Here is a 52760-nt window from a genome sequence, read left to right on the forward strand (position 1 = left end):
GTTATACCTTCTAATATTAACGAAAGTATAGTATTTGAGTTTAAAATATTAGCAAATTGATTTCTACTAAAGAAACCCACCATGTCTTTTATATCGTAGATGGCATTAGAGATATCATCTGCGAGTTCAATTATATATTCTTCAATAACAGGTTGATTGTAAGTCTGGAGAATTTTATTTACAAAAATAGATGACTCCTGATAATATCCCTTAATTAAATTCGCTTCTTCTTCCCTTTTAAGAGGTATTACATTTTTATGTTTAAGAAGCGCGGCTACAGTTCTTAATGTAACATTATGAGATTCTTCAGTTACAATTCTTATTGTTTGAGCATTGGATTCAAATCCCCCAAAGCATTTCATTATATTATCAAGACTTCTTTCGGCACTATGACCAAAAGGAGGATGTCCTATATCATGCGCAAAGGTTGCCGCATGAATAAGATTTAAATCAATAGTTGGTAAATCATTTTTTAACAAATGATTGTTTACTCTTTCAGTAATTATTTCTGCGATTTCGTTGACTTCCAAAGAATGAATCAATCTATTCCGTAAATTATGGTTATGAGGAAATGGAATAAGTTGTGTTTTAGTATGTAAAATACGAAAGTATGGTGATCTTAGTATTCGTTGGTAATCGCATCTAAACTCTGAAATCGAAATCTTTTCTTGTTCTGGTGAAAATCTGCTTTTGTCATATTTTTTATACATTAACCTCTCCCACTCTACAAAAATAGTTTTCTGAATAAATAGTAAAAACCCAAGAGGATAGGTTTCTATTAATGTTTCACGAGTGAAAACCTATCCTCTTGGGTTGATGTCTTCGATACTATATGTACAACTTATAAATAGGTATATGAATCCCGTCCATATCCCTTCATCTTTCTTAATTACTGAATAAAATGGACTTAGATTCACTTTCACTCGTAGTCCAGCAATTTAAGGTTGCCGGGTAGAAACTCTCAGACCATATTTCTGAGGATATACGAGCAAGTTTTTATTAAAATATTCATTTTTATTAATAATTATATAGATTGTAAAAATTTATGTCAACAAAAAATGGAATTATAACCCGTGGTACTAGATAAAATCGAGTAAGCATAAAAATAGCCCTTGCCTGCGGATCTCCTGTAGAATGAAAGTGCTACCAAACATTCGAAAGGAGAATCCCCATGCAAGAGCACTTTCATTGTTTGAGTCAAGACTTTGTGGGAGATTTTTTTCTCGACCGATTTTATTGGTTATATATGGTTTTATGGACTTGTTTCATGTAAGCGCTTTTATCTACTCTTATCCTGTAGGTATGTGCCTATATCTGTGTTTTTAAAAACCTTTCAATGCTTGCAATACCTCGTAAATCGGTGCCCCTGAAGATTGCAAAGGTAGGAGATATGATGTCGTACCACTTCTGCCATTTGCGTTTGCACGCGCTTCAGTGCCTTTCTCACGATCGTTTTTCGTTTCGTTTCTTCTCGTTCTTCCACGCCATACATCACCCCACGGCGTGTCCGAATGAGTAACGTATCTTTTATCGCGACGATCGCTCGCAACATCGCTTCAATTCCTGCATCCCTCCAGCTTCGACCGTTTTTACTTCGTTTCGCAAACACATGCATCGTTCCTTCCGCACTCCCCATCGCTCTCATGTTTGTCGTGTCGATCCCTTTTTCCTTCAGCCATATGCGATAGTCACGCAAACATCCTGGCATCTCCTCGATTCGACGAACAAGCGCCTCGAGTTGCTTTTCCTTCTCCCCATGTTCTAGCGTACCGATGGCACTTGTGAGTTCTCGTAACACCCCCTCTTCATCCCATGACGCGAATGTTTTTCGAATCGCCCGATATCTCGCATGACCTCGGAACAATTGCCGAATCTCTCTCGCTACATGGAACTGATCGAGCTGAAAGTACCCTCTATCTCCGAAATATTCACGACAACCCGTGATCCATGGGGCACCATCTCCATTGATGACGACCCAATCTTCTAGTGGATCATACCCATATTCTTTCACTAAGAAGCTCTCGATGGCTTCCCAGATTGGCTCATTCGTTTGATGAACATAGTAGCGTCGGTTCACCAAAGAAACTCGTTTGCCGTTTTTCTCCCATCCTTGGTGAATCGTCACAATTTTCTCTTCTTTTCCTTTCATGCGGCTTCGTTGCCGTTTGACGTACAACCCGTCCGCTTCAATGAAAAACACCCGACCTTTTTTCTCCATCTTGCGGTGTCCAACGACTTCAGCCTCGACAATCAACTGACGAATCGTTTCGTGGCTCATGCACGCATATCCCACCAGTTTCTCTAAGGACTGGGCAGCTTGTCGATACGATGAACCTGTCACTGCCAGATGAATCGCTGTTTCTTCTAACAACGGACTGACTCCATGTGCCCCCTCAAACTGAAGAAAAGCATCCAACAGACAGACATACCTCCGTTTTTCCCGATCGAAGTAATAGTTCCGCTTGACTTCCACTTCTCCAAACATCGTCTACATCCGTATCCCTCGTTTATCTTTGAGCGCGTATCGTTTTTTATCTCGTTTTTCCGCCAATGTGCGGTCGATATCCTCCAACACCTGTTGAAGCAGTTGACCATATTCTTTTTGCATATGCCGAAACAATAACTGTTCAATGTCTTTCCATGTGACTCCATCTGTGATATAATCCTGCATGGGCTCCACTCCTTTCTTTGGTTATTTTTTCGCACTTACTACCTTACAGGAGGAGAGCCCATTTTTCATCTATTTTGCTTACATATCGGACAGGTTCCTGATTATACCAAATCAGGAACCTGTCTTTTTTTCTCCCACAAACATTTTACTCATACCAAGTATGGCTGCTCAATCATATGCACGACACGTATATGATGTGAAATAAAGAAACATTCGCTTGACTGAGCTGCTCTACAAAAATGTTTATTCTACAAACTATCACTCGATCTTCGCCCACATTTCTTCAGGATTTAATTCATATATGCCGTTTTCACGGTACATGTAGTTGTTAATGATAAACTCTTGACGAATTGTAGCGTAATCATCGTGAAACTTTTTAATATACTCATTTAGTTCTTTCTCTTCATACTTTCTTCCTTTTTGTAGTCCTTTAAGCATATGCTCAAACACGATCAACTTCTTTTTCCGTTGTGCAGGAATATGTTTTAGCCGTCCATCGCTTGTAAAGAAATTATCGATTACTTTTTGTCTTTCCGCCATCACGTCTTTCATATCTTTTTTCACCTCTTCACCTGTCGATAAATCCATTAAAGCAGATGCGTAATGTCGAACAACAGATTGATTTAAATAAAAATAAATTATGTTGCCTTCACGTCGTTCATATACCACATTGACATCTCGCAATTTATGCAAATGATGCGTAATCGTCGGCGGTGTAAGCCCTAGCTTCCCAGCGATCGCTTGGCCATGCAATGGTCCTTCAGAAAGAAGCTTAATAATACGTAAACGCGTTGGATCACCAATTGTTTTGAAAAAGATAACTAGCCGATTTAACTGCATAAGACCTCCCAAATTCGATAATTATCTAATTAGATTTTTATCAAATTAGATAAAGTTAGTCAAATAAAATCCACTCGGAAATGTTCCGAGTGGATTTGTTATGTTTCATTATGATATTCCGCTTTTGCTTCTTGCCCTTTTTTCGCATTCCTTTGTTTCACTTCTTTTACCGGATCACCAAAATCTTTCGCATGCAACGTTTTTTGTTCTGGATTGTTTTGTTTTGAACGTTTTTTCATCGTTTTCCTCCTAGTGACGAAGTAAAATCATATCGTTTTGTAATTGTTCAAGCTGCAGGCGCATGCGATGCAATTGCTCGCGCTGTTGGGCGTTACAACTTAACGAAAAATGCGCCAAATCGGTCACCGCATGTTCGAGCATTTGCTGGGCTTTTACATATTCTGTATCGTTATAATGTTCAAGCTTGCTTGCTTCTGTATATTGCTCTTTTGCATAGCGAAGCACATCTTCACAATGCTGCAAAAATTCATCCATCGACTGTCTTGTTGCCATACGCATCCCTTCCTTTCTTTCGTATCGCTTTATAGTTTGTACATTTTCTTGTCATTTATCACAGCACTGTTGAGTTTCTCGTTTGAAACGTGCTACAATGCTAAAATGATGCGAGGTGATAAACATGAATCCTTTTCCATATACAAACGACAAGAAACGATACCATACATGGAATTATCATTTACGCCAAACGTTCGGTGAAAAAGTGTTTAAAGTGTCGCTTGATGCAGGATTTGATTGTCCGAATCGTGATGGCACCGTCGCGTATGGCGGTTGCACATTTTGTAGCGCTGCCGGTTCCGGTGATTTTGCAGGTAGACGAACGGACGACTTAGTAACGCAATTTCATACGATTAAAGAAAAAATGCATACGAAATGGAAAGATGGCAAATACATCGCCTATTTTCAAGCGTTCACAAATACGCATGCACCCGTTGACGTCTTGCGTGAAAAATTCGAATCGGTGTTACATTTAGAAGGGGTCGTCGGTTTATCAATCGCTACACGCCCCGATTGTTTACCTGACGATGTCGTTGACTATTTAGCCGAATTGAATGAGCGAACGTATTTATGGGTCGAGCTTGGCTTGCAAACCGTTCATGAACAAACGGCTACTTTAATTAACCGCGCACATGACTTTTCGTGCTATGTAGAAGGAGTACAAAAGCTACGTAAACATGGCATTCGTGTTTGTGCCCATATTATTAACGGATTACCGCTTGAAACGTATGACATGATGATGGAAACAGCAAAGACGGTCGCTCATTTAGATGTGCAAGGGATTAAAATCCATTTGCTCCATTTGTTAAAAGGAACGCCGATGGTGAAACAATATGAAAAAGGAATGCTTCGCTTTTTAACGTTCGACGAATACGTGCAACTCGTTTGTGATCAGCTAGAAGTATTGCCGCCAGAGATGATTGTTCATCGGATTACAGGGGACGGCCCGATCGATTTAATGATCGGTCCGATGTGGAGCGTCAATAAGTGGGAAGTGTTAAATGCCATCGATGCTGAATTAGAGCGACGCAATAGTTATCAAGGGAAAAAATATGTGCGAAAGGAAGAAAGATGATGAAACTGATGCGCATTTTGCCGTTTGCGCGCTCGCTTATCGACTTAGCAGTCAAAGAGGGCGATATCGTTGTCGATGCAACGGTAGGCAACGGCCACGATACGCTTTATTTAGCGGAACGTGTTGGCCAGTCTGGACATGTGTTTGGTTTCGATATTCAAGCGCAAGCGATTGAAAATACGACAAAGCGATTGCACGAACATCATATGGAAACACGTGTCACACTTGTGCAAGCAAGCCACGCGGAACTTGATGCGCATATCCCTCCCGAATATAAAGGACGCATTACCGGAGCGATGTTTAATCTCGGTTATTTGCCCGGGGGAGATAAACAAATTGTCACAAAGCCAAACTCAACAATTGCTGCGATTGAACAATTGCTGGACATCATGGCTCCGGAAGGAATCATCGTTCTCGTCATTTACCACGGTCATCCCGAAGGAGCAATCGAACGTGATGCCCTTTTGCAATACGTTTCAACAATCGATCAACAACGTGCACACGTCGTACGATACGAATTTATAAATCAAATCAATCATCCACCGTTTATTGTTGCGATTGAGAAGAGGTAAAAAAGTAGCGATCGGTTCTCCCTATCGCTACTTTTGTTTCGTTAGTGAAATATTTCTTCTAAATCAACAAACAGATCCGAAAAGGAAACAGATTGAACAATCCCTATGCTCACCTTAATATCTGCCTGCTCGTACAGTCCGTCTTCATTTAATGCATAAACAGTAACTGCTTGTTTCATCGGATTAACGATCCAATATTCTTTTACACCGTACTCCATATATAAATTAAATTTCGTCACTAAATCGTGCGCTTGATTCGAAGGACTGAGTATTTCAACAATTAGCGTTGGAACGCCAATATATTTTGTATCTGTAAATCCTGATGGATCACAAATAATACTTAAGTCAGGAATGACAAGTTTTCGCTCGGAACATTTCTCACTCACTAGTTCAATATCTGTTGGGGCCGCAAATACTTTACATGTCTTTCCTTTTAAATAATTTCCAAATATCGTATGAAGATTGCTCGATACAAGTTGATGTTGAATGCTGGGCGAAGGTGTCATATAAACAACGCCATTAATATATTCTAACCTTTCATCACTATTTTGGCGCATCATTAAATATTGTTCATATGTCACATGCGAAAAGCGAGGCAACGACATATTCATCCCTCTTCTCTTTTCTTCCATTATACACCCATTTTCTTCACGCATACATCCATCTTTGCCATTTTCGATACATTCGGCCATTCCAGTAAAAGAAGTGAGATGTCATGCCGCCAGAACGCAACAATTGTTTCGCTAGTTTACGAATGGTTTCTTGCTCATGCACTTTTTCATCTGACAAATATAATCCGAGCAAGCCACGATGAATAAAGCGATGAAATTCACGATGTGGCAATTGTGCAATATGGCGATCTGCCTCTTCAATGAAATGACGCAAACGGGCAAATAGCGTCTCCTCATTCGGATAATAAAAGCAAAAATTTAAATCTCCACCTTGTCGGTCTTCCTCTTGATCAATGAAATAATCAAGCAAAATGTGCAGCCCTTGTACGTATGGAAAATAGCTGTTGCGCACACGTTGTGCAAGAAGCTGATCGAACGCATCGTTGCAGGCGTAAGCAACTAGACAAAAAATACCGAGCGTTGAACCAGAACAAGCGGAAAATTCGTACCACTCCATTTTCGGCAACGATGCTTCATGTTTAGCGAACCATTGCTTCAAGCGCGGAATGCGCTCCTCTTTTTTTACATGTTTATGTACTTGTAAGTCACAATAATATGATGCAAGTTCATGTAAAAATGGAGTGATCACTTCATAATGTTGAACTCCTTCCAACATTTCTTGGCACGTATCGACAAGAGCATGCAAATAGCCACCGTCATCTTGTTCGGCACGATAACGATAATATGCCTCTTTTTTTGCCCCGACCGTTAACGCATGGATCATTGAATCGTGCAACGCACGAAAGTCAGTCGGATCAAGCGACGTACTGCGATCGCATAAATTATCGAGGTAATCGCTAATCGTTTGATAAGCAACGATAAAACGAATGCATCGCTCCATTTCTTTTCCCGCCAGTAAAGCTAAAATCGCGCCCCCTTCGCAATGAAACGTTTTTGTTGCGATGCTCGCTAACGCTTGTTTGCGCAATTCTTCATCTGGAATAGCTTCTGCTCTTTTTTTCCAAACGGCTAGTTCCCGGTGAACAAGCGGAAAAACGCGATGATAGACAGCTCGCATTAGACTAAACGGATTTGTTGGAACGTTCAATGAGTTCACCCCTTTGCAGCTGCAAAGTTAAAAACGTATGGGCATATAAAAATACTTGTTCACGTTCAAGTTCGTTAAAAATCTCGTGATATAGTTTTGGCCATTCTTTATACACTTTTTCACTTACCGTCAACTGATCAAACCATGATTTCACTGCACTTTTATCGACAATTTTATCATCTCCCGCCTGCATGACAAGCATCGGAACGTCTGGTAAGTCCGCAATTTTATCATGAGCAATCCGAATGGCTTTGACTAGCTCACGATACCAACGAACAGACACTTTCGTCACGTATAATGAATCGTTTTTATCCATCTCACGCACTTCTTCATTTCGAGTCGCCATCTCCACCGTTAACCCTGATGGAAAACGCTTTTTCGGATGAATAACATTTAAAATGTGCGAAGCGATTTCAAGTGCTTTGGACGGATAGTGAACGAGCCCTAAACATGGAGAAGATAAAATGACACCGCGCACAGGAAGACGCTTTTCTTGCAATGTACGAATGACGACGAGCCCACCCATGCTGTGACCGAGTAAAAAAACAGGCTGTTCATACACGCTTGCTTCATGCACCCAACTGGCAACCGCTTCGATATATTCGTCAAAGGAATCAATATGTCCTCTTCGACTGCGTGATGTCGTTCCTTGCCCTGGTAAATCTCCTGCAACAACATGAAAACCGTGCATGCGAAACATTTCAATAAGCCATTTATATCGTCCATGATGCTCAGCTGCACCGTGAACGATCACAATCGTTCCTTTTGCATTTTCTCCTTCCCATTTCCACATATACACCCCTCCTTTATGTTTACGAATAGCCGAAAAATTTGTACACTAAATATAACAAAACGAAACGAAAGGGACGAGTGAAATGATTTATCCATATAAAGAACACACACCAAACATTGCACGTTCTGCTTTCATCGCCGATTACGTCACTATTACAGGTGATGTAACAATTGGAGAGGAAACGAGTGTTTGGTTTAACACTGTCATTCGTGGAGATGTCGCACCAACAATCATCGGCAACCGTGTAAACATCCAAGACAACTCTGTCCTTCACCAAAGCCCAAACAATCCACTGATCATTGAAGATGATGTCACCATCGGACATCAAGTCATTTTGCATAGTGCGATCATCAAAAGAGGCGCACTCATCGGCATGGGTTCGATCGTCTTAGACGGTGCCGAAATTGGTGAAGGTGCGTTTATCGGCGCTGGTAGCCTCGTTCCACAAGGAAAAAAAATCCCGCCACGCACACTTGCATTCGGTCGTCCTGCGAAAGTGATTCGTGAATTAACTGAAGAAGATGAGCGTGAAATGGCACGCATTCGTCGCGAATATGTCGAAAAAGGACAATATTATAAATCACTTCAAGTAAACAAACCACGCGACAAATAAGCGTGGTATTTTTACATTGTTTTATTATTGACTTCACATATGTATTTTATCATAAAATCAGGGGGATTTGCTTATGTTACGAAAATGGTACGATTGGGAGTGCAAGTTATTTTACAGCATTAATCGTTATTTTGATCAAAAATGGCTAAACACCTATTTTCGTTCAATTACACACGTTGGAGGGGCTACATTTTCAATTACATCGGTTATGCTAGCCATTTGGCTATTGCGGGATGAATGGCGCGATACTGCTATCGCAAGTGCGATCGCCTTAGCACTTAGCCATATTCCTGTCGCAATGATGAAAAAAATATATCCTCGCAAACGACCGTATATTTCACTACATAAAACGAAAGTAACAAAAAACCCATTAACTGACCATTCATTTCCATCAGGACATACGACTGCAATATTTTCTGTCATCGTTCCGTTTTTACTATACGCTCCAGCGCTTGCTGTTTGTCTTTTACCTATTGCTGTTAGCGTTGCCGTGTCGCGCATTTACTTAGGGCTTCATTACCCTTCTGATGTGCTTGCCGGTTGTATGCTCGGTACGCTATTTGGTATTGCTTCATTTTCTGTTCTTACTTAAAAAATAGGAAAGGAGAGCTACATCTTGTAACTCTCCTCTTTTCCTTACTTCGCTAACTGTAACGCTTGTTGTTTTAACGCTTCCGCTTTATCTGTACGCTCCCAAGGAAGATCAATGTCCGTGCGACCGAAGTGACCATAAGCTGCTGTTTGCTTATAAATCGGGCGACGGAGATCGAGCATTTTAATAATGCCTGCTGGGCGAAGGTCGAAGTTGTTGCGCACCACTTCAATTAATACATCCTCAGATACTTTGCCTGTGCCGAACGTGTCGATTGAGATCGATACAGGTTGCGCCACACCGATCGCATATGCTAATTGCACTTCACATTTATCCGCAAGACCTGCTGCGACAATGTTTTTCGCTACGTAACGAGCCGCATATGCTGCCGAGCGATCTACTTTCGTTGGGTCTTTTCCTGAGAAAGCCCCACCGCCGTGACGAGCATAACCACCGTAAGTGTCAACGATAATTTTGCGTCCTGTTAACCCTGCGTCACCTTGTGGACCACCGATGACGAAACGACCTGTTGGGTTAATGAAATATTTTGTGTTTTCATCGATCAACTCCGCTGGAACGACAGGTTGAATGACATGTTCTTTAATGTTGCGCACAATTTGATCTTGCGTAATTTCTGGATGATGTTGTGTGGAAACAACGATCGTATCAATGCGTACAGGTTTGCCGTTTTCATCATACTCTACTGTCACTTGCGTTTTTCCGTCCGGGCGTAAGTATGGTAAAATGTCTTCTTTACGCACTTCTGCTAAACGGCGCGCAAGTTTATGGGCAAGTGAAATTGGAAGCGGCATAAGCTCTTTCGTTTCGTTGCACGCAAAACCAAACATTAATCCTTGGTCTCCTGCACCGATCGCTTCGATTTCTTCATCTGTCATTTGTCCTTCACGAGCTTCTAACGCTTTATCAACACCCATCGCAATATCTGGAGATTGTTCATCAATGGATGTTAATACGGCGCACGTATCTGCGTCAAAACCGTATTTTGCACGCGTATAGCCAATTCCACGAATCGTTTCACGGACAATTTTCGGAATGTCTACATATGTAGATGTTGTAATTTCTCCGCTCACTAAAACAAGTCCTGTTGTTACACTCGTTTCGCACGCAACACGCGCATTTGGATCATTTGCTAAAATCGCATCTAAAATCGCATCGGAAATTTGGTCACAAATTTTATCCGGATGCCCTTCCGTTACAGATTCAGATGTAAACAGACGACGTTTAGGCATTCAAACATTCCTCCTCAGTATAATGACAAATGATACGGTACTCATCCCTCTTATTATGGTCTATCGTGAAAAAAACCTTTCCCTCAGAGGAAAGGTTTTTGCATTTGTCTGCGCCTTTCACTCTTATCGTTCAAGGGCGTTCCCTTGCCACAGGTTAGCACCTTTTCACGTATGTGACGGTTGCTGGGTTTCATCGGGCCTGTCTCCCTCCACCAACTCGGGATAAGAGTATCCGTTCATTTCAGCATCATACCACATCCGTACGAAACGAGTCAACGTTTTTCTATATGGATTATTTTGAAATTAAACTGAAGAAAAATACAATAATTAGTATGGACTATTTATCAAAATGTGTTATACTTTTTACATAAAGATAAATCAAACAAAGGTAGGTTTTGTCCAATGAATTCCATTGAACTGACAAACAAATTATCAACACTCTTACAAAGGGATGGGGTTTTTCATAACTTATCTGTACCACGACTAGTAGAAAAAGTACTAACTCGGAAAGAAGGCATCCTAACTTCATCAGGAGCAATTTGTGCAACAACTGGAAAATATACAGGCCGTTCTCCAAAGGATAAATATATTGTCGAAGAACCGTCTGTGAAACATAAAATTGATTGGGGAACTGTCAATCAACCTATTTCTGAAGAGGTATTTGATAAGCTTTACAACAAAGTGATCGATTATTTAATGACAAAAGAAGAACTATTTGTATTTAATGGCTTTGCAGGCGCAGATCCAGCTTATCGTTTGCCGATTCAAGTGGTCAACGAATTTGCTTGGCATAACTTATTTGCTCATCAATTGTTCATTCGTCCAACAGCGGAAGAATTACAAACACATGAACCACAATTTACAGTCATTTCTGCACCAACATTTAAAGCTGATCCATCTATTGACGGCACGCGCTCAGAAACGTTTATTATCATCTCATTCGAGCGCCGCACTGTACTAATTGGTGGAACAGAATATGCTGGTGAAATGAAAAAATCCATTTTCTCTGTCATGAACTTTTTATTGCCAGAACAAGGAATCTTCCCGATGCACTGTTCAGCAAACGTCGGTCAAGAAGGTGATGTCGCGCTCTTTTTCGGTTTATCTGGTACAGGAAAAACAACGCTTTCTGCTGATCCAAACCGTCGCCTAATTGGCGATGACGAGCACGGTTGGTCAAACAACGGTGTTTTTAATATTGAAGGTGGATGTTATGCCAAATGCATTAACTTATCACGTGAAAAAGAGCCACAAATTTTTGATGCGATTCGCTTCGGCTCTGTATTAGAAAACGTCATCGTTGACCCAGACACGCGCATACCAAACTATGACGATGCAACATTAACTGAAAATACGCGCGCAGCATATCCGCTCGAAGCGATGGATAATATCGTGCAGCCGAGCGTTGCTGGCCATCCGCATACAATCGTCTTTTTAACAGCAGATGCGTTCGGCGTATTGCCGCCAATTAGTAAATTAACGAAAGAACAAGCAATGTACCATTTCTTAAGCGGCTATACGAGCAAATTAGCGGGCACAGAACGCGGAGTGACAGCGCCGGAAGCAACATTTTCTACATGCTTCGGTTCACCGTTTTTACCGCTTCCTGCAACGCGTTACGCAGACATGCTTGGTCAAAAAATTGACGCCCACGGTGTTCAAGTGTTTTTAGTAAACACCGGTTGGACTGGTGGTGGATACGGCGTTGGTGAACGAATGAAGCTATCGTATACACGCGCGATGGTAAAAGCAGCGTTAGAAGGAGAATTAAACAACGTAGAAACCGTTCAAGATCCTATTTTCGGTCTTCATATCCCGCTTCACGTTCCCGGTGTGCCTGATGAAGTGTTACAACCGAAAAGCACATGGGCAGATCAGGAAGCATATGAACAAAAAGCAAAAGAGCTTGCGGCGAAGTTCCGGGAAAACTTTAAAAAATTCACAAACGTTGATCCACGCATCGAAAAACTCGGTGGGCCAATCGCGTAAACAACAAAAGCTGCCTGTTTTGGCAGCTTTTTTCTTTTTTTATTGTTTCGTACAAACCATTTACGAAATTGGAACATATAGTAGTATATAAAAACGAACAAAAGGAGGCTAAAAAATGAACGAACTACTTGCTCTCCCCCAATTAAAAGATATACGCCATCTTCTCCCTACTCGTTCCGGACGTTCGTACAAAAAGACGACGATTCAACAAAAAACACATATTATTATTCATCATAGTTTAACGAAAACAGGTTCCGCATTCGCGTTTGCTAATTATCACGTTAGTAAAGGATGGCCCGGAATTGGATACCATTTTGTCATTGAACAAGACGGAACGATTCATTTTTGCAACGACTTAGAAACGATTAGCTACCATGTCGGCAATCATAACCCTTACTGCATTGGCATTTGTTTAACAGGTGATTTTCGCACACAACAACCGACGAATGAACAAAAACAATCGCTAAAAGCGTTATACAAAACACTTGTAAATATATTACCAAACTATAAAGATGTGAAAGGACATAACGAACTAAAAGGATACGAATGGAAGCAATGTCCTTGTTTTAACTATGCGCAAGTATTAGCAGAAAAAGAAAACATCGAAATAAAAGAAGATGTCAAACTGTATACTATCGAACAAGGGGATACACTATGGGCAATTAGTCAAAAAACAGGAGTAAGCGTCAAAACGTTATTGCGTCTAAATCCTGACGTCAATCCAAGAACGTTACAGCCTGGCCAACAAATTATCATTGAAAAACAAGTAAAGAAAGAAGCAACCAACCCTCCATCACAACCATCTAATCAAACACCGAAGCAACAAAATCCAATCGAACAACTGATTAATAAACTTCCGAATAAAGTACTTCGATATGGCGATCGTGGCGAGGACGTACGCATCTTACAGCAAGCGTTAAATACGATTCATTTTAAATGCGGAGCAGAAGACGGCGTGTTCGGTCAAAAAACGCAAGATGCTGTAAAACGAGTCAACTTGATGTTTTCAGGCGGCAATAGACATGGCGTTTATGACGAAAAAACGAAAAATTACATCATAAGCAAATGAAAAGAAAAAATGAAATAGCTTTCAATTATATATTTCCCCTATAATAAAACATGCAAGAAAACAAAAAGCGCCGAGATGCGACGCTTTACTTTTCTTTCACCATTTTTCCTACAACATTTTCCTTCACTTTATGCGAAAGGTCATCTATATTTAATCCATTTCCAAGTGTTCCGTACACATATCCTTCACGTGGTTCGATGAGTTCCGTTTGCTCATGATAAAGCCTTGGTGTTTTCCATAGCGCAATTAACGCTTTTGTCATTGGCATTTCATAATAACGATCCGGCCATAGTTGTTTAATATATTGTTTAACGAGCGGATAATATTTTGAACTCATCGCTGGGAACAAATGATGTTCTGTATGGTGCGAAAAGTTAAAATGCAATACGTCAACCCACTTTGGAACGATGACAGTTAAGCTGTTTGCTAATGGATCGTTAACTGGAACGAGCGGATTTAAACGATGGTTTGTTGAAATGTATCCCATCACGATCGCATTTCCAATAAGTAGTGGAAGAACGAACGCAAAGAGCCATTTTTCTACTCCGATCATCAACAATAATCCAATCCATACCGACCATGGTAAGACAAATTGCCAGAATACGGCACGACGACTTCCTTTTTCAAACTCCTTCCAAAAATGAAGAAGCATATGAAGCGAATGAACTGTAAACATCCCTGCTAAAGACAAGAACGAAAAAGCCGCACGAATCGGAAACGGAATGCGATAAATCCAACGGAGGAAACGACTTTGAGCTAAACGTTTGATCGTCGGCCACGCATCCGGATCAAGTTCCTCATGTTGTGTATGCACATGATGCGTTGCGTTATGCCATTTTCTCCACAACTTTGGACCTGTGCAAAGTGGCAAAAATGCAATGCCTCCTAACAAATCACGAAGCCACGCCCGTTTGACAACTGTTCCATGCAAAATTTCATGTCCTAAAAACCCTAAACCAGCAAAACAAAATCCAATAACAACTGAAAGCAATCCGTTCCATAACCAATGGAGATCAAATAAAGAAATCGTGACAATGCTGCTAACTAAAACGAGCATGTAAGCAAGACCACCAAACAGACGAGACGGAACAGGACGGAACGCTTCCTCAGGCAAATACGGGGCAATGCGAGCCGCATACCACCCAAATGAATGAAATTGTTTCATGTAACAAAAAACTCCCCTCATACGTGAACACTTCGCTTTAAAAAGAAATGAATATTCAAACATCTCCTTTGAAAGCTTATTGCCATCGTATCATTTATATTCTTGTCCTGTCAATAAAATTTATCACTAGGTCATATGATTTATTTATATGATATAGTTACAAATCATGAAATGTAGTTGTGTAATCGTCATAAATGTGTTTCAATGAAGGTAAAAATGTGGAATATGGAGTGATCCCATGGGTATGCCGTTAGAAGTACAAACAATGATCGTCACAAATGGAAAAGAAAAACGAATTGAACACAACTTATTTGTATTACAAAAAGAAGGCTATCGTTTATATCCGCTTGATGTCCCATTAGAAGTAAGACGAACAAAACACGGAGAAACAACGGGAAAAGCGATTGTCAAAAAACTTACCTTTGAAAACGAAACAACGATCGTTACATATGAATTAATTGCTTTGCATTCGATTAATTAAACCGTCGGGGGATGTGCTCGGCGGTTTTCTTTTTAGATCATTCACACATTTTTATTAGGCGCATACGATAAAGCAAACGACAGGAAAGAGGGGAAACACATGCGAAAATGGGGGTTTTTGCTCATTATTTTAATGTTTTTACTTACAGCCTGCTCATCAAATGATGTAAAAACGTTACGCGTTGCAGAAGTAACTCGATCCATTTTTTACGCTCCACAATACGTGGCAATTGAAAAAGGTTTTTTTGCTGAAGAAGGGCTTCATATTGAGCTAAATACAACGTGGGGCGGCGATAAAACGATGACGACACTTTTATCAAACGGAGCGGATATTGCGCTTGTCGGTTCCGAAACGTCCATTTACGTGTATAGCCAAGGAGCTGTTGATCCGGTCATCAATTTCGCGCAATTGACACAGACCGATGGTACATTTTTAGTTTCACGTGAACCAATCGCCAACTTTACATGGGATCAACTAAAAGGAAGCACATTTTTGGGGCAAAGAAAAGGCGGCATGCCACAAATGATCGGAGAATACGTTCTCAAACAACACGGCATTGACCCACACAAAGACTTAAATCTCATCCAAAATATTGATTTTGCTAATATTGCCAATGCATTTGCAAGCGGAACAGGCGATTTCGTCCAACTATTTGAGCCAACTGCTAGCATTTTTGAACAAGAAGGAAAAGGATATATTGTCGCTTCATTCGGAACGGAATCTGGTCATCTCCCATATACGACATTTATGGCGAAACAAAGCTTCATTGAAAAAAATAAAGATGTGATTGATAAATTCACACGAGCTCTTTATAAAGCTCAACAATGGGTGCAAACACACGATGCGAAAGAAATTGCAACAGTCATTCAACCGTACTTTGAAAATACAGATATCGCTCTCATTGAAAAAGTCGTCGATCGCTATAAACAACAAGGTTCATACGCAACTGATCCGATTTTAGATGAAGAAGAATGGAACCATCTTCAAAACATTATGAAAGAAGCAAACGAGTTGCCATCGTACATTGAGCATTCCATTTTAGTGAATACATCGTTCGCTGAAAAAGCGAAAAAGTAGGTGAACATCATGCCCATTTTAACAATTGATCAAGTGATGCACGCCTACGTCACAAAGCAATCTGCCGTATTGGCGCTTGATCATCTATCGCTAACTGTCGAGAGAGGAGAGTTTGTCTCCTTTCTCGGCCCAAGCGGCTGTGGAAAAACAACGCTTCTTTCAATTGTGGCGGGGCTCATCAAACCAACAAAAGGTCGTGTGCTTATCGAAGGAAAAGAAATTCACACGATGAGCCAAACGATCGGATATATGCTTCAACACGATTATTTGTTTCCATGGAAAACGATTGAACAAAACGTGACACTCGGATTAAAACTGACAGGCAAATATAGCGAGAAAACGAGAAAGCAAACGCTCTCCCTTCTACATCAAATCGGTTTGCGTGACGTGGACGATCGTTACCCTTATGAATTATCGGGAGGAATGCGTCAGCGCGCAGCACTTGTTCGCACACTCGCAACCGATCCGAAAATTTTATTGTTAGACGAACCGTTTTCAGCACTTGATTACCAAACAAAGCTTAAACTTGAAGATCTTGTATGGGAGACGTTAAAACAATATCGAAAAACAGCACTTCTTGTCACACACGATATCGGTGAAGCGATTGCGATGAGCGATCGGATCGTTTTATTTACCGCAAAACCCGGAAAAATTAAACGAATTGTTACTGTTCCAGACTCATTAAAAGCTTGTACACCATTTCAAGCTCGCCAACATCCAGATTTTTCACCGCTCTTTCAAATGATTTGGAAGGAGTTAGAGAGCATTGAACAAACATGAGTGGTTGCAACGTATATATGATCAATATATGGCATATGAAAAACAGGAAAAACAAATCGTCCGTTTTTTTCAAGTAATCATTGTCATTACGTTTTTTAGTTTATGGGAAATCGCAAGCCGATTTCATTGGATTGATCCGTTATTATTTAGCTCCCCGTCTTCCATTTGGCATTTGTTTATCGCCAAAATACGCGATCATACATTGCTAACACACACGACCGTCACATTAACAGAGACGGTGCTGGGCTTTATCGCCGGAACGATGATCGGTGTTTGTTTTGCAGCAATACTTTGGTGGTTTCCGCGCATCTCTCACATCGTTGATCCGTATTTAGTCATTTTAAACGCGATGCCAAAAGTAGCGCTCGGTCCGATTTTAATCGTCGCACTCGGACCGAATATGACATCGATCGTCGCAATGGGAGCGATCATTTCGATCATCATTACAACGATTGTCGTTTACACCTCATTTAAAGAAGTCGATGCAAACTATATAAAAGTGCTTCGAACATTCGGAGCAACGAAACGACAGTGGTTTACAGAGGCCATTTTACCTGCCTCCTTCCCAACAATCATTTCAACGTTAAAAGTAAACGTTGGTCTATCTTGGGTTGGTGTCATCGTTGGTGAATTTCTCGTCTCAAAACAAGGACTCGGTTATATGATTATTTACGGATTCCAAGTGTTCAACTTTACGCTCGTTTTATTAAGTTTGCTTATGATCGCGTTACTTTCAAGCATCATGTATCAACTTGTAAGTTGGCTTGAAAAGAAATTAGTGAAGGGCGCATAACCCCACACGTCAAAAAGCGGTGGGGTTTTACAACATTCCCCGCCGCTGTAACTCTTGTTTTGTATATGTCCATACGCCATCTTTCATAATAAAACTAAATCGTTCATCTTTCGCTATTTCATCTGGCATATGCTCAATGAGCACAGGACCATTTGTTTCAAAATACGACTCCCTTTGTTCCAAAGATTTAACATGGGCAAAATAAATATTTTTTACAATCGTTTCATTCGGACGGTTGACTTCATACTGTCCAATGTACGTGATCTTTTCAACGACCCCTCCCGTTTCTTCCTTTACTTCGCGAATTGCTGCTTGTTTTGGCGTTTCTCCTTTCTCTATTTTCCCGCCTGGAAACTCCAAGCCACGTACAGCGTGATTTGTCAATAACCAACGACCACCGTACCGACAAATAACGAAAACATGTTTCGGTTGCTGCGAGAAAGGATGGTCAGAAAAAGAAAGTCGAACGTTGTATCCGTAGTAATCTTGAAATACAATCATCACCGTCTACCCTCAACTGTATGTTTTCTTCATTGTACCACACAGTAAAGTTGTCGACAGCCTTTATAACTGTATGACACCCATCGTTTCAATTTGTTGTTTCGCTTCTTCATCGCCAAGTTCATAAATCATTTCATACACTTTTTTCATCGCGTTGTCATACCCGTCGTTCGGCCGATCATAATGATATTGCACATATGGCACATGTGCACGCCAAAACGATTGCCAATCGGATGAATACATTTCATCAAAATACTCCCGTAATTGAATGATTTCTTCATCCGTCGCTTCAATGCGAAATTCCCATGGTGAAGCCGTTTTCACTTGTGAAATCTCACCACGTGCCACCGAAACATAATACGTTTTTTTCATCGACCCACCTCTTTTTCGTTTGTTACAGTTAGTGTGAGTCGATTCATTTATTTTCATGCAACAAAAGCACTCATCTGCGACTGAACATGCAAATAAGGTGGGGCCACTCCCACCTTATCCGAGAAACGATTTGAGCATCCATACATGTTTTTCTAAACTTTGATGAATGCCTAAAAGCATATCGCCTGTTGTTTCATCTCCAATTTCTCCGGCGTAGTCCATGCCAGCTTTCAATTCTTCAATCATCGTTTCAAAATCGCGAACAATTTCCGCTACCATTTCTTCCGCCGTTTCATTTCCTTTTGCTTCATGTACAGATGCTACCGCTAAATAATCTTTCATCGTCGCTAACGGTTTTCCACCTAGCGCTAACAAACGCTCTGCTAGCTCATCAATATGTAGTGCCGCCTCATTGTACAACTCTTCAAATTTTGTATGCAGCGTAAAAAACTGCGGCCCTTTCACATACCAATGGTAGTTGTGTAATTTTACATATAACACGTTCCAGTTTGCAATTTGTTTGTTGACAATATCAATTAGTTTTTCTTTCACACTAATTCCCTCCTCGATTATAAACTTTCCCTTTCTTCATTGTAACAAACAAAAAATTTTTTGGAAAACAATATGCTTTCATATTAAAATTTAAAATGGAGGATGGAGGGGTATGTATGTTGCTCACTTTTATTATTTCTATCATCATTGTATTTGTCGTGCTCATTTTAAGCGTTTTAACGACCTCAAAAGCATACAAATACAAACATACTATTGATGAATTGCCGAGTGAAAAAAGTAAAGGTTCAGACATGTAACATCTGAACCTTTATTTTTTAACCAAATACTTTTTTCAATTCTTCCTTTGGCTGCGATAGCCAATATCGCATAAGTCGCTTAGCTCCTTCTAAATCGTGCAATTTCGCTTGACCGCACTCTTTTTCCGTTGCAGCTGGCACTTCTGTAACCGTCAATGCCTCATTCATCGTCGCCTCAAGCAAATCAATAATTTCTTCGACTGTTGGCGTGCCACTAACGACTAAATAATACCCCGTTTGACATCCCATCGGAGAAATATCGATAATATCAAAATGAGCGTATTTTTCAGCATGCTTACGAATGTGCACCGCTAGTAAATGTTCAAGTGTATGAATCGCTGCCGGTTGCATCGCTTCTTTATTTGGTTGACAAAAGCGAATATCAAATTTATTCACAACACCGTCGCTACCGACTTGATGAACACCACAATGGCGAACGTACGGTGCTTTGACCGCACAATGGTCTAGTTCAAAGCTTTCTACTGAAGGCATATATGTCACCTCTTTTTCAATTGTTACGTTTTTATCATACACAAAAGTCCGACTTTTTTCATCTTTTTTTGTTGGAATTGTTTCGTCCAAATATGTTACAATAAGAAAAAATAGGGGCGGGCGTATTACATGAAACATATATTCATCTTACTCATTCGTTTTTATCAACGATTTATTTCCCCTTTAAAACCACCGACATGTCGCTTTTATCCGACTTGTTCGCATTACGGATTAGAAGCGATTCGTCGCTTCGGTGCACTTAAAGGAGGCTATTTAACAATCAAACGCATTTTAAAGTGCCATCCATTTCATCCAGGTGGATTTGATCCTGTGCCAGAAAAAGAGCAAAAATAATTGCCCTTTCTCTTTTTTTTTCGATATGATAAACGTTGTAAATCGTAGTAATTACGCTTTATCAAAAGGAGGAGGAAAATGAAAATCCCTGTTACCGTATTAAGCGGCTATTTAGGTTCTGGAAAAACGACGTTGCTTAATCATATTTTAAATAATCGTGACGGATTAAAAATCGCTGTCATCGTCAATGACATGAGTGAAGTCAATATTGACGCTGAATTAATTAAACAAGGCGGTTTTTCGCGTACAGAAGAAAAGCTTGTACAAATTCAAAATGGGTGTATTTGCTGTACGTTGCGAGAAGATTTAATGAAAGAAGTCGAAAATCTCGTTGATGCTGGCAACATTGATTACATCGTTATCGAATCATCAGGCATTAGCGAGCCAATTCCTGTTGCTCAAACGTTTACGTACATTGACGAGGAGTTCGGGATCGATTTAACATCGAAATGTCGATTAGATACGATGGTTACTGTCGTCGATGCTCATCGTTTTTGGCATGATTTCGCTTCCGGTGAAACGTTACTAGATCGCAAACAAGCGATCGATGAAACAGATGTGCGTGAAGTCGTTGATCTATTAATTGACCAAATCGAATTTACAAACGTGCTCATTTTAAATAAACATGCTTATTAACAGATGAAGAAATGAGCAAAGATTGGTCAACATTTGTCGATCCACTCCCACCATTTGTTTCTGTTTCATAGTTTTCAAATCGTAACGATTACGATATAATAAAACAGGAGTGAGAGAGATGTTATCTGACGATCAGAAACATCTTTCTTTATTTGGAAGGAGGAGGAAGATGAAGGTAAAAACCATTTTATCCATTATACTTACGAGCACACTGCTATTGTTTGGATGCTCGCAACAAGAACAGACGAATGAATCGAAGAATGAGGAAAAAAACGATCAACTTATCGTTTATACAACTGTATACCCTCTTCAAGACTTTACTGAAAAAATTGGTGGCAAGCACGTTCAAGTGGAAAGCGTATATCCTCCCGGCGTTGATGTGCACACATACGAACCGACGGCAAAAACGATGCAACAAATCGCAGATGCTGACGCTTTCATTTACATCGGTCAAGGAATGGAAGGATTTGTTGACCGCGTTGTCGAAACGCTAGAGAATGAACACGTCAAGTTCGTGGAAGCAACAGCTGGGATGGAATTGCTTCCAGCCAACGATGCTCATGGGGACGAACATGCTCATGAAGATGAACACGCCCATGAAGATGAGCATGAGCACGGTGATGTAGATCCTCATGTCTGGTTAGATCCGATATATTCAATCCAAATGGCTGAAACGATTAAACAAACGTTAACAAAACTAAAACCGGAAGCAAAAGACGATTTTGAACAAAACTTTACTTCGCTAAAACAACAGCTTGAACAACTAGATCAACAATTTCAACAATTAGTAAAAGAAGCAAAAAGAAAAGAAATTCTTGTCGCTCATGCGGCATACGGCTATTGGGAAAAACGATACGGCATCAAGCAAATAAGTGTAACAGGATTGTCACCAACAAATGAACCATCGCAAAAGCAGCTTGCTTCGATTATTCAAATCGCCAAAGACCATGACATACACCATATCTTTTTTGAGCAAAACGTAACATCGAAAATTGCTGAAGTTGTGAAAAACGAAATCGGAGCTGATGTACTTATCCTTCACAACTTAGAAGCACGAACAAATGATGATATAAAAAACAACAAAGACTACTTCGCAATTATGAATGACAACATCTCTGCACTAAAAAAAGCTCTACAATAAGCGATCATAACGGTCGCTTATTTTTTTGTATATTTTTTCCCTTTTCAAATCAAACTAGGAAACGACAATGTATGGAAAGGGATGAACATTTCGGTATGGACCACGTATTAACCGCAAGAACGTTGTTTGGAACTACAATGGCGTTTCATATTATTTTCGCAACGCTGGGCGTCGGCATTCCACTTATGATTTTACTTGCGGAACTCACGTATCAAAAAACGAAAGACAATGACTATGCCATCATGGCAAATCGTTGGACGAAAGCGCTCGCCATTTTGCTCGGTGTAGCCATTCCATCCGGTACGATTGCAGGAGTGCAGCTCTCCCTTCTATGGCCAGGTTTTATGGAAGTAATCGGAAAAGTAATGGCACTTCCTTTCCAAATTGAAATTTATGCGTTTTTCGTTGAAGCGTTATTTTTATCTATTTACGTATATGCAGCTGACCGCATTTCACCAACGATGCGCATCGTAAGCTTAATATTTGTGGCCATCGGGGCAGCTGCTTCTGCCATTTTAATTACGAACGTACATGCCTTTGAAGGTACACCGACAGGCTTTCGCATCGAAAATGGACAAATTGTTGACGTCGATCCATGGAAAGCATTTTTTAATCCGAGCTTTGCCGTCACAGCCACACACGTTGTTTTATCCGCCTATATGACCGGAGCGTTTACGATCGCTTCCATCGCTGCCTACAAGATGTTGAAAAATAAACATAACGAGCGCATTCAGCTTTTTCATAAAAAAGCACTGATGCTCGGGTTAACAGTCGGTGGCGTATTTTCTTTACTCACGGCAATAAACGGACATGAATCAGCTCAACTTCTTCATGAATATCAACCAGAAAAATTAGCGGCTGCTGAAGGATTGTTTGAAACGCAGTCACACGCTCCACTCGTTATCGGTGGTTTTACAGATCGCGAAACGCAAACAGTAAAATGGGGAATTGAAATTCCGTGGTTGCTTAGCTTTTTAGCTGGTAATCGCTTCGATACCGTCGTTGTCGGGTTAAATGATTTTCCAGAAGAATGGTGGCCCCCTCTATTCGTCCATACACTTTTTAACGCCATGGTCGGAATTGGCATGTTTCTTCTCCTACTTTCAACTGTCGGATTCATTTGGTATCGCATAAAGAAACAATATACATTTCCAAACTGGTTTATGCGGACAGTTGTTACTGCTGGGCCGCTCGCTCTTCTCGGCATTGAATTTGGCTGGATTTTTGCTTGCACAGGCAGACAACCATGGGTCATTTATCGCATGATGACAACAGCAGAAGCTGTAACACAATCAACAAATTTGGGAACACTTTTTCTTTTATTTACGTCCATTTACGTATTTTTACTCATCGCCGTCGTGCTCGTCTTGCGATCGTATTTTCGCCGCCATCCGATTGAACAACAGTTGTCTATACACATATAGAAAGGAGCAAGATGATGACAGATGAATTAATTGCGATTTCAATTTTATGGGGATTTATTTTTATTTACGCCGTCATGGCGACGATGGACTTCGGAGCAGGTTTTTGGTCGATGGTATATATGAATCGTCCACAAACAAAAGCAACGAAAATCGCAAATCGATATTTATCGCCAACATGGGAAGTAACGAACGTCTTTATCGTCGCCATCGTCGTAGCGCTCGTTAGCTTTTTTCCTGGGGCGACGTTTATACTTGGAACGATCTTGCTTATCCCTGGTAGTATTATTTTACTTTTGCTGACCGTTCGTAGTGCATTTCTCGTTTTTTCGCACGTTGCCCCTAAATATGAAAAAGTGCTCATTTACATTTCAGGCATAAGCGGTTTGCTTATTCCAGCATTTTTAATTAGCGTCTTGCCCATTACACATGGGTCTTTCGTTGAAACAATGAATGGTGTCAGTCGTCTTCGGCTCGATCGTCTATTTACAAGCCCACATGAGTATGCGTTTATTGCCTTTGCGATTACAAGCACACTTTTTCTTTCTTCGCTTTTATTAGCGGATTACTCAAATGAAGCGAATGAAGCGGAGGCATATGCGATCTATCGTCGCGATGCGCTTATTATAGGACCATTCGCCCTTCTCTCCTCGATGTTGATTATGATTACGATGCGAAATGAAGCACGGTGGCTATACGATGGAATGATGTCTCATTGGCCATGGCTTGTCGCTTCCGTCATATTGTTCCTTTTAGCTGGCGGGGCGCTTTTTCTTCCCCCACGGAAAAAGAAACATGGACGCGGAATACCGCGTCTTGCGGTGGTTGCGATCGTTTTACAATATTTTTGTGCGAGCTATGCATATGGGAAAGCTCATTTACCGTATATGATTTATCCGAATGTAACCATTGAGTCGGGATTTACACACCCGAATACGTTTCGTGCCTTATTTTTGACGTATATCGTTGGTTTTGCAATTTTATTTCCAGGATTCATTTATTTTTGGCGGCTGTTTATGAAAGATCGACGCTATGTAGCAAAGGATGAAAAATAATGATTGCAAATGTTGAGATTTTTCGTTATAGTTTTAAACGTAAACCTTTTTTACACAATATATTGTGATGATAAACAAGATAATAACTATATATTGAAACCGACAAGCGAAGGTGTCCAAACGGACTTAATAGGGAATCTGGTGCGAATCCAGAACTGTCCCCGCAACTGTGTGCGCAGACGAAATGGAAACAACACCACTGTATATGTCAGCTGTTTTATGGCGCATATATGGGAAGGAATCCAAAGTAGGAAGAAGCGCAAGTCAGGAGACCTGCCTTCCTTGTATCGTTTCATATTCTTCGGGGATTGAGAAGATGAAACGATGGAAAAAGGCATGCTTTTACCATCGTTTCATCCGCTCAACGAGAGCGGATTTTTTTATTTTCTAGGGGAAGGGATGTTATATGGTGTACATAAAACAACAAACAGAAGTAAATGAAGAAACGACCCGCACATTATTGTTTCATATTTTCAAAGATTTTCCACACTTATCAAGCGAGCGATACATCGAGCGTACGATACGGTCGCTGACGTATACAAAATCATACGATGACATGATGAACAAACTCATTTTAAATGCACTTGACGAAATCACCGTAGAACAACCTGATTGGACGTTTGTCGCAGCACGCCTTTATTTACAACAGCTATACAATGAGGCTGCTATAAATCGGGGTTATGATGTATCCGACACATACCGCTACTTTTATGAGTTACAAACAATGCTCGTTGATCTCGGTATTTACGATCCGTTTGTACTTGAACGATATACGAAAGAAGAACTACAAGAAGCGGGGACATGGATCGATCCGAAAAAAGACGAGCAATTTACATACATCGGATTACGCACACTCGTTGATCGTTATTTAGCGAAAGGATATGACGGAGAAATTTATGAGTTGCCACAAGAACGTTTTTTAACCATTGCTCTTACGCTGATGGTGAATGAGCCAAAAGAAAAACGAATGGAGCTTGTCAAAGAAGCGTATTGGGCGTTATCGAACCAATACATGACGGTCGCTACACCAACGTACGCCAACGCAGGTAAATCTTACGGTCAATTATCGAGTTGTTTCATTGATACAGTCGACGATAGCTTAACCGGCATTTATGAATCAAATACAGACGTCGCGCGTTTATCAAAGGGCGGTGGAGGGATTGGTGTATATTTAGGTAAAATTCGGGCACGCAACTCGGATATTAAAGGATTTAAAGGCGTATCGTCTGGTGTCATCCCATGGATGCGTCAATTAAACAATACCGCTGTATCGGTTGACCAGCTTGGTACGCGACAAGGAAGTATTGCCGTCTATTTAGACGTTTGGCATAAAGACATTTTCTCATTTTTAGACGCGAAACTAAACAACGGCGATGAACGGCAAAAATGCCATGATTTATTTTATGGCGTATGCATCCCTGATTTATTTATGGAACAAGTCGAAAAGCGTGGCGATTGGTATTTATTTGACCCACATGAAGTGAAAAAAGTGATGGGGTGGAAAGATAAAGATGGGAATCCGCTAGGTCTTGAAGATTTTTACGATGAAGAACGAGGGTGTGGTTCGTTCCGCGAAAAATACGAAGAATGTATCAATCACCCAGAGTTAAGTAAAGAACGTGTACCTGCCATTGAAATTATGAAGCGCATTTTAAAATCACAATTAGAAACGGGTACACCTTATATGTTTTATCGCGACGAAGCGAATCGAATGAATCCAAATAAACATGCGGGCATGATTTATTCTAGCAATTTATGTACGGAAATTATGCAAAATATGAGCGCGACTACCGTAACAAAAGAGTATACGCAAGATGGTGAAATTATTATTCATAAAAAGCCAGGCGACTTTGTCGTTTGTAACTTATCTAGCATTCATCTCGCTCGCGCCGTACAAGACGATGTACTCGAAAGATTAATTCCGATTCAAGTGCGTATGCTCGATAACGTCATCGACTTAAACGAAAATCGCATTGAAGTGTTGCAAGCGGTGATGACAAATAAAAAATATCGGGCAATCGGTCTAGGTGCATTTTCATGGCATCACTTATTGGCGTTAAAAGGAATCAAGTGGAATAGCGAAGAAAGCGTTGATTTCGCTGACAAGCTATTTGAAAAAATCGCTTATTTAACGATTCGAGCAAGCATGGAATTAGCGAAAGAAAAAGGAGCATATCCGGAGTTTGCAGGTTCTGATTGGCATACAGGGAAATATTTTGACCTTCGCGGTTATCATTCCCACGATGAGTTAGATTGGGATGAGTTAAAGCAACAAGTGATGAGACATGGGATACGTAATGGGTATCTCATGGCGCCTGCGCCAAACGCTTCGACATCCGTTTTAGCAAACGGAACGGCGTCATGCGACCCTGTCTTTAATCGCTTATATTTTGAAGAAAAGAAAAATTATAAAATTCCTGTTACCGTTCCTGATTTAAATGCCAAAACATTTTGGTTTTACGAAAATGCCTATGAAGTGGATCAAAAGATGAGCATTCGTCAAAATGCCGCTAGACAAAAACATGTCGATCAGTCGTTAAGTTTTAATCTTTACGTATACAACACGATTAAAGCGAAAGATCTTTTGGATTTACATTTAACGGCATGGAAAGAACGGTTAAAATCGACGTATTACGTTCGCAGCACTGCCGTAACAATTGAAGAATGCGACGTTTGCTCATCATAAGGGAGAGAAACAAATGAACGTTCTTATTTGTTACACATCAAAAACTGGTAACACAAAAGAAGTCGCCTTTTTGATTGAACAAGCTTTTCGATCGTACGGACACGCTGTAAAAACAATCGATGTTCAACACGCATTTGCAATCGAGTCGCTTATCCGTGAAACACACCTTCTTTTATTCGGTTCATATACATGGGGAAATGGACAACTTCCAGATGAAATGAGGAAGCTACTTCGTTTTCTTATCAAAGAACGAAATCTTCCTTTGCCTCCTGTTGCGCTGTTTGGCACAGGAGATCAAATGTGGCCATACTATTGCCGTGCTGTCGATGAAATGGAGTACCATTTACGAAAAGTGACGACTGTGCTCGGCACGTTAAAAATTGAACAATCACCGCGCGGCCATCAACAACACTTACCGACTGTATTCGTACAACAGCTACTAGAGGAGGTTGACCGTTTTGTTATTGACGAAAGTAAAATTGCTCGAGCCGTCGCATCCAAATAAAGCAACGAGCATTATCAATGGAAAAGCAAGCGGCATTTTAAACTGGAACGATATTAAATATAGCCATTTTTACGATATATACAAAATGTTGCTCGGCAACTTTTGGACGCCGTTTGAAATTAATATGTCAGATGATATTAAACAATGGCATGCGTTAAGTGAACGGGAACGGGATGCATTTTTACACATTATCGGCTTGCTTTCAATTTTAGATTCTGTTCAACCAAATTTTATTGGGGCGATGAAAGAATACATTACCGATCCGAGCGTCAAAGCAATTTTTTCGATTATCGAACAGCAAGAAGTCGTTCATAATCAATCGTACTCGTACGTTCTTGCTTCGATCGAAAAATTATCCGAGCAACATCGCGCGTTTGAAATGGCACGAACAAATCCGCACATTTATAAGCGAAATGAACACGTCATTCGCGTATATGAAGCATTTCGCGAGCAACCAACGGTAGAGACGTTTTGCCGCGCGCTCGTCGCTTCGCTCGTCTTAGAGGGGATTAATTTTTATTCTGGGTTTGCCTTTTTTTACAATTTGGCAAGAAACCAAAAAATGCTCAAAACATCAACGATGATTAGTTATATTAATAAAGATGAGCTATGCCATAGTTACTTTATTTCTCAACTTGTACGCGCAGTGTTATGGGAAAATCCACAAATTGATGAAAATGGAGCGTTTTCTGCGTGGATATATGACTATATCGACGAAGCCATTCGTTACGAAACAGAATGGTCGCGCTTTGTGTTGCGCGATATTGATGGCATTGACGTCATCGAAATGGAAAAATATATCGAATATCTTGGAAATAAACGGTTGCGCATGCTTGGATTAGACGATCGCTATGACGCGGATGAAAATAGCATGCCTTGGATTCGCGTCTTTAGCGATGAAAATGTGAACTTAGGCAAAACCGACTTTTTTGAAGCCCGTCCACGTTCATATACGAAAACAACCGATGTGAACGGGTTTGATGAATTGTAAAAAAACCGGGTAGTCGCCCGGTTTTTTATAATAAGTGTGTAAAATATGCTTCGTTTTTCAATACGACGTGAAATAAACGATTTTTCATGACGTAATACATTCGTACTGCTCTCGGTTTTTGTCCGAACCGCTCTTCAAATTGGCGACATACGTGCAATGATGGGGTGCAATCAAAAATGAAAACATTCATACATGATGGGACAACGCATGTTTCAGACGTACAAGATGCAGTTATAAATGCTGCACGCTCGTCAAATATATGAACAAACGACTGATCGTTCGCAACAAAGCGAAGCAAGTAATCCGTCATTTGCGCTATCGTTTTATAATATGTAACGGGAGAGTCACAAGAAGCGATCGGAAACGATGATGTTGCCCGTTCAATTCCTTTTAGCAACGTAAGTGATGAACGATGAGGTGGAAATATGCTGTAATGATAAGTTAATACTTCATTTAAAAACGGTTGCCACAACGTCATCTCCCCCTTAGTTCATCCCCCATTTGTTGAATAACCGTTTGGATCGAGCTCCATGAACGCTTTACAAAATAAATCGGCTTATGTTGATCTTTTGCTTTTTGTTTAATGACCTTTGCTAAATTGTGGTTAATGTAATCCGTCATGACAAATACGATATCGACATGCTCTGGAATTTGTCGCTTCACCATATTCACTTTTCGACCATCTAAATGAATAATCTCCTGAAATCCTGAGTTTTTTAATTTATCGGTAATGTTTCCTAAATGATCTGCTCCAACAACTAATAATGATGACATATAACTCCCTCCGAATTTTTTGTCTTATCTTGCACAATTTCATTCTAATTGAGAATGATTATCTATGTCAACATATAATGATAAAAATTCTCATTATTTTTGCTCATTTTTTCATGTTATGTCTTGCCAATGTTTTGTCTACACTAACATCAGCATAAAGAAAGGAGGGAATGGTTGTGGCAAAAGATGTACTTTGTGAGGTGCAAAACTGTCAGTTTTGGTCGCAAGGCAATCGATGTAGTGCAGACGCAATCTATGTCGTAAGCCATGCTGGCTCCACAGCGACGAGCTCGACAGAAACAGACTGTAAAACGTTCCAACCAAACGAGTGAAAATAACCTCCTTGCCCATTGCAAGGAGGTTTTCCTCTTTTTCATGTTAATCATAGTAAATAGACACATTTTTTTTAAATTATCGTCACAGCTTTGCAACATTTCCCTCACCGCTTCTTCACGTCTTAGGGTTACTCTTATACATAGTAAAAAAACATTTTGTATCGTTGGAGGGGGATATATGAGCGATGTACTTTTGTTAAGCCGTTTTCAATTTGCCATTACTGTTTTCTATCATTTTTTATTCGTCCCGTTGACCATTGGTCTTATTGTTTTAATTGCATGGATGGAAACACAACATGTACGAACAAAAAATCCGCTTTATCGACAAATGGCAGATTTTTGGGGGAAATTGTTTGCTATTAACTTCGTCCTTGGCGTAGTCACAGGCATTACGATGGAATTTCAATTTGGTACAAACTGGTCTGAGTATTCGAAATATATGGGGGATATTTTCGGATCTCCGCTCGCCATTGAAGCGCTCGTTGCTTTCTTTTTAGAATCAACATTTATGGGGATTTGGCTATTTGGGAAGGATAAAATTTCACCAAAACTTCGTGCGTTTTCGATTTGGATGGTTGCGCTCGGTACAAACATTTCAGCACTTTGGATTATTACAGCAAACGGGTTTATGCAAAATCCGGTCGGGTATATTGAGAGAAACGGTCGCATCGAACTACAAAACTTTTGGGAAGTGGTAACAAATCCATATGCATGGCATATGTTTGTGCACACAATCGTTAGCTGTTATATTGTTGGAGCGTTTTTTGTGATGGCTGTTAGCGCATGGCATTTGTTGCGTAAGCAGCATGTCGTATTTTTCGAAAAATCGTTTAAGTATGCACTTATTCTAGGTCTTATCGCGACAACAGCAACACCATTTATCGGTCATAAATCAGCATCGTTTGCGGCAAAGATGCAGCCTGCTAAAGGAGCAGCACTAGAAGCTGTTTGGGAAACGAAAGAGGGGTTACCTTTTCATATTATTCAAATTCCGGATCCAAAAAACGAACGAAATATCGTTGAATTTTTAACGATTCCGAAGCTTGGAAGTTACTTTTATACGCATTCGTTTGATGGAAAAGTCGTTGGATTTGATCAAATTCCGAAAGACGAACGACCGAACGTCAATATTGTGTTTTACTCATTTCGATTAATGGTCGCACTCGGACTATATTTCGTCGCTTTATGTTGGTATGGGTTTTACTTGTATCGTAAAAATAAATTAATTGAATCAAAACGCTTCTTAAAGGTAGTCATGTATTCCGTTTTGTTACCGTACGTTGCGATCAATGCTGGCTGGGTCGTTGCGGAAGTCGGACGTCAACCGTGGACTGTTTATGGTCTCATGCGTACAGCTGAGGCAGTATCGCCAATCTCGCTCTCACAAATCCTTTTCTCGCTCGTCAGCTTAGTCGTGTTTTATACGATTTTGCTTATTGCTGACGTGTACTTAATGTTGAAATATGCAAAAAAAGGACCGTACACATCCGCGGCTACGAAAGGTGGGGAAATGCAACATGTCTCATGAAACAGTTGCGATCATTTGGTTTGGTCTATGGGGACTTATTTGGACGATATACTTTGTGTTAGATGGATATACGCTCGGTACAGGCATGTTGTTTCCGTTTTTAGCGAGAAACCGTCAAGAGCGAAATCAACTACAAGAAGCGGTTGGACCGTTTTGGGGTGGCAATGAAGTATGGTTAATTACAGCGGGCGGAGCTACATTTGCTGCGTTTCCAGCTGTTTACGCTGACTTATTTAGCTTCTTATATACGCCAATGATGCTTATTTTATTCGCTCTCTTTTTCCGAGCAGCAGGATTAGAATTTATGCATAAAGACGAGTCGAAACGTTGGCAAACAAGTTGGAAGTGGGCATTTACAATTAGTAGTGTTTCCTTAGCACTTTTATTTGGCGTCGCCTTTGCTAATTTATTTTACGGTTTAAAAATCGGACCTTCGGGGTATGAAGGAACATTTCTCGGCTTGCTACATCCATACGGGCTATTAGGTGGATTGTTGTTCACAAGCTTATTCATTGTATCTGGCGCTTTATGGATTATGATTAAAACTGTTGGTGATGTGGCACAACGAGCATATCAAATTGCACGGCCAGCTTCTGTTGTCGCTGCTGTCGTACTATCTCTTTTCTTTGTTGCGACAAGCAATCGGACAACACTATTTGATAACTTTACGAAAGCTCCGATTCTTTGGATCGTACCTGCCCTTACTTTCGTATGTGCGTTGCTTATGTTATTGTTCGTATGGCAAAAACGAATCGGGCTTGCATTTGCAAACATTTGCTTAACTATTTTCACACTTATGGCAACAGGCTTTATCGGTATGTTCCCAAACATGCTTCCTTCGCGCATCAACGATGAATATAGCACAACGCTTTTTGAAGCAGCAGGAAGCGAATTGAACTTAAAAATTATGCTCGGCGTCGCCATCGTTATGGTACCGATCGTCGTAGGCTATCAACTTTGGAGTTATAAACTGTTTAAAGAAAAAATTACGAAAGAAACAGCGAAAGGATATCAATAAGAGGAGGCTTTTTACGCCTCCTCGACCCATTTTTTTAGCTCATGACGCATCAGCTTGTTCGCAGCGTTGCGCGGCAAATGGTCAACAACTTGAATTCGTTTTGGCACTTTATATTTTGCGAGTTTATTCATACAAAATTGCTTTAATTGCTCTTCTGTTATGTGTTCATCATTTAACACAACGAACGCATATGGCACTTGTCCCCATGTTTCATCTGCTACACCGACCACTCCCGCTTCTTTGACAACTTCATGTTGCAAAAGTACGGATTCAATTTCAGCTGGATATACGTTTTCACCACCGGAAATAATTAAATCCGAGCGACGATCGAGCACATATAAAAATCCTTCTTCATCAATATATCCGATGTCCCCGGTATATAACCAACCGTCTTTTAAAACAGCGGCCGTCGCCTGCTCATTTCGCCAATATCCTTTCATCACGCTCGGGCCTTTGACAACAATTTCTCCCGCTTCATTTGCATGCATGATTTCCCCGTCTTTTTCAATCCGAATGTTCATATGAAAAAGCGGCTTTCCTGCTGAGCCATGTTTATGACGAGCATCTGGAGGTAATGTAGCCACTTGAGAAGCAGTTTCTGTCATACCATATGTTTGATATACAGGTATATTCCAATTAGCACACGACTGCAATAATGGTTGCGAAACAGGTCCTCCTCCAACGAGCATACAACGAAATGACGAAGGATACGGCTGCTTGAGTTGCTGAATTATTTGTTGCACCATGGTGCTGACAGCGGACATCATCGTAACTTTCCCTTGCAAAATAAGCTCATTGCTACGTTTCGCGTCAAATGATGACATAATATAAATACTCATGCCATAAATAACGCTCCGCATTAAAATCGACAAACCACTAACATGAAAAAAGGGAACAGCCGCAAGCCAACAATCATTTTCATGCAAGCCAAGATTTAAAGCGGAGCCAATCGCACTCCACCAATGATTCCCATATGTTTGCATAACTCCTTTTGGCTTTCCTGTCGTCCCTGATGTATACATAATGGTTGCTACATCATCAAGATGGTACATCGTTTGCCATTCTCCATCTCGTTCTCGGAGTTTTATAAATTCATTCCATTCAATTACTCGTTCGTCTGGAAATGGCTCATCACAAATGACGAAACGCGCCCCACTATGATCCAACTGCCACTTTATTTCTTCTATCGATAAGCGTACATTTTGTAACAAAACAATCGCTCCGATATAATGAAGCGCATGAATGACTTCGACCATATGTATACTATTTTTCATTAAGATAGCTACAATGTCGCCTTTTTTTACATCGAGATAAACAAATTGCCTTGCCCGTTTTACTGTCCGATCATGAAGTTCCGCAAATGAAATCGATTGTGTGTCGTCGTATAGCGCTACACGATTCGGAGTTAAATGTGCACGTTGACGTAACCAATTTGGAATCATCTTCACACCACCTTCAAAAAAACAGCTTGATGTATGCACATCAAGCTGTGTTATTTTTATGGAAAACGCGGGAACTGCTTGAAGTCCGGTTTTCTCTTTTCTTTAAACGCATCGCGTCCTTCCTTAGCTTCATCCGTTGTATAGTAAAGAAGCGTTGCATCTCCAGCCAGTTGTTGAATGCCTGCCAATCCATCAGTATCAGCGTTGAACGCAGCTTTTAAGAAGCGAATCGCTGTCGGGCTTTTTTCTAAAATTTCTTCCGCCCATTTCACCGTTTCTTCCTCTAGCTGTTCAAGCGGAACAACTTTATTCACTAGTCCCATTTCTAGCGCCTCTTGGGCATTGTATTGGCGACATAAATACCAAATTTCACGCGCTTTTTTATGACCGACAATGCGCGCTAAATAGCCGGCTCCATATCCTCCATCAAAGCTACCGACTTTCGGACCTGTTTGACCAAAAATCGCGTTATCTGCTGCAATCGTTAAGTCACAAACAACATGTAACACGTGGCCGCCGCCGATCGCATAACCTGCAACCATCGCAATAACCGGCTTCGGAATGACACGAATTAAACGTTGCAAGTCTAATACGTTTAAGCGCGGAATTTGATCATCCCCCACATATCCACCATGTCCACGCACTTTTTGGTCGCCACCCGAACAAAACGCTTTGCCGCCTGCACCTGTTAAAATGATGACACCAATATTGGAGTCGTCACGTGCGTATGCAAACGCATCAATTAATTCCATTACTGTTTTTGGACGAAACGCATTATGTACTTCAGGACGATTAATTGTGATTTTTGCAATGCCGTTATACGTTTCGTACAAAATATCTTCATATTCCCTCTCTTTTATCCATTCAATCGCCATGCAATAAACCTCCTCTTAGCACAAATTGTTGAACAAGCGTACCAAACCGCTCACGCTGCTCCATATGCACAACGTGTCCAGCTTGCGGAACGGCAATGAGCGTTCCGTTTGGTAATAATTGTACCATTTCTGACGCAATTCGACAAAACTTTTCATCGTCTTCTCCACAAATCAACAATGCCGGCATATGTAATTGATGCAATGCCCCCCACCAAGAAGGTTGTGCGCCTGTCCCCATCCCACGTAAACTGTTGGCTAGTCCAATCGCTGTATGCTGTAACCGTTCTTCACGGAGCCGTTGTTGCACACTTTTTGGTAACCGTTGAAGAGAAGAAAATAACGGAATGTTCTCCCAGCGATCGACAAATGAAGCGACGCCATGTTTTTCAATAAATTGTGCTAATCGCTCGTCTTCTTCGCGACGTTTCATTCTTTCTTTTTCTGTTTTTAGACCGGGAGAGCTACTTTCTAATATGAGCGTTTGAACATACTGCGGATAAAGAACCGCAAATGTGAGCGCAAGTCTTCCCCCCATGGAATATCCTAATACATGCGCTTTTTTTATTTCTAATTGCTCCAATAACGTAGCAATATCTTTTGCGACGATCTCGATGTCATATCGCTGTACAGCTGAAGGAGCATCCGTTCGTCCGTGACCGAGAATGTCAATGGCGATGCACTGCATATGTTGGCTCCACGTTGAAATAAACGGATGCCACGTTTGACAGCTGCCTGTAAATCCGTGTAGTAACAACAGCGGTTGTCCATTACCGTACATTTCCACATAATACGTTTGTCCTCGAACGACAAACTTCATGTTCATTCCCCTTTATTCAACAAGTTGGACATTTCCTGGGAAACATCTTTCCACAATTTCCGATGGATTTTGACATTATATTCACGTGATGTCGGAACTTCAATGACGTTTAATGTCGGGCGTGAAAGAGCGTCCGTCATCGCTCGTCGAAAATGTTCCCACGTCTCTACTTTTTCATAATGCCCATTATACATGTCAACAGCATGCTGAAATGATAAATGTGTCGGCGTACCAAATAACCGTTCGAAATGCTTTGGTTCATTCGCTTGCGGTAAGAAAGAGAAAATACCTCCGCCGTTATTGTTTAGCACGATGATTGTCGCATGTAGCTGTTGTAATTTCGCTGCCAACAAACCGTTTAAATCATGATAAAACGACAAGTCGCCAATCACTAACACAAGTGGTTGGGAAACGTAACTTGCCCCAAGAGCACTAGATACAACTCCATCAATGCCGTTTGCTCCTCGATTCGCTAGTAAACGGATTCGTTTATTCGATGACATAAAAAACGTATCCGCATCACGAATAGGCATACTGTTGCCAACGTAGAGTGTTGCTTTGTCTGGCAATAGGTTGGCAAGTTCAATAAATATTTTCCCTTCAAACATGCTCGTTTCTTCTTCTGCTTTTAACAAAATGTGTTTTGCACGTTCATTCATGTATTGCCACTTGCTCATCCATTGTGACGAACGAAAAGAATGTGAAGCACGTTGCGCTAAATCATAACAAAATTGAACCTCATTTGCTTCTATCAGTACTTGAAGCGACAACGTTGGATCGCGCCATTGTCCCGCTTCATCGACAACTATTTGTTTTACTTGTTTATGCTTCTGCAACCAAACATAAAGCGATTTCGATACAGGCATCGCTCCGAACCGAATAACGACATCTGGAACGAACTTATTCGCAAACGTTTCATTTTTTAACATCGCATCATACGATTCAATAATACATCGTTTCTCGTGTGTACCTGTCCGCAATGGAGAGAGAGGATCTGCTAAAATAGGGTATTGCAATGCTTCCGCTAACTTCACAACTGCCTCAGAAAAACCTTCGATATGCAAATCTCCGCATATAATGACCCCTTTTTCGACACCGCTCAACCCCGCATACAACTCATCGATCATCTCTTCACAAAGATGCTTATTTCCTTTATACACGATGCGAGTTGGAGAAGATGGCAAAAACAGCGGCTCATCGATCGTTGGAACGAGTGGTTCGCGCAACGGTACGTTAATATGAACCGGTCCTTTTGGGACAGACGATGCAACGTATACCGCGCGAGCAGCGACCATTTCGGCATAACGAAGCATTCGCTCATTTCCTTCTGGAAGCGCCATATCAACAAACCATTTTACATATGAACCATACATATGCAACTGGTTAATTGCTTGTGGGGCGCCAACATCACGCAGTTCATGAGGGCGATCAGCCGTAATCACAACGAGTGGGACACGTGCATAATAAGCTTCAACGATTGCTGGATAATAATTTGCTACTGCTGTCCCTGATGTACAAACAAGAGCAACTGGCTCTCCAGAAGCCTTCGCCATGCCCAATGCGAAAAAAGCAGCGGAACGTTCATCAATATGAACATGAATATTTAACGTTGGATGTTCAGCCATAACCATCGCTAGAGGAGTGGAGCGAGAACCAGGACTAATGACTACTTGTTGTACTCCCATATGAGCTAGTTGCTCAACGAAAGCTGTGACATACGCTGTCATTTCATTCATCTCCATCCCCCCCTAACGCTGATAACATCGGTTTAAACTTTACATTCGTTTCCTCGTATTCATTATGTGGATCAGAATGGGCGACAATGCCACATCCTGCAAACAAATGTGCTTTATTGTCTTCAAGCAATGCCGAACGAATCGCAACAGCAAACTCTCCGTTTCCGTTCGCATCAACCCAACCAATCGGAGCGGCATACCATCCACGATCAAGCGGCTCAATCTCCCGAATCGTCTGTACCGCCTTTTCTTTCGGAAATCCCCCGAGCGCAGGGGTTGGATGAAGCCGTTCAACGAGTGAAAAAATCGAGACGCCTTCCTTCACTTTCGCCTGAACAGGCGTATATAAATGTTGAATATGTCTCATTTTCAGAAGCGTTGGTTCGTTCGGAATGACAACTTCCGTACATACTTCATTCATTGCTTGTTTAATCATATCGACAACAAACGCATGCTCGCGGCGATTTTTATCGTCTTGAAGCAACCAACGTCCAAGCTCTTCATCTTCTTTCACCGTATGTCCACGGCGAATCGATCCCGCCAAACAGGCTGTTTCACACATATGCCCATTCTTTCTCACAAGTTGCTCCGGAGAAGCCCCGATGAAGCAAGTAGAGCCATTTTCAAAAGCAAAAATGTAGCTCATCGGTTGTTGTTCATGAAGCTCGTGTAACACTTGAGAACAGTTAATTCGATCAGAAAAAGAAAGAAATAGCTTCCGTGCTAAAACAACTTTCTCAATTGCATCATTTCGAATAAGATCTGTCGCGTAATGAACGGCACGGAGCCATTGGGCACGAGCAACTTCTTCTTTTTTCACAATGTGAGCACGATGCCAATCGCTCTCATCACGTGTGTGAAATAAAGAATCGATCATTTCTTCAATCTGATTGAGCGATTCATGAACAACATTGACTGTTAACCATATTTCATCTCGTTGCTTTGTTAGCAAAAATGTAGGCACAACAAATTGGGCAGAAGGAAATTCAATCCAATGTTCATCCGACTGTTTCAGCGGGTCAAAGGCAAATCCTCCAAACATCAGTGGCCCTTGCCCTTCGATGAAAGCGCCTTCTACAATTTGTTTCCATTCTCGTTCGACGTCACGAAACCGCTTTTTCGTCTTTTCTTTGCTTTTTATAACTTGAGCTCGTCCAAGTCCAACAAATGTTCGTTCGTGCAAGCAATCCGACCAGTAAAAGCGTTGCCCATAAAATAACGTTTCACCCGCAGAGAAAAAAGCAAGCGGATCGATTTGTTCCATTCTTATGGTAATACTAACCATATGCTCTTTTTTCCCTAATACATGACGCAATTGGTCAATAACTTTGTTTTGATATAAAGTAACCACCTTTTATCACGCCTATACTTAAACTTTTTGTCCCTTTTCCATTATAATATTGTTTTTTAGAGATAGGAAACAATTTATATCGTCAAGACATTGACACATTTTCCCCACTTCCCTAAACTTATTGTGAACGACATTTTACTTAAAGGAGAAGAATAGTATGCCAACACCAGTACGTTCAAATACTCAAACGGTTCATTATAAACGAGACTGGCGCGCTTGGTGGCGATTATTGCGTCCACATACGCTTACTGCAGCGTTCGTTCCTGTTTCCATCGGCACTGTGCTTGCAGTAGATGAAACGCCAATTCACTTCCCTTTATTTTTTTCTATGCTCATTGCTTCATTATTTATCCAAGCAGCAACAAATATGTTTAATGAATATTACGACTATAAACGAGGGCTTGATACACCTGAATCCGTCGGAATTGGTGGAGCGATTGTCCGCGATGGCATCTCACCAAAAACAGTTTTACTGCTTGCTTGGTCTTTTTTCGCTATCGCCATGTTACTTGGCGTTTATATTTGTGCCAACAGTAGTTGGTGGCTAGCTGTGATCGGCACCATTTGCATGGCAGCAGGCTATTTTTATACAGGCGGGCCCGTTCCGATCGCCTATACCCCATTTGGTGAATTAGCAGCAGGGTTTTTCATGGGTCTTACCATTATTTTAATTTCATTTTTTATTCAAACGGGCACAATTACATCAACACCTGTTCTTGTTTCTGTTCCCATCTCTATTCTAGTTGGTGCTATTTTATTAGCCAATAACATTCGCGACTTAGACGGAGACAAAAAAAGCGGACGAAAAACGTTAGCCATTTTACTCGGTAGAAAACGTGCCATTTGGTTGTTAGGTGGCATGTTTGTCACATCATTTTTATGGATTGTGTTACTTGTTTTTACGAAAACGATTTCGCCATGGACATTGCTCGTATTTTTCAGTGTCCCAAAAGCGTGGCGAGCAACGAAGGGGTTTATTGGAAAAACGAAACCGATCGACATGATGCCAGCCATGAAAGCGACCGCTCAAACGAATACGCAGTTCGGATTTTTACTCGTTGTCGGTCTATTTATTCATTATTGGATGCAATAATTGTTAAGAAAAACCATAGCCTTGACGCTATGGTTTTTTCTTTTTAGTCCATACTATGCGTAGTTAGAACTTGAAGGAGGGAATTTATTGTGCAGGATATATCTGCTTTACGTGACCGTTTATTGCAAGAAAAACGACAAATTGAGCAACGGTTGAAACAAAACGATCATTTCGGTCTCACCCGAACATCTAATCATGATTCAGTTGGCGAATTATCGAATTATGACAATCATCCTGCTGATACTGGCACAGAATTATATGAACGAGAAAAAGATATTGCGCTGAACGAACATACAGAACGAGAGCTTCACGATATCGAACGTGCACTTCAAGCGATGGAAGATGGGACATACGGTATTTGCAAAGTATGCGGGAAACCCATTCCGTTCGAACGTCTCGAAGCCATCCCGACGACAACATATTGTAAAGAACATAGCTCTGATCAATTTATTTCACAACAGCGCCCAATTGAAGAAAGTATTTTGTCTCCTCCATTTGGCGAATTTGTCGTTCATGAAGATGTAGAAACTTTCGATGCTGAAGATAGTTGGCAAAAGGTTGCTCGCTTCGGTACATCAGAAACACCTTCAGATGTTCAAGAAGATACGGTACACTATGATCGCATGTATATTGATGCTGAGGAACAAATCGGTTACGTCGAACCGTTTGAAACATTTGCGGCAACCGATCTTTATGGAACGGGCATTACGATTTATCCAAACATTGTACATGAACAATATGAACAAATGCTCGATGACGAACAATTAATGTCTCCACTCGGTGATCTTCCAGCTTATGAAAAAGATCCTTATACTTCATAAGAAAGTCCTGTGAGCATATGCTTACAGGACTGACTTTTTGTTAGTGAATATTGTTAGTGAATATTGTTAGTGAATACGCCAAATGTCATGAGCGTATTCTTCAATCGTTCGGTCACTTGAAAAATATCCAGAACAAGCGATGTTCGTCACGCTCATTTCTAACCACTTTTGGCGATTTTCATACGCTACTCCCAATCGTTGTTGTGCATCAGCATACGATGCGAAATCCCGTAGGACAAAATATTGATCATTATGAGCAAGCAACGAATCGTAAATCGGCTCGAAGTGATCATATGCATCTGGAAAAAAGCCATTCACAAGCTGATTTACAACTTGATGAATCCGTTGATCATGGTGATAATATTCATACGAATGATATCCACCGTTGGCATAATAGTGCAACACTTCTTCTGCAGTCAATCCAAAAATAAACATATTGTCATGACCGACACGTTCTAAAATTTCAATGTTGGCCCCATCGAGCGTTCCGATCGTCACAGCTCCATTCATCATAAATTTCATGTTTCCGGTCCCTGATGCTTCTTTGCTTGCCGTCGAAATTTGCTCACTTACATCAGCGGCTGGAAAAATTTTTTCTGCCAATGAGACACGGTAATTTTCTAAGAAAATAACTTTTAACCGCCCATTAATTTGTTCGTCGCTGTTCACCTTTTGTGCAACAGAATTGATTAACTTAATAATCCGCTTCGCATAATGATATCCCGGCGATGCTTTCGCGCCAAAAATAAACGTACGTGGATACATATCGAAATGTTCATCTTCTTTTAATCGGTTATATAAATGCATAATGTGGAGTACATTTAACAACTGTCTTTTATACGCATGTAACCGTTTCACTTGCACATCAAAAATCGATGAGTCGTCTACAGTCACCCCTGTTTTTTCGTAAATATATTTAGCTAACTTTTGTTTATGGTGATGTTTCACTTTTTCTAATCGTTCTTGAAATGCATGATCAGTTGCATACTTTTTCAACTGAATAAGCTGCTCAGGCTGCTTTATCCATTCCGTTCCGATCGCTTCGGTAATAAGAGAAGAAAGCTCCGGATTTGCTTTCAGCAGCCAACGGCGATGGGTAATCCCGTTCGTTTTGTTATTAAATTTTTCTGGAAAGTATTCGTAAAATAACTTCATTTCCCGATGCTTTAAAATTTCGGAATGTATTTTCGCGACCCCATTCACACTATAGCTCCCTACAATCGCTAAATGGGCCATTTTCACAAGCCCATGAGCAATAATCGCCATATCCTCAATTCTTTTCCAATCACCAGGATATCGATTCCATAAATCACGACAAAATCGTTCATTAATTTCTTGCACAATCATATAAATTCGCGGCAGTAGCGGTTGGAAAATGTAAATAGGCCATTTTTCCAACGCTTCAGATAATGTTGTATGATTTGTATAAGAGATCGTATTTGTCGTAATGTGCCACGCTTCATCCCATCCCATTCCTTCCTCATCTAACAAAATTCGCATCAGTTCTGGAATGGCTAGAACTGGGTGGGTGTCATTCACATGAATCGCTACGTGTCGATGGAAATGTTGTAAATGTCCGTATCGTTGCCGATAGTCGCGCACAATGCTCCCAATGCTTGCAGCAACAAGAAAATATTGCTGTTTTAACCTTAAAATTTTTCCTTCATCGTTCGTATCGTCTGGATACAAAAATTCAGAAATAGCTTCTGTTTCTCGCTTATATTGCATGACATGTTTATGAAGAGGAAACTTCGCTGGCTCCGCACTCCATAGTCGCAGCGTGTTGACAGTTGTCGTATCATACCCGATGACCGGCATATCATAAGGAACGGCCATCACTTTTTCTACATCATAATGTCGAAACGTTAATCGACCGTTTTGTTCGTAGCACTCCACTTTCCCCCAGAAATTAACCTCTACCGCTAAATCTTCTTTTTTCACTTCCCAAACGTTCCCATGACGCAACCATTGCTCTGGAAGTTCCACTTGATAACCATTCACAATTTTTTGATCAAATAAACCGTGCTTGTAGCGAATACCTTGCCCATGTCCAGGCAAATCAAGTGAGGCAAGAGAGTCTAAAAAACAAGCAGCTAGTCTCCCAAGCCCCCCGTTTCCTAACCCCGCGTCAATTTCCACTTCTTCAACATGAGCTAATTCAATTCCTAGCTCTTTCAATCCTTCTTCAACGATATCCCGTATGCCGAGATTCATTAAATTGCTGCCCAACAAGCGACCTAGCAAAAATTCAATCGACAAATAATACACTTGCTTTTTATGTTCAGCACGGTATCGTTCATTCGTCTGGATCCAATGTTTGCTAATGTACTCACGAATCATATGCCCTAGCGTATTGTATTGATCCAGGACAGTGGATTCCCAAAACCGTTTTCCATACATCATTTCTAATCGCTTCAAAAACGTTTGCTTAAACTCTTCCTTATCCGTGAACATAGATGCCACTCCCAGCCATTAATTCGTCGTATAGTTGATTGTATTTAAATGCCGATTGTGCCCAGCTGTAATCCTTGTTCATTGCTTGTTTCATAATTGTCTCCCATATTTCTTTTTGTTCATAAAATGACCGTGCGCGCTGAATCGTATATAACATATCATGCGCATTAAAGTTTTTAAACGTAAATCCCGTCCCTTCTTTCGTAAATTCGTTAAATGATTGTACCGTATCGTTTAATCCACCTGTTTCTCGAACGATCGGCACAGCCCCGTAACGCATCGCAATCATTTGTCCGAGACCGCACGGTTCAAATTGAGACGGCATTAAAAACATGTCCGCACCGGCATAAATTTGATGTGCAAGCTGCTCTGAAAAACCAATATATACACGCACACGATCAGGGTACGTCATCGCCATATCATGAAAGAAATGTTCGAACTCCCATTCCCCTGTTCCGAGAATGATCATTTGCACGTTTTCTGCTATTATTTCGTGAAATACACATTTCACTAAATCTAATCCTTTTTGCTTTGTTAACCGCGACACAATGGCAATGACAGGGACATCTTCTTCTGATGGCAAAGAAAAATGTTGTTGGAGAGCTCGTTTGTTAATGCTTTTTCGCGCAATTGTCGTTACATCATACGGCACTGCAATATACGGATCTTTTTTCGGATTGTATATTTGATCGTCAATTCCGTTTAAAATGCCAACTAGATGCGAACTTCTCGCCCGCAATAACCCGTCGAGCCGTTCACCATAATATGGCGTTTGAATTTCCTCTTTATACGTTGGACTGACCGTTGTAATCATATGCGCCGAGACAAGCGCCCCTTTCATAAAGCTGACGTTTCCATAAAACTCTAAATGCTCAATAGAAAAATAGCGGTCGCTTAAATTCAGCAAGTCCCCTAAAATTTCGCGTGGGAAAATACCTTGAAATTGTAAATTATGAATCGTAAATACCGTTTTCATTCGTGCGTAAAATGAATTGTTCGTATATTCTTCACGCAATAAAAATGGAATCATACCTGTATGCCAATCATGGCAGTGGATTACATTCGGTTGAAAATCAATGACCGGAAGAGAATCGAGTACAGCGCGACAAAAATATGAAAAACGCTCGCCGTCATCGTAATGTCCATATAATGAATCTCGCTTAAAGTAATACTCATTGTCGACGAAATAATATGTAATTCCTTCATATTCTAATTGTTCAATTCCACAATATTGTCTTCTCCAACCAACACGAACGACAAGCTCAGCAATTTTATGCATTTTTTTTCGCATATGTTCTGGAATTAACCCATACTTTGGTAACATGACACGTACATCTGTCCCAAGCTTTTTCAACTCTTTTGGTAATGCACCAGCCACATCTGCTAACCCGCCTGTTTTTACGAATGGTACACATTCTGATACGACAAATAATACTTTCACGATTTCATCAGCGCTCCTTGTATTGTTCCTTTTCGAATGACGATTGGCTCCTTCGGTGTCCCAATTAATTTCACCCCATCGCCAATTCGGGCATCTTTATCAACAATGACATATTCAAGATGACAGTTCTCTCCAATTTGACTTTTTTGCATAATGACACTATTTTGAACGACAGTCCCTTTTCCGATTTTCACAGCTCTTGAAATAATACTACTTTCAATTTCTCCTTCGATCACGCATCCATTCGCAATCATTGCGTTACGCACAAAAGCATGTGAGGTATATTTTGTCGGTGGTTCGTCTTTTACTTTCGTATAAATCGGTCTTCCTTTCAAAAACAACTGCTTCCATATTTCTGGTTGAAGAAGCTCTAAACTATGATAAAAATAACGTTCAATACTACCAATGATCGCAACATATCCATCGTATTCATAATCGCACACCGTTAACCCATTTGTTTCATCATTAACAACATCCACAATACTTTGATAATGATTTCTTTGTTGGTTAGCAATCAAATCGAGTAACAACGATGTTTCTAAAATGAACATGTCAATCGATCGCCCTTGGTGACATACGCGTGTAATGTCGCACCCATTAGCAATATGTCTTCGCAGCACTTCTTCATAATCGATGTTACATACTGTATAACTATTGCAAATGAGGGCGTACTTTTGTGTACTTCGCAAAAAATAATCGATATGTTGCTGGAAATGTTGAAATGATCCAATATGAGAAATCGGGAGATCTGGCGAAGGAAAAAAGAATAAGCCATCGCGTTTTCGATTCAAATCCCAATTTTTACCTGAGCCTAAATGATCCATTAACGAACGATATTGATATTTTGGGAAAATAGCGACACTTTCAATCCCTGAATTAACCATATTTGATAAAACAAAATCGATTAATCGATAGCGCCCAGCGAACGGAACAGCGGCAATAGAACGTTGAAGCGTCAAATCATTCATTTCACGCTTATATGTCGTTGCATCAATAACCCCGAGCATTAATTTTCCCACGCTTTCTCATCCTCTCTCTCTGAAAAATGTCCCAAAAGCTCCTCTGTCACAAGAATGACTTCCCCGTCAAATTGATCGGCACAAATGAACGTTCCATCGGGAATTTCCATGTTTGGTGGAACAATCGCTTTTTCAATATATACATTTTTACCAATTACAGCATTAGGCATAACAACGCAATCTTTTACTGTTGCACCTTGTGCAACATACACCCCTTGAAACAAAACAGAATGCTCCACATACCCCTCAACAATGCATCCTTCATTCACTAAAGACTCTTTCACATGCGCATACGGAGCAATATATTGTGGCGGTTCATTCGGATTCACTGAATAAATACGCCACGTATAATCAAATAAATTTAACGCTGGGGTATCTTCTAGTAAGTCCATATTTGCTTCCCATAAACTTTTTACCGTTCCGACATCTTTCCAATATCCTTTAAATGGATAAGCAACGAGTCGCTTTTTTTCATCAATTAACAAAGGAATAATATCTTTGCCAAAATCATGGCTTGAGCGATCATTTCGATTATCCATTTCCAAATATTCTTTCAAAATCGACCATTTAAAAATGTAAATGCCCATCGAAGCTAAATTATTTTTCGGATGTGCTGGCTTTTCTTCAAATTCGACAATTTCCATCTCTTCATTTGTATTCATAATTCCAAAACGGCTCGCTTCTTCCCACGGTACTTCAATAACAGAAATCGTCACATCTGCCTTCTTTTCAATATGATATTGCAACATATCTGCATAATTCATTTTGTAAATATGATCGCCAGAAAGAATGAGCACATACTCTGGATCATACTGCTTTAAATAGTTTAAGTTTTGATAAATCGCATTTGCTGTCCCTTTATACCATCTCATTTCCGACGATTCAGCATACGGTGGAAGAACGGTTACCCCACCATTTTTCCGATCTAAATCCCACTCGCTCCCAATGCCAATATACGTGTTTAACTCTAACGGCTGATATTGGGTGAGTACCCCAACTGTATCAATACCAGAATTGGCACAATTACTTAGTGTAAAATCAATAATGCGATACTTTCCTCCAAACGGAACAGCCGGTTTAGCTAAATTTTTTGTTAATGAGCTTAATCTACTCCCTTGCCCCCCCGCGAGTAGCATAGCGACGCACTTTTTTCGTACCATGGTTTCCCTTCCCTTCTCTTTTTCTTGTAGGTCGTAAAATTGTTATAGCATACGGCGGAATGGTCATTTCAATATGATACGGCTTCCCGTGGTATGGTTGTTCACGTGCCGCAAGCAATTTTTTGTTTATGTGCCCCGTCCCTCCGTACGTAACATCGTCACTATTGAATACTTCTCGATACGATGTAAGAAGCGGTACACCAACTTTGTAATCATGATATGTGACGTTTGTAAAATTACAAACAATAATTAACGTATCTTCTTCTTTTTTTCCTCGCCGAATAAAAGAAAAAATACTCTGTTCAGCGTTGTTTACATCAATCCATTCGAAACCGTCTGGATCGTGATCACATTCATATAATGCTTTTTGTTTTTTATAAAAATGGGTGAGAGACTTCACGTAGTTATCCATTTTTCGGTGCATATCAAAATCAAATAACATCCAATCAAGTTGCTCTAGGTCTTTCCATTCATCAAACTGTCCGAACTCCCCACCCATAAACAACAGTTTTTTTCCTGGGTGCGTCATGAAATAACCGTAAAGCAAGCGGAGCTGAGCAAATTTATCCCAATAATCCCCCGGCATTTTATTTAATAGTGACTTTTTTCCATGTACCACTTCATCGTGAGATAAAGGCAAAATGAAATTTTCTGTGTAGGCATACAACAACGAAAACGTCATTTTATGATGCATATGTTTCCTTTCGTGCATGCTCGTTTCCATATAAGTTAATACATCATTCATCCAGCCCATATTCCATTTGTAGTTAAATCCTAATCCACCGTCGTACGTCGGTGCCGTCACTTTCGGCCAATCCGTTGAATCTTCGGCAATCATTAATACGTTTGGATCAAAAGCAAAGACAACTTCGTTTAACTTTTTTAAAAATGAAATGGCATATGGATTTGGATGTAATACGTCACTATTTGGCCAATAAAGCATATTCGCCACCGCATCTACACGAAAACCGTCAATATGATAATATTGTAACCAAAACAAAGCATTCGAAATTAAAAAGCTGTGCACTTCTGGCTTCCCTAAATCGAAATTAGCTGTTCCCCAAACAATATTTTCCCGATCTTGCATATTCACATATTCATACGTCGGTTCGCCATCAAACATATATAGCCCATGTGCATCTTTACAAAAATGTCCCGGAACCCAATCTAAAATAACACCGATTCCTTCTTGATGACAGCGATCGATAAAATACATAAGATCATGGGGCGTCCCATAGCGACTCGTTGCAGCATAGTAACCCGTTCCTTGATATCCCCATGAACGATCGAGCGGATGCTCAACAAGCGGTAACAGTTCAATATGAGTAAATCCATGCTCAACAACATAAGGAATTAACTCATCTGCCATCTCCGCATATGTATAACATTGCCCATCTTCTTTCTTTTTCCACGTTCCGAAATGAACTTCATAAATAAACATCGGTTGCTCATAAATAGGCTTTCGCTTCTTTTTTCTTTGCCACGCTTGATCGTTCCATTTGTATCCATCCAACTGATATACAATAGAGGCTGTATGGGGGCGTTCTTCAGCATAAAAAGCATATGGATCTGCTTTAAGAAGAGTGCGTCCATCTTTTGTTATAATTTCGTATTTATATAAATGTCCTTCTAAATTTTCTGGAACAACAATCATCCATACTCCTTGATCGTTTATTTTTGTTAATTCATGCTCCTCTCCGTTCCAATCGTTAAATGTCCCAACAAGCCGAACTTTTTTGGCATGTGGGGCCCATACACAAAAACGCGTTTCCGTTCTCCCGTCTCGTTTCACAAGATGTGCACCGAATAAATGATAGCTTTCATAAAACGTTCCTTCGTGAAATAAATGCAACTGCAAATCGGTTGGACTCATCGTTAGCAAATGTTCATCCTTCCTTTCCTAAAGGGATACAAAACCACTCCGTACTGATATATTACACTACGCCATGTAAAATTCCTGTAAGAAAATTAAGATATTTTTCGACAATGTTCAACAAATCACATGCTAAATGTGGCGAAATGAAAATCAATACGAACGTCCATAAAATTGTCGTTTGATTATCAAATGATAATTATATAGAATATTTTATAGTAATTATTTTTTATATTTTTTTATATTTATTATAAATAATAAGGAGGCGTTTATATGTACGATTTTCATCATTTGCCACATATAAAAGTGCAGACAACATCAAAAAAAGCACTTTGGACGACATTATTATTAACCGCTTTTTTCACGATTGTGGAAGTCATAGGGGGGGTTTTATCAAATTCCCTTGCTTTATTGTCAGACTCAGCACACATGGCGTCCGATGTGATTGCATTAGGGTTAAGTATGATTGCCCTTTATTTAGCTTCTCGTCCGCCAAATAAAAAATTTACATTTGGTTATTTACGGTTTGAAATTATTGCCTCATTTTTGAATGGGCTTGCACTTGTCGTTATTGCGGTGGGGATTTTTGTCGAAGGAATCCGTCGTTTCATTCATCCCGAAACCATTCAATTTTCCTTCATGTTAACGATCGCAACAGTCGGATTTATCGTTAATCTTGTGTTAACAATCGTTTTAAGCCGGAGCATGAAAGAAGAAGAAAATTTAAATGTAAAAAGCGCTTTATGGCACTTTATTGGTGATTTACTAAGTTCCATCGGTGTTATCATTTCAGCTATTTTAATTTACTTTACAGGTCTATATGTATTTGATCCCCTCATCAGCGTCGTTATCGGTACCATTATCTTCGTAGGTGGGGCAAAAATTGTTCGAGAGTCGTATTTTATTTTAATGGACGCAGTTCCGGACGAATTTGATATCGAACGCATTCGCGCGGATATTTTATCTGTTGAAGGAGTCGAAGATGTACATGAATTGCATATTTGGTCTATTTCCACCGATCATTATTCTTTAACTGCACACGTTCTCATTCATGAAAACATTCAGCCATTTTGCGTCATTTTGGCGATCAATGAAATATTAAAGGAACGATACAATCTTTCCCACGTCACCGTTCAAGTTGAGCACCCATCGATTCATCAACATGGCGAGTATGGCAAGAAATTTTTAGAGAGGAAAAATAAAATGGACATGAGTGGAGAAGAAGGATGTAAAAACGTTCCTCATCCTATTTCTAATTTAATTTTGCACAAATAAGAAAGGACATCCCATATTATTTGTGGGATGTCCTTTCAATTAGTGACCCGTACGGGATTCGAACCCGTGTTACCGCCGTGAAAGGGCGGTGTCTTAACCACTTGACCAACGGGCCATATGTGGCAATGGCGGAGAAGGCGGGATTTGAACCCGCGCGCCGCAAAACGCGACCTAACGGTTTAGCAAACCGTCCCCTTCAGCCACTTGGGTACTTCTCCAAATGGCTCCGCAGGTAGGATTCGAACCTACGACCGCTCGGTTAACAGCCGAGTGCTCTACCACTGAGCTACTGCGGAACGAAAAGATTATAATGGGCCTAAGTGGACTTGAACCACCGACCTCACGCTTATCAGGCGTGCGCTCTAACCAGCTGAGCTATAGGCCCACGTAAGCGGGTGATGGGAATCGAACCCACGACATCAGCTTGGAAGGCTGAGGTTTTACCACTAAACTACACCCGCACGTCGAATTTTATAATAAGCAACACTCATCACGCTCAGTCATGCCTCTTCCTCTACTAGCATATTCAAAGATGATGGATGCGTCGAGGCAACTCGTGGTTTACTCGACGAAGCGTCGCTCGTGGCTGAGGTTTTACCACTAAACTACACCCGCATATTTGAATTTGCAAATGTTATGGGGCGACTAGTGGGAATCGAACCCACGAATGCCAGAGCCACAATCTGGTGCGTTAACCACTTCGCCATAGCCGCCACAATGATGCCGGCTGCAGGACTTGAACCCGCAACCTACTGATTACAAGTCAGTTGCTCTACCAATTGAGCTAAGCCGGCATAATATAAAGCGATATGAAACTGTATATGGCGGAGGAGGAGGGATTCGAACCCCCGCGCGCCTTTCGACGCCTCTCGGTTTTCAAGACCGACCCCTTCAGCCAGACTTGGGTACTCCTCCGTATAATATAACATGGTGGACCTTGTAGGACTCGAACCTACGACCGGACGGTTATGAGCCGTCTGCTCTAACCAGCTGAGCTAAAGGTCCTAAGCTAGTAGCGGCGGAGGGAATCGAACCCCCGACCTTACGGGTATGAACCGTACGCTCTAGCCAGCTGAGCTACGCCGCCATTATAAATATATGGTGGAGCCTATCGGGATCGAACCGATGACCTCCTGCGTGCAAAGCAGGCGCTCTCCCAGCTGAGCTAAGGCCCCTTGAAAATGGTCGGGAAGACAGGATTCGAACCTGCGACCCCATGGTCCCAAACCATGTGCTCTACCAAGCTGAGCTACTTCCCGTCCTCATAATGATATAAACATGGCGCGCCCGAGAGGATTCGAACCCCTAACCTTCTGATCCGTAGTCAGATGCTCTATCCGATTGAGCTACGGGCGCATATGAAGTGCCGAGGGCCGGACTCGAACCGGCACGGTAGTCACCTACCGCAGGATTTTAAGTCCTGTGCGTCTGCCAATTCCGCCACCCCGGCATGGCATATTGGAGCGGAAGACGGGACTCGAACCCGCGACCCCCACCTTGGCAAGGTGGTGTTCTACCACTGAACTACTTCCGCATCATGCGGGTGGAGGGACTTGAACCCCCACGCCAGAGGCGCCAGATCCTAAGTCTGGTGCGTCTGCCAATTCCGCCACACCCGCATCATGGTGAGCCATGGAGGACTCGAACCTCCGACCCTCTGATTAAAAGTCAGATGCTCTACCTACTGAGCTAATGGCTCAAAAACAATCTGGTGCCGGCTGCAGGACTTGAACCCGCAACCTACTGATTACAAGTCAGTTGCTCTACCAATTGAGCTAAGCCGGCACACTATATATTCATACGAAGCTGACATGATTCAAAATGGTGGCTCGGGACGGAATCGAACCGCCGACACAAGGATTTTCAGTCCTTTGCTCTACCGACTGAGCTACCGAGCCATACATGGCGGTCCCGACGGGACTCGAACCCGCGATCTCCTGCGTGACAGGCAGGCATGTTAACCACTACACTACGGGACCAATTTGGTTGCGGGGGCAGGATTTGAACCTGCGACCTTCGGGTTATGAGCCCGACGAGCTACCTGGCTGCTCCACCCCGCGATGATTGTTCATACATGGTGGAGGATGACGGGATCGAACCGCCGACCCCTTGCTTGTAAGGCAAGTGCTCTCCCAGCTGAGCTAATCCTCCATAAAAGATGACCCGTACGGGATTCGAACCCGTGTTACCGCCGTGAAAGGGCGGTGTCTTAACCACTTGACCAACGGGCCATATATTATTTCCAAAGTGGCTGGCGGAGAGCAAGGGATTCGAACCCTTGAGACGCTCATCGCGTCTACACGATTTCCAATCGTGCTCCTTCGACCACTCGGACAGCTCTCCGTAAATGGCTCCGCAGGTAGGATTCGAACCTACGACCGCTCGGTTAACAGCCGAGTGCTCTACCACTGAGCTACTGCGGAATAACATATTGTTTTGCCCGGCAACGTCCCACTCTCGCAGGCGGTGTCCCGCCAACTACCATCGGCGCTGGAGAGCTTAACTTCCGTGTTCGGGATGGGAACGGGTGTGACCTCTCCGCCATCGTCACCGAGCAATAATGCTTTAGACAAATGTTATTATAACGGAATATTTTTTGTTGTCAAGCATTTTTTTATTCCTTCAAAACTAGATAACAGGCTAAACAGTCGCCTTCGCTTTTCGTATGTGTTTAGTTAAGTCCTCGATCGATTAGTATCCGTCAGCTGCACGTGTCGCCACGCTTCCACCTCGGACCTATCTACCTTGTCATCTTCAAGGGATCTTACTCGCTTGACGCGATGGGAAATCTCA

General features: G+C 41.1%; 49 protein-coding genes, 25 tRNA genes, 2 rRNA genes, 2 pseudogenes and 3 riboswitches (1 of these 81 only partly in view). Of the genes and pseudogenes, 25 read left to right on the forward strand and 53 right to left on the reverse strand.

What is annotated here, in order from left to right; translation table 11 throughout:
• The 5 genes and pseudogenes from dgt to ETB99_RS08195 form a co-directional block, all read right to left on the reverse strand.
• A protein-coding gene (gene dgt, locus ETB99_RS08175) for a dGTP triphosphohydrolase (RefSeq protein ID WP_171700369.1) crosses the window boundary here: on the reverse strand, positions 1-710 show its 5' portion. Its footprint begins 514 nt before the window's first position; only the first 710 of its 1224 coding nucleotides appear in the window; its start codon is at positions 708-710; its stop codon lies beyond the left edge, outside the window.
• Between the two features lie 196 nt (positions 711-906).
• Positions 907-1008: riboswitch (purine riboswitch) on the reverse strand.
• A gap of 314 nt (positions 1009-1322) precedes the next feature.
• Positions 1323-2671 (reverse strand): annotated as a pseudogene (locus ETB99_RS08180) (ISLre2 family transposase).
• A 258-nt stretch (positions 2672-2929) separates the two neighbouring features.
• The gene (locus tag ETB99_RS08185; RefSeq protein WP_055440144.1) at positions 2930-3511 is read right to left on the reverse strand and encodes a DUF2087 domain-containing protein; all 582 of its coding nucleotides are present in this window, start codon (positions 3509-3511) and stop codon (positions 2930-2932) included.
• Between the two features lie 98 nt (positions 3512-3609).
• Positions 3610-3750, reverse strand: coding sequence for a hypothetical protein (locus tag ETB99_RS08190; protein ID WP_006320695.1), 141 nt, complete (start codon positions 3748-3750; stop codon positions 3610-3612).
• 10 nt (positions 3751-3760) lie between these two features.
• Positions 3761-4024 carry a YtzC family protein gene (locus ETB99_RS08195; RefSeq protein ID WP_003397789.1) on the reverse strand — a complete coding sequence of 88 codons (264 nt, stop codon included), beginning with the start codon at positions 4022-4024 and terminating at the stop codon, positions 3761-3763.
• A 124-nt stretch (positions 4025-4148) separates the two neighbouring features.
• Here ETB99_RS08195 and mnmL point away from each other — a divergent pair, with 124 nt between their 5' ends.
• Positions 4149-5099 carry a tRNA modification radical SAM protein MnmL/YtqA gene (gene mnmL, locus ETB99_RS08200; protein ID WP_171700370.1) on the forward strand — a complete coding sequence of 317 codons (951 nt, stop codon included), beginning with the start codon at positions 4149-4151 and terminating at the stop codon, positions 5097-5099.
• Positions 5099-5671: a tRNA 5-(aminomethyl)-2-thiouridylate-methyltransferase MnmM gene (gene mnmM / locus ETB99_RS08205; protein ID WP_129000985.1), complete on the forward strand. Its 573-nt coding sequence runs from the start codon at positions 5099-5101 to the stop codon at positions 5669-5671. Before mnmL ends, mnmM begins: the two co-directional genes overlap by 1 nt.
• A gap of 41 nt (positions 5672-5712) precedes the next feature.
• On the opposite strand, the gene ETB99_RS08210 is transcribed toward mnmM, so the two are convergent.
• From ETB99_RS08210 to ETB99_RS08220, 3 genes are read right to left on the reverse strand one after another with little or no spacing between them, the layout of a single operon-like run.
• Positions 5713-6276 (reverse strand): Uma2 family endonuclease, encoded by a 564-nt coding sequence (locus ETB99_RS08210; protein WP_077429238.1) that lies wholly within the window; start codon positions 6274-6276, stop codon positions 5713-5715.
• 43 nt (positions 6277-6319) lie between these two features.
• On the reverse strand, positions 6320-7390 hold the full coding sequence (locus ETB99_RS08215; RefSeq protein ID WP_077429237.1) for a tetraprenyl-beta-curcumene synthase family protein: 1071 nt from the start codon (positions 7388-7390) through the stop codon (positions 6320-6322).
• On the reverse strand, positions 7365-8183 hold the full coding sequence (locus tag ETB99_RS08220) for an alpha/beta hydrolase (RefSeq protein WP_171700371.1): 819 nt from the start codon (positions 8181-8183) through the stop codon (positions 7365-7367). The genes ETB99_RS08215 and ETB99_RS08220 overlap by 26 nt, the downstream gene beginning before the upstream one ends.
• An 82-nt stretch (positions 8184-8265) precedes the next feature.
• On the opposite strand from ETB99_RS08220, the gene ETB99_RS08225 reads away from it, so the two are divergent.
• Positions 8266-8796 carry a gamma carbonic anhydrase gene (locus ETB99_RS08225; protein ID WP_077429235.1) on the forward strand — a complete coding sequence of 177 codons (531 nt, stop codon included), beginning with the start codon at positions 8266-8268 and terminating at the stop codon, positions 8794-8796.
• Positions 8797-8869: 73 nt separating this feature from the next.
• Complete coding sequence (locus ETB99_RS08230; protein WP_077429234.1) at positions 8870-9388, forward strand: phosphatase PAP2 family protein; 519 nt, start codon at positions 8870-8872, stop codon at positions 9386-9388.
• A gap of 44 nt (positions 9389-9432) precedes the next feature.
• On the opposite strand, the gene metK is transcribed toward ETB99_RS08230, so the two are convergent.
• Positions 9433-10638, reverse strand: coding sequence for a methionine adenosyltransferase (metK, locus tag ETB99_RS08235; RefSeq protein WP_077429233.1), 1206 nt, complete (start codon positions 10636-10638; stop codon positions 9433-9435).
• A 120-nt stretch (positions 10639-10758) separates the two neighbouring features.
• Positions 10759-10867, reverse strand: a riboswitch (SAM riboswitch).
• Between the two features lie 173 nt (positions 10868-11040).
• Between metK and pckA the strand changes: the two genes are divergently transcribed.
• The gene (pckA, locus tag ETB99_RS08240) at positions 11041-12627 is read left to right on the forward strand and encodes a phosphoenolpyruvate carboxykinase (ATP) (RefSeq protein WP_077429232.1); all 1587 of its coding nucleotides are present in this window, start codon (positions 11041-11043) and stop codon (positions 12625-12627) included.
• A gap of 115 nt (positions 12628-12742) precedes the next feature.
• A complete protein-coding gene (locus tag ETB99_RS08245) occupies positions 12743-13696 on the forward strand; it encodes an N-acetylmuramoyl-L-alanine amidase (RefSeq protein WP_171700372.1) in 954 nt (317 codons plus the stop codon).
• Between the two features lie 85 nt (positions 13697-13781).
• On the opposite strand, the gene desB is transcribed toward ETB99_RS08245, so the two are convergent.
• The gene (desB, locus tag ETB99_RS08250) at positions 13782-14861 is read right to left on the reverse strand and encodes a Delta(10) desaturase DesB (protein WP_171700373.1); all 1080 of its coding nucleotides are present in this window, start codon (positions 14859-14861) and stop codon (positions 13782-13784) included.
• 238 nt (positions 14862-15099) lie between these two features.
• Between desB and ETB99_RS08255 the strand changes: the two genes are divergently transcribed.
• The 4 genes from ETB99_RS08255 (at position 15100) to ETB99_RS08270 (ending at position 17992) form a co-directional block, all read left to right on the forward strand.
• Complete coding sequence (locus ETB99_RS08255; RefSeq protein ID WP_012574116.1) at positions 15100-15342, forward strand: DUF2584 domain-containing protein; 243 nt, start codon at positions 15100-15102, stop codon at positions 15340-15342.
• A gap of 99 nt (positions 15343-15441) precedes the next feature.
• Entirely contained in the window at positions 15442-16419 is a 978-nt protein-coding gene (locus ETB99_RS08260) for an ABC transporter substrate-binding protein (RefSeq protein ID WP_077429229.1), read from the forward strand.
• 9 nt (positions 16420-16428) lie between these two features.
• Positions 16429-17199 (forward strand): ABC transporter ATP-binding protein, encoded by a 771-nt coding sequence (locus ETB99_RS08265; protein ID WP_077429228.1) that lies wholly within the window; start codon positions 16429-16431, stop codon positions 17197-17199.
• Positions 17186-17992: an ABC transporter permease gene (locus tag ETB99_RS08270; protein ID WP_171700374.1), complete on the forward strand. Its 807-nt coding sequence runs from the start codon at positions 17186-17188 to the stop codon at positions 17990-17992. Before ETB99_RS08265 ends, ETB99_RS08270 begins: the two co-directional genes overlap by 14 nt.
• Before the next feature lie 27 nt (positions 17993-18019).
• Here the strand turns inward: ETB99_RS08270 and ytkD are convergent, their stop codons facing one another.
• The 3 genes from ytkD to ETB99_RS08285 form a co-directional block, all read right to left on the reverse strand.
• Positions 18020-18493, reverse strand: coding sequence for an RNA deprotection pyrophosphohydrolase (gene ytkD / locus ETB99_RS08275; protein WP_077429227.1), 474 nt, complete (start codon positions 18491-18493; stop codon positions 18020-18022).
• A 63-nt stretch (positions 18494-18556) separates the two neighbouring features.
• On the reverse strand, positions 18557-18865 hold the full coding sequence (locus tag ETB99_RS08280; RefSeq protein ID WP_004888947.1) for a hypothetical protein: 309 nt from the start codon (positions 18863-18865) through the stop codon (positions 18557-18559).
• Between the two features lie 114 nt (positions 18866-18979).
• Positions 18980-19417, reverse strand: a complete 438-nt coding sequence (locus tag ETB99_RS08285; RefSeq protein WP_012574110.1) for a Dps family protein — start codon at positions 19415-19417, stop codon at positions 18980-18982.
• A 116-nt stretch (positions 19418-19533) separates the two neighbouring features.
• Here ETB99_RS08285 and ytzI point away from each other — a divergent pair, with 116 nt between their 5' ends.
• The gene (ytzI, locus tag ETB99_RS08290) at positions 19534-19674 is read left to right on the forward strand and encodes a YtzI protein (RefSeq protein WP_077429226.1); all 141 of its coding nucleotides are present in this window, start codon (positions 19534-19536) and stop codon (positions 19672-19674) included.
• An 18-nt stretch (positions 19675-19692) separates the two neighbouring features.
• On the opposite strand, the gene ETB99_RS08295 is transcribed toward ytzI, so the two are convergent.
• Entirely contained in the window at positions 19693-20166 is a 474-nt protein-coding gene (locus ETB99_RS08295) for an S-ribosylhomocysteine lyase (RefSeq protein ID WP_128356597.1), read from the reverse strand.
• Positions 20167-20295: 129 nt separating this feature from the next.
• Between ETB99_RS08295 and yidD the strand changes: the two genes are divergently transcribed.
• The 8 genes and pseudogenes from yidD to ETB99_RS08335 all read left to right on the forward strand — a co-directional run bounded on the left by yidD (position 20296) and on the right by ETB99_RS08335 (position 28955).
• Complete coding sequence (gene yidD, locus ETB99_RS08300; RefSeq protein ID WP_004888944.1) at positions 20296-20520, forward strand: membrane protein insertion efficiency factor YidD; 225 nt, start codon at positions 20296-20298, stop codon at positions 20518-20520.
• Positions 20521-20598: 78 nt separating this feature from the next.
• Positions 20599-21144 (forward strand): annotated as a pseudogene (locus tag ETB99_RS08305) (GTP-binding protein); the annotation flags it as partial.
• Positions 21145-21325: 181 nt separating this feature from the next.
• Positions 21326-22297, forward strand: coding sequence for a metal ABC transporter substrate-binding protein (locus tag ETB99_RS08310; RefSeq protein WP_077429224.1), 972 nt, complete (start codon positions 21326-21328; stop codon positions 22295-22297).
• 95 nt (positions 22298-22392) lie between these two features.
• Positions 22393-23721 carry a cytochrome ubiquinol oxidase subunit I gene (locus ETB99_RS08315; protein ID WP_171700388.1) on the forward strand — a complete coding sequence of 443 codons (1329 nt, stop codon included), beginning with the start codon at positions 22393-22395 and terminating at the stop codon, positions 23719-23721.
• Between the two features lie 14 nt (positions 23722-23735).
• Positions 23736-24773, forward strand: a complete 1038-nt coding sequence (locus tag ETB99_RS08320; protein ID WP_171700375.1) for a cytochrome d ubiquinol oxidase subunit II — start codon at positions 23736-23738, stop codon at positions 24771-24773.
• Between the two features lie 93 nt (positions 24774-24866).
• A riboswitch (cobalamin riboswitch) is annotated at positions 24867-25067 on the forward strand.
• A gap of 112 nt (positions 25068-25179) precedes the next feature.
• Positions 25180-27459, forward strand: coding sequence for a ribonucleoside-diphosphate reductase subunit alpha (locus ETB99_RS08325; RefSeq protein WP_077429221.1), 2280 nt, complete (start codon positions 25180-25182; stop codon positions 27457-27459).
• Between the two features lie 13 nt (positions 27460-27472).
• Complete coding sequence (locus ETB99_RS08330; protein WP_171700376.1) at positions 27473-27964, forward strand: flavodoxin domain-containing protein; 492 nt, start codon at positions 27473-27475, stop codon at positions 27962-27964.
• On the forward strand, positions 27918-28955 hold the full coding sequence (locus ETB99_RS08335) for a ribonucleotide-diphosphate reductase subunit beta (protein ID WP_012574100.1): 1038 nt from the start codon (positions 27918-27920) through the stop codon (positions 28953-28955). The genes ETB99_RS08330 and ETB99_RS08335 overlap by 47 nt, the downstream gene beginning before the upstream one ends.
• Positions 28956-28980: 25 nt before the next feature.
• Here the strand turns inward: ETB99_RS08335 and ETB99_RS08340 are convergent, their stop codons facing one another.
• Both ETB99_RS08340 and ETB99_RS08345 read right to left on the reverse strand, forming a co-directional pair.
• On the reverse strand, positions 28981-29433 hold the full coding sequence (locus tag ETB99_RS08340; protein WP_171700377.1) for a diverged REC-like domain-containing protein: 453 nt from the start codon (positions 29431-29433) through the stop codon (positions 28981-28983).
• Positions 29430-29729, reverse strand: a complete 300-nt coding sequence (locus tag ETB99_RS08345; protein WP_077429357.1) for a DUF2325 domain-containing protein — start codon at positions 29727-29729, stop codon at positions 29430-29432. The genes ETB99_RS08340 and ETB99_RS08345 overlap by 4 nt, the downstream gene beginning before the upstream one ends.
• A gap of 176 nt (positions 29730-29905) precedes the next feature.
• Here ETB99_RS08345 and ETB99_RS08350 point away from each other — a divergent pair, with 176 nt between their 5' ends.
• From ETB99_RS08350 to cydB, 3 genes are all read left to right on the forward strand, one after another.
• The gene (locus ETB99_RS08350) at positions 29906-30061 is read left to right on the forward strand and encodes a DUF1540 domain-containing protein (RefSeq protein WP_077429356.1); all 156 of its coding nucleotides are present in this window, start codon (positions 29906-29908) and stop codon (positions 30059-30061) included.
• A 181-nt stretch (positions 30062-30242) separates the two neighbouring features.
• Positions 30243-31592, forward strand: coding sequence for a cytochrome ubiquinol oxidase subunit I (locus ETB99_RS08355; protein WP_171700378.1), 1350 nt, complete (start codon positions 30243-30245; stop codon positions 31590-31592).
• On the forward strand, positions 31582-32610 hold the full coding sequence (cydB, locus tag ETB99_RS08360; protein WP_171700379.1) for a cytochrome d ubiquinol oxidase subunit II: 1029 nt from the start codon (positions 31582-31584) through the stop codon (positions 32608-32610). The genes ETB99_RS08355 and cydB overlap by 11 nt, the downstream gene beginning before the upstream one ends.
• An 11-nt stretch (positions 32611-32621) precedes the next feature.
• Here cydB and ETB99_RS08365 read toward each other — a convergent pair whose 3' ends face one another.
• Genes ETB99_RS08365 through ETB99_RS08385 form a run of 5 tightly spaced genes read right to left on the reverse strand, consistent with a single transcriptional unit; the run spans position 32622 to position 38831 of the window.
• On the reverse strand, positions 32622-34052 hold the full coding sequence (locus ETB99_RS08365; protein ID WP_171700380.1) for an o-succinylbenzoate--CoA ligase: 1431 nt from the start codon (positions 34050-34052) through the stop codon (positions 32622-32624).
• A gap of 56 nt (positions 34053-34108) precedes the next feature.
• Positions 34109-34927 carry a 1,4-dihydroxy-2-naphthoyl-CoA synthase gene (menB, locus tag ETB99_RS08370; protein ID WP_006320645.1) on the reverse strand — a complete coding sequence of 273 codons (819 nt, stop codon included), beginning with the start codon at positions 34925-34927 and terminating at the stop codon, positions 34109-34111.
• Positions 34917-35744 (reverse strand): 2-succinyl-6-hydroxy-2,4-cyclohexadiene-1-carboxylate synthase, encoded by an 828-nt coding sequence (gene menH, locus ETB99_RS08375; protein WP_077429352.1) that lies wholly within the window; start codon positions 35742-35744, stop codon positions 34917-34919. The genes menB and menH overlap by 11 nt, the downstream gene beginning before the upstream one ends.
• Before the next feature lie 2 nt (positions 35745-35746).
• Positions 35747-37480, reverse strand: a complete 1734-nt coding sequence (gene menD / locus ETB99_RS08380) for a 2-succinyl-5-enolpyruvyl-6-hydroxy-3-cyclohexene-1-carboxylic-acid synthase (protein ID WP_171700381.1) — start codon at positions 37478-37480, stop codon at positions 35747-35749.
• The gene (locus tag ETB99_RS08385; RefSeq protein ID WP_077429350.1) at positions 37473-38831 is read right to left on the reverse strand and encodes an isochorismate synthase; all 1359 of its coding nucleotides are present in this window, start codon (positions 38829-38831) and stop codon (positions 37473-37475) included. The genes menD and ETB99_RS08385 overlap by 8 nt, the downstream gene beginning before the upstream one ends.
• Positions 38832-38988: 157 nt before the next feature.
• Here ETB99_RS08385 and ETB99_RS08390 point away from each other — a divergent pair, with 157 nt between their 5' ends.
• Positions 38989-39924 (forward strand): 1,4-dihydroxy-2-naphthoate polyprenyltransferase, encoded by a 936-nt coding sequence (locus tag ETB99_RS08390; RefSeq protein WP_129000776.1) that lies wholly within the window; start codon positions 38989-38991, stop codon positions 39922-39924.
• A gap of 89 nt (positions 39925-40013) precedes the next feature.
• Entirely contained in the window at positions 40014-40745 is a 732-nt protein-coding gene (locus ETB99_RS08395; protein WP_077429348.1) for a yteA family sporulation protein, read from the forward strand.
• A 66-nt stretch (positions 40746-40811) separates the two neighbouring features.
• On the opposite strand, the gene ETB99_RS08400 is transcribed toward ETB99_RS08395, so the two are convergent.
• Genes ETB99_RS08400 through glgB form a run of 5 tightly spaced genes read right to left on the reverse strand, consistent with a single transcriptional unit; the run spans position 40812 to position 48692 of the window.
• Positions 40812-43199, reverse strand: coding sequence for a glycogen/starch/alpha-glucan phosphorylase (locus ETB99_RS08400; protein ID WP_171700382.1), 2388 nt, complete (start codon positions 43197-43199; stop codon positions 40812-40814).
• Positions 43186-44640: a glycogen synthase GlgA gene (gene glgA, locus ETB99_RS08405; protein WP_077429346.1), complete on the reverse strand. Its 1455-nt coding sequence runs from the start codon at positions 44638-44640 to the stop codon at positions 43186-43188. The genes ETB99_RS08400 and glgA overlap by 14 nt, the downstream gene beginning before the upstream one ends.
• Positions 44637-45659, reverse strand: coding sequence for a GlgC family sugar phosphate nucleotidyltransferase (locus tag ETB99_RS08410; protein WP_171700383.1), 1023 nt, complete (start codon positions 45657-45659; stop codon positions 44637-44639). The genes glgA and ETB99_RS08410 overlap by 4 nt, the downstream gene beginning before the upstream one ends.
• Entirely contained in the window at positions 45647-46819 is a 1173-nt protein-coding gene (locus tag ETB99_RS08415) for a glucose-1-phosphate adenylyltransferase (protein WP_171700384.1), read from the reverse strand. The genes ETB99_RS08410 and ETB99_RS08415 overlap by 13 nt, the downstream gene beginning before the upstream one ends.
• Positions 46767-48692 carry a 1,4-alpha-glucan branching enzyme gene (gene glgB, locus ETB99_RS08420; RefSeq protein ID WP_077429360.1) on the reverse strand — a complete coding sequence of 642 codons (1926 nt, stop codon included), beginning with the start codon at positions 48690-48692 and terminating at the stop codon, positions 46767-46769. The genes ETB99_RS08415 and glgB overlap by 53 nt, the downstream gene beginning before the upstream one ends.
• Positions 48693-48965: 273 nt before the next feature.
• Between glgB and ETB99_RS08425 the strand changes: the two genes are divergently transcribed.
• Positions 48966-49967, forward strand: a complete 1002-nt coding sequence (locus ETB99_RS08425; RefSeq protein WP_171700385.1) for a cation diffusion facilitator family transporter — start codon at positions 48966-48968, stop codon at positions 49965-49967.
• Positions 49968-50010: 43 nt separating this feature from the next.
• Here the strand turns inward: ETB99_RS08425 and ETB99_RS08430 are convergent.
• The 27 genes from ETB99_RS08430 to ETB99_RS08560 all read right to left on the reverse strand — a co-directional run.
• A tRNA-Glu gene (locus ETB99_RS08430) sits at positions 50011-50082 on the reverse strand.
• An 11-nt stretch (positions 50083-50093) separates the two neighbouring features.
• A tRNA-Ser gene (locus tag ETB99_RS08435) sits at positions 50094-50185 on the reverse strand.
• 3 nt (positions 50186-50188) lie between these two features.
• Positions 50189-50263: transfer RNA gene (locus tag ETB99_RS08440), tRNA-Asn, on the reverse strand.
• 15 nt (positions 50264-50278) lie between these two features.
• Positions 50279-50352, reverse strand: a tRNA-Ile gene (locus tag ETB99_RS08445).
• A 5-nt stretch (positions 50353-50357) separates the two neighbouring features.
• Positions 50358-50428: transfer RNA gene (locus ETB99_RS08450), tRNA-Gly, on the reverse strand.
• A 176-nt stretch (positions 50429-50604) separates the two neighbouring features.
• Positions 50605-50680, reverse strand: a tRNA-His gene (locus ETB99_RS08455).
• Between the two features lie 8 nt (positions 50681-50688).
• Positions 50689-50761: transfer RNA gene (locus ETB99_RS08460), tRNA-Thr, on the reverse strand.
• 28 nt (positions 50762-50789) lie between these two features.
• Positions 50790-50882: transfer RNA gene (locus ETB99_RS08465), tRNA-Ser, on the reverse strand.
• A gap of 13 nt (positions 50883-50895) precedes the next feature.
• Positions 50896-50972, reverse strand: a tRNA-Ile gene (locus ETB99_RS08470).
• Between the two features lie 8 nt (positions 50973-50980).
• A tRNA-Met gene (locus ETB99_RS08475) sits at positions 50981-51054 on the reverse strand.
• A 12-nt stretch (positions 51055-51066) separates the two neighbouring features.
• A tRNA-Ala gene (locus ETB99_RS08480) sits at positions 51067-51142 on the reverse strand.
• Between the two features lie 7 nt (positions 51143-51149).
• A tRNA-Pro gene (locus ETB99_RS08485) sits at positions 51150-51226 on the reverse strand.
• Between the two features lie 20 nt (positions 51227-51246).
• Positions 51247-51323: transfer RNA gene (locus ETB99_RS08490), tRNA-Arg, on the reverse strand.
• Between the two features lie 8 nt (positions 51324-51331).
• Positions 51332-51417 (reverse strand) — tRNA-Leu (locus tag ETB99_RS08495).
• A gap of 9 nt (positions 51418-51426) precedes the next feature.
• Positions 51427-51501: transfer RNA gene (locus ETB99_RS08500), tRNA-Gly, on the reverse strand.
• Between the two features lie 4 nt (positions 51502-51505).
• Positions 51506-51586, reverse strand: a tRNA-Leu gene (locus ETB99_RS08505).
• 4 nt (positions 51587-51590) lie between these two features.
• Positions 51591-51666 (reverse strand) — tRNA-Lys (locus ETB99_RS08510).
• A gap of 10 nt (positions 51667-51676) precedes the next feature.
• Positions 51677-51752, reverse strand: a tRNA-Thr gene (locus ETB99_RS08515).
• Between the two features lie 37 nt (positions 51753-51789).
• Positions 51790-51865: transfer RNA gene (locus tag ETB99_RS08520), tRNA-Phe, on the reverse strand.
• Between the two features lie 5 nt (positions 51866-51870).
• Positions 51871-51946: transfer RNA gene (locus ETB99_RS08525), tRNA-Asp, on the reverse strand.
• A gap of 4 nt (positions 51947-51950) precedes the next feature.
• Positions 51951-52027, reverse strand: a tRNA-Met gene (locus ETB99_RS08530).
• Positions 52028-52042: 15 nt separating this feature from the next.
• A tRNA-Val gene (locus ETB99_RS08535) sits at positions 52043-52118 on the reverse strand.
• A gap of 8 nt (positions 52119-52126) precedes the next feature.
• Positions 52127-52198: transfer RNA gene (locus ETB99_RS08540), tRNA-Glu, on the reverse strand.
• A gap of 21 nt (positions 52199-52219) precedes the next feature.
• Positions 52220-52310, reverse strand: a tRNA-Ser gene (locus ETB99_RS08545).
• Between the two features lie 5 nt (positions 52311-52315).
• Positions 52316-52390 (reverse strand) — tRNA-Asn (locus ETB99_RS08550).
• A gap of 15 nt (positions 52391-52405) precedes the next feature.
• A 5S ribosomal RNA gene (gene rrf, locus ETB99_RS08555) occupies positions 52406-52522 on the reverse strand.
• 116 nt (positions 52523-52638) lie between these two features.
• Positions 52639-52760, reverse strand: a 23S ribosomal RNA gene (locus ETB99_RS08560); the annotation flags it as partial.

Source organism: Anoxybacillus sp. CHMUD (assembly GCF_013096965.1).
Taxonomy (GTDB): domain Bacteria; phylum Bacillota; class Bacilli; order Bacillales; family Anoxybacillaceae; genus Anoxybacillus; species Anoxybacillus kestanbolensis_A.

What these genes read in the sequence shown, in the direction of transcription:
- ETB99_RS08185 (WP_055440144.1), bottom strand. Translation starts at nt 3,511, where the DNA reads ATGCAGTTAAATCGGCTAGTTATCTTTTTCAAAACAATTGGTGATCCA.
- ETB99_RS08190 (WP_006320695.1), bottom strand. Translation starts at nt 3,750, where the DNA reads ATGAAAAAACGTTCAAAACAAAACAATCCAGAACAAAAAACGTTGCAT.
- ETB99_RS08195 (WP_003397789.1), bottom strand. Translation starts at nt 4,024, where the DNA reads ATGGCAACAAGACAGTCGATGGATGAATTTTTGCAGCATTGTGAAGAT.
- mnmL (WP_171700370.1), top strand. Translation starts at nt 4,149, where the DNA reads ATGAATCCTTTTCCATATACAAACGACAAGAAACGATACCATACATGG.
- mnmM (WP_129000985.1), top strand. Translation starts at nt 5,099, where the DNA reads ATGAAACTGATGCGCATTTTGCCGTTTGCGCGCTCGCTTATCGACTTA.
- ETB99_RS08210 (WP_077429238.1), bottom strand. Translation starts at nt 6,276, where the DNA reads ATGTCGTTGCCTCGCTTTTCGCATGTGACATATGAACAATATTTAATG.
- ETB99_RS08220 (WP_171700371.1), bottom strand. Translation starts at nt 8,183, where the DNA reads ATGTGGAAATGGGAAGGAGAAAATGCAAAAGGAACGATTGTGATCGTT.
- ETB99_RS08225 (WP_077429235.1), top strand. Translation starts at nt 8,266, where the DNA reads ATGATTTATCCATATAAAGAACACACACCAAACATTGCACGTTCTGCT.
- ETB99_RS08230 (WP_077429234.1), top strand. Translation starts at nt 8,870, where the DNA reads ATGTTACGAAAATGGTACGATTGGGAGTGCAAGTTATTTTACAGCATT.
- metK (WP_077429233.1), bottom strand. Translation starts at nt 10,638, where the DNA reads ATGCCTAAACGTCGTCTGTTTACATCTGAATCTGTAACGGAAGGGCAT.
- pckA (WP_077429232.1), top strand. Translation starts at nt 11,041, where the DNA reads ATGAATTCCATTGAACTGACAAACAAATTATCAACACTCTTACAAAGG.
- ETB99_RS08245 (WP_171700372.1), top strand. Translation starts at nt 12,743, where the DNA reads ATGAACGAACTACTTGCTCTCCCCCAATTAAAAGATATACGCCATCTT.
- desB (WP_171700373.1), bottom strand. Translation starts at nt 14,861, where the DNA reads ATGAAACAATTTCATTCATTTGGGTGGTATGCGGCTCGCATTGCCCCG.
- ETB99_RS08255 (WP_012574116.1), top strand. Translation starts at nt 15,100, where the DNA reads ATGGGTATGCCGTTAGAAGTACAAACAATGATCGTCACAAATGGAAAA.
- ETB99_RS08260 (WP_077429229.1), top strand. Translation starts at nt 15,442, where the DNA reads ATGCGAAAATGGGGGTTTTTGCTCATTATTTTAATGTTTTTACTTACA.
- ETB99_RS08265 (WP_077429228.1), top strand. Translation starts at nt 16,429, where the DNA reads ATGCCCATTTTAACAATTGATCAAGTGATGCACGCCTACGTCACAAAG.
- ytkD (WP_077429227.1), bottom strand. Translation starts at nt 18,493, where the DNA reads ATGATTGTATTTCAAGATTACTACGGATACAACGTTCGACTTTCTTTT.
- ETB99_RS08280 (WP_004888947.1), bottom strand. Translation starts at nt 18,865, where the DNA reads ATGAAAAAAACGTATTATGTTTCGGTGGCACGTGGTGAGATTTCACAA.
- ytzI (WP_077429226.1), top strand. Translation starts at nt 19,534, where the DNA reads ATGTTGCTCACTTTTATTATTTCTATCATCATTGTATTTGTCGTGCTC.
- ETB99_RS08295 (WP_128356597.1), bottom strand. Translation starts at nt 20,166, where the DNA reads ATGCCTTCAGTAGAAAGCTTTGAACTAGACCATTGTGCGGTCAAAGCA.
- yidD (WP_004888944.1), top strand. Translation starts at nt 20,296, where the DNA reads ATGAAACATATATTCATCTTACTCATTCGTTTTTATCAACGATTTATT.
- ETB99_RS08310 (WP_077429224.1), top strand. Translation starts at nt 21,326, where the DNA reads ATGAAGGTAAAAACCATTTTATCCATTATACTTACGAGCACACTGCTA.
- ETB99_RS08315 (WP_171700388.1), top strand. Translation starts at nt 22,393, where the DNA reads ATGGACCACGTATTAACCGCAAGAACGTTGTTTGGAACTACAATGGCG.
- ETB99_RS08320 (WP_171700375.1), top strand. Translation starts at nt 23,736, where the DNA reads ATGACAGATGAATTAATTGCGATTTCAATTTTATGGGGATTTATTTTT.
- ETB99_RS08325 (WP_077429221.1), top strand. Translation starts at nt 25,180, where the DNA reads ATGGTGTACATAAAACAACAAACAGAAGTAAATGAAGAAACGACCCGC.
- ETB99_RS08330 (WP_171700376.1), top strand. Translation starts at nt 27,473, where the DNA reads ATGAACGTTCTTATTTGTTACACATCAAAAACTGGTAACACAAAAGAA.
- ETB99_RS08340 (WP_171700377.1), bottom strand. Translation starts at nt 29,433, where the DNA reads ATGACGTTGTGGCAACCGTTTTTAAATGAAGTATTAACTTATCATTAC.
- ETB99_RS08345 (WP_077429357.1), bottom strand. Translation starts at nt 29,729, where the DNA reads ATGTCATCATTATTAGTTGTTGGAGCAGATCATTTAGGAAACATTACC.
- ETB99_RS08355 (WP_171700378.1), top strand. Translation starts at nt 30,243, where the DNA reads ATGAGCGATGTACTTTTGTTAAGCCGTTTTCAATTTGCCATTACTGTT.
- cydB (WP_171700379.1), top strand. Translation starts at nt 31,582, where the DNA reads ATGTCTCATGAAACAGTTGCGATCATTTGGTTTGGTCTATGGGGACTT.
- ETB99_RS08365 (WP_171700380.1), bottom strand. Translation starts at nt 34,052, where the DNA reads ATGATTCCAAATTGGTTACGTCAACGTGCACATTTAACTCCGAATCGT.
- menB (WP_006320645.1), bottom strand. Translation starts at nt 34,927, where the DNA reads ATGGCGATTGAATGGATAAAAGAGAGGGAATATGAAGATATTTTGTAC.
- menH (WP_077429352.1), bottom strand. Translation starts at nt 35,744, where the DNA reads ATGAAGTTTGTCGTTCGAGGACAAACGTATTATGTGGAAATGTACGGT.
- menD (WP_171700381.1), bottom strand. Translation starts at nt 37,480, where the DNA reads ATGAATGAAATGACAGCGTATGTCACAGCTTTCGTTGAGCAACTAGCT.
- ETB99_RS08390 (WP_129000776.1), top strand. Translation starts at nt 38,989, where the DNA reads ATGCCAACACCAGTACGTTCAAATACTCAAACGGTTCATTATAAACGA.
- ETB99_RS08400 (WP_171700382.1), bottom strand. Translation starts at nt 43,199, where the DNA reads ATGTTCACGGATAAGGAAGAGTTTAAGCAAACGTTTTTGAAGCGATTA.
- ETB99_RS08415 (WP_171700384.1), bottom strand. Translation starts at nt 46,819, where the DNA reads ATGGTACGAAAAAAGTGCGTCGCTATGCTACTCGCGGGGGGGCAAGGG.
- glgB (WP_077429360.1), bottom strand. Translation starts at nt 48,692, where the DNA reads ATGAGTCCAACCGATTTGCAGTTGCATTTATTTCACGAAGGAACGTTT.
- ETB99_RS08425 (WP_171700385.1), top strand. Translation starts at nt 48,966, where the DNA reads ATGTACGATTTTCATCATTTGCCACATATAAAAGTGCAGACAACATCA.